The following is a 57,671-nucleotide window of genomic DNA, read 5'->3' on the forward strand; positions in this document are numbered from 1 at the left end:
CCTTGCGAAGGTTCCAATCACGTTTCCCAGGAATCGCACGGCGACATTAAATTCGATTTCCAAAGAATTGCGCCTTCAAACCTTCGCAAGGTTGAGCAGTCACTTGGTTTGCGTGTTCCTGTTCGCAATGCTATAATGCGCTCGGAGGTAGAGTCATGGTTTGGCGAAGATGGAGTGTGATCGTCGTTTTGATTTTGGCAAACTATATCGTGTTCAGTCTGCTGGCAACCTGGGTGTTTCCGGTACCACCCGTGACCCCCGTTTCCCACGCGCCGCAACCGACCTTTACGCCGGGCGGCAAGCAACTCAAGCAAGTGGAACCGTTGGCGTACGAATTTCTCACACCCAGTCCCATCGCCACGCTCACGCGGCGACCCGGCGCGACGGGCACACCGGCAACTCCGTCTTCCGCGACGATCACGGCAACCGCGACACTGAGTGCCACGGTCACGCTCACCGACAACGCCACTAGCACAGTGACAGCGACCGTACCTATCACACCGACCGGCACGTCAACCTTGCGCTAAAATATCTTGGGCTTGCACTTGCAAACAAAACCCGTTTTCCACAATCGTGTGAAAACGGGTTTTGCTTTGCGCCCCTTGAAATGCTCTGCGTTTCGGTCTATAATCGAATTGCATGAAAGGAGGGCACGATGTTCGTCACGCGAACGATTGGCGTCCTCGCCATTGCAGTCGTAATTATTCTTGTCTTGTCCAGTTGCGCGCCGCCCGATGCGCGTCCGCTCGTGATCATTGCCGCGCCGGCGCCCGACACAATTGTCGAAGCGAACACCGAAGTGCTCGTCAAAGCGACCGCGACCGACATCTCCGGTGTCGCGCGCATCGAGTTGTGGGCAAATGGTTCGCTCGTCGCGGCGGAATCCAACCCGGCAATCGTCACCGGCAATTTCTCCGCGATCTTGCGTTGGACGCCGCGCAATCCTGGAAACTATACGCTCGAAGCGCGCGCGGTGAGTTATACGAATCAAGTCAGTCAACCCGCTTCGATCAACGTCATCGTCCAAGCTTCGACGACGCGCCCCACTGCGACGCCCACGTTGATCCCGACGCTCACGCGTTCGCCCACGCCGACTGCTCTGCCGACGATGACCGCTACGCCGACCGCGCCGCCAATTAGCGTGACTCCGTCGGCAACCCTGCCGTCCGTTTCGCCAACGATCACACCCACCGCGACGATGACACCCTCGCGCACGCCGACGCCGGCGCCCCCCGCCCCGCCGACCGGCTTGAACGCGACGACCGTTGGACAAACGAATGCCGATCTCGCGTGGAATGATAACGCGAACAATGAGGAAGGGTTCAAGATTTATCAGACCAACACCGGCGGCGATATCGTGCTCGCACAACGCGAGGCGCACCCCGCGACCGGCAACACCACTTTTTCGCTCGCCAACTTGACGTGCAATAAAGCGTACAACCTTTATCTCAAAGCGACGCGCGGCGCATTGGAATCGGCGGCGAGTAACATCATCGTCATCACGACCGATCCTTGCACGCCGACGAACGTCGTCGCGCCGAGCCACACCGGGCAAACGATCACGATCAACTGGACCGACAACACGACTGCGCCGGAAGAAACTGGGTTCAAAATCTACTTTGGCGCAACCTTAAAACGAACGGTCGCCGCGCATCCCGGCACAGGCGCAGTCTCGACGACGATCACCGGCTTGGACTGCGGCGCGCTGCACACCGACATTCGCGTCAGCGCGGTGAACGGTTCGCGCGAATCGCCCAAGAGCGCGAGCGCGGGTGCGGACACGACCGCGCCGTGTCAAATCAAAATCGAATTCACGCGCGTGGATATCAAAGACGTGCCAGGTCACAATCTCCTCAATTCCGTGCCGGTGCGACTCACATTCACAGTCGAGGATCAAACCAAGTCATGGCCCTCGCCAACCGGTAACGAAAAAATTCGTCCGGGTAGCCGCGCCGATTTCAGCGTGATGGCGAACGCCGCGAATATCCGCGAAGCGCCGCTCGACATTTCGGTTCACGGTGAGGATGTAGGCGACACACCGTTAGACCTGGGTGTCGTGAAAACGAGTTTCAGCGGTACACCTTCGATCAATTTCGGGCATGGGACGCGCACGTTGGAGAACGCGTTCTTCAAAATCTATTTTACGATCACCGTGACTGCGCCGCCGTAAATTCATTCAACCTTGCGAAGGTTGATCACCGACTTGTCTGCGGATGAAAGGAGGCACGATGGCAAACGAGAAAATCTTGATCATTGACCGCGATGACGAGACCGCGAACGCGATGCAATTGCCGCTCGATGCCGAAGGGTATCGCGTGTTTCGCGCGGCGAACGGCGATACGGGATTGCAAATGATCCAACAGGTCAAACCCGACCTCATCATCCTCGACGCGCTGACCGATGTAACGGCAGGAGGAAATCGCGTGAGTCTCACGTTGCGCAATCCGACCCCAGGTTCCGAGTACATGGCGTATCGCAACACGCCGATCATCATGCTCAGCGCGATTCATTCCGGCACCGCGTTGCGGACAAATCCGGCAGATGATTACTTACCGGATGTGCCGTCCATCGCCAAAACGGCTGGTCCGGAAACATTGCTCGAACAAGTCCGCCAGCATCTCAAGACACGTCCCTGAATGCAAACCCCGTTCTCGGCGACAATACCTTTGCCAACTCCTATCGGCAAGAGAGAAAAAAACCAGGTTTCTCGGAGAAACCTGGTTTTTGGTGAAGGAAGCGCATCGAGAGCGGGGTTTTGATTTATCGCATCAACACGATGATCACGTCGTTGAGATTCGTATTTGTGGGACCCGTGATGAGCAGATCGTCGAGCGGCTTGAAAAAATGGTACGCATCATTGCGCGCGAGAAAATCGCGCGCGTCGAGTCCGTGTGCCTGCGCGCGCGCGATCGTTTCGCCGTCCGCCAGCGCGCCTGCCGCGTCCGTTGGACCATCCGTGCCATCGGTGCCGCCGCAGAGCACGCACACGTCCGGCATTCCCGCGATGTCTATCGCCGCCGCGAGCACGAGTTCTTGGTTGCGTCCGCCCTTGCCATTGCCGCGCACCGTCACGGTCGTCTCGCCGCCGGCGATGAGGCACGCCGGTCGCGCGAGCGGGCGCGACGACTGCGCGATCTCTTTCGCGATTGCGGCGAGCACCTTGGCAACCTCGCGCGCTTCGCCTTGCATAAACGTCGAGAGCAATAACGCGTTGAACCCGCGTTCGCGCGCGGCTTGGATCGCGGCATCACACGCAATTGCATTGTCCGCGATGATGACGTTTTGCGCACGCGCGAAAACCGCGTCGCCGGCTTTCGGCGTGTCTGCAATCTCGCCGCGCGCGCCCCGCTCGATGTGTGCGACGACGCACGCGGGCAGTTGATCGCGCACGCCGCGTTGCTCGATGACCGCGCGCGCGTCCGCGAATGTCGTCGTATCCGGCGCGGTCGGTCCGGACGCAATCGTATCGAGCGGCGAGCCGAGCACGTCCGAGAGAATCAACGCGATGATTGGCGCATTCGAATGGCGCGCGAGTTGTCCGCCCTTGACTTGCGAAATATGTTTACGCAACGTGTTCAGTTCGTTGATCGTCGCGCCGGCGCGCAAGAGCGCGTCCGTCGTCGCGCGCAAATCGTCGAGCGTCACCCCGGCGACGAGCGATTCGAGCAGAGCCGAGCCGCCGCCGGAAATCACGCAGATCACCAAATCGTCCGGCGTCGTGGTGCGCAATAGAGCGAGAATTTTTTCCGCGCCGAGTAGGGAATTCGCGTCCGGTAGTGGGTGCCCGGCTTCAGTCAATTCGATTTTTTTCAGTGGCGCGGTGTGTTCGTACTTGACGCTAACCGCGCCGTCCACAAGTTTGTCACCCAGGATCGCTTCGGCGGCTTGCGCCATCGCCGCGCTCGCCTTGCCAAAACCGATAACAAAGACACGGCGCATGCGCGCAAGATCATACGCGCGTCCATCCACGATCAAGCGATTGCCGTCGCGCTGCATCGCGCGATGGACTGCCGCGCGCGCGTCGGCGGTGGCGAGCGCGGCGTGGAAAATGGCGAGCGCGGAGGAACGGAGTGCGGCAAGATTGTTCACGCGGATAACTCCAAACCTCTACCGTAATCCCAGTTTTGCTCTGACATCGGCAAGCGGAATTCTTTTGCCGCCTTTGCGTCGTTTTGCAAGGTGGCTCATCAATTTCCTGTTTTTGGTGATGTCGTCATTCTCGTCCACTTCGAATCCTTCCCAACCTTGGAGGGAAGCCAGCACAAAGCGTTCTCCGTCTGCAGACTCCAAGACAATTTCCTTGCGACGCGCCTTTCGCAAAAGATCGTTGAGTGTTTTGGCGCGTGTCGGGACTGTTATGATCGCGCTCATAGTTTCCTCCTTTCGCCTCGGATGAACAGTAGATTGCCAACTTTGAAACCGACTGCTTCTATGCTGACCGTACGCGTTGATTCATCCACATTGTAGAATACTCGAAACTTTCCAATCCGCAATTCCCACCCGGCGACATCATTGGGGTCCATTTCCTTGCGGTTGCGGGTGGCAACGTTCGGTTCGTACATGAGTTGATGTTCGGTTTCATCGAGGATTTGCTTTTGCTCGAATTTCCTGAACAGTATCAGATCCTCATTCGCCTCAAATGTGAACTCGATTTCATACATCATTGTGCTTGCCCTGGGTTCTCACCTTCTTCACCTTCTTCAGCTTCTGACACAGGCGCAAAGTTCTTCGCTATCTCTATCCAGTCAACGACTTTTGCAGGATATTCTGATGTGGTTGGAACTCGCTGCTCGATTTACGTTAGTACAGGCTGAGAGTAGGTTGAATCGTATGCGTATTTCATTCGCGCGCTTTTCCGGTGCTGGGAGTACGAACGAAAGTTTCTTCTTTGGGACTAGCCGTGACTTGGCGAATGAGCACCGACGTGCGACCGAATTGGGTGCGCACACGACGATATAGTTGCGTGACATCTTCGTCGGTGTCAACCAAGTTGCCTTTGTGAATCGCAACCCATTTCCCCAAATACTGACGCTTGAGTTCGGCATGCATGGATTCGAACGCGGCGATTTCGCGATTGAGTTTCTCGCGCTGTTGTTCTCGCGCAAAGTTTTCGACGGCTTGATTTACAATCGCATTAACACTGCCCGAAGTTTGCCGGGCAAACTGTTCAATCGTCTGTTGCAAGTCCGGTCTCAGTTCTATCGTTTCCATCGTTCCACCTCACCTCGACTCCATTTTACCACCGCGCGCTGACGCGGTCAACGCATCGTACACCTTTTCGATTTCTTTCCCCGCGCGTTCCCACGAAAATTTTTCGATCACGCGCGCGCGCAACGCGCAACCCAGGTCGCGCGCGCGCGGGGGATCGTCGAGCAACGCTTGAATCTGATTCGCGAACGCGGTCGCGTCGCCGAGCGGCGCGTACACACCCAGGTCGCCCAGGTATTCGCGCATCACCGGGATGTCGAACGCGACGACCGGCAAACCCATCGCCATATAGTTCAATACCTTGCCCGCCGCTTCGGTCGCGCTCATCTTCGGCTCGACGACGACATCACCGAGCGACAACCACAGCGGCACGTCCTCGTACGGCACGCGCCCGACGAACGACACGCGTTCCGCGATCTCTAGTTCGCGCGCACGCGCTTGATAGTACTCGACGTTCGGGAATCCGGCAATGACAAAATGCGCGTTCACGCCGCGTTCAAGCAATTGCCGCGCCGATTCGAGCAACACGTCCGTGCCGCGATAGGGGGCGAGCAAGCCGATGTAAACAATCGTCTTGCGTTCGCGCGGGATGTTCAACCGCGCCCGCAGTTCATCCACCGCGAGCGCGCTCGTCGCATTGTTCACCGGCAAAAATGTCTCCGCGTTCACACAATCGGACAACACCGTGACCTTGTCGGGCAACACGGTAAAATCGTTCGTCAACACGTTCGCCGCGTTCGTGGAACTGGTGAGGATGTGGTGCGGCAGGCGATCAATCCACCACTCGACCGCGCGCGCGTGCGAGAACAGCGCACCGCGCGGCGCAATGAATCGGTGATCCACCATCTCACTCGTGAGACTGCCCTGGAAATCGAACACGAGCGGCACGCGCAACAGACGACTCAACACACCGCCGATCAACGCGCCTTCGTGCAGATGGGCGTGAATGACGTGTGGTTTGAATCGGCGCGCGGCGGTCAACGATTTGAACGCGAGGAGAAAATCAATAATCAATTTCGAACGCGAAGGACCGGTTTCGTGGCGCGAGCGAAATGGAATTCGCAGCGCGCGTTCGATGTCGAGGTCGGGCAGATTGCGACCAAGCGGATAGGTCACGATCTTGACGCGGTGTCCCATCGTTTGCAGAATGCGCGCTTCTTCGAGGATGCGAACGTGGCAACCATAGTCAAGAAAGAACGACGTGGGCGCGATCATCAAAATGCGATATGGCATGTTTGGAGCATTTTCATTTTGAATTGATGGTTCGTTATGTAGGGACGTTCAATTGAACGTCCCTACTGCGCGCAACATTCTACACGACTTGACCATGCTTGGCAACAAAATAGACAAACGGGAAATATCCGGTAGGGGCGAAGCATTTGCATAAAGTTTGCGCCTGTGCAAATCTTTTCTCAAATGGAAACCGGCTCGTTCAAGAATCAAGTTGTGGCAAATGCTTCGCCCCTACTGAAACACCCGCACGCGCTTCCACATTTCGTCCCAGGACATCTGCACGCCGCGACAAATGAGAATCACCGGTGCGTACGTCGTCTCTTCGTTGCGGACGTTGTAGCGATTCGTGATGCGTCCCGCCTCCTCACACGCGACGAAAAAACGCAACGCGTCTTCGCGGCGCGCGCCGACGACGACGACGGTTTCCGGCGGCGGATTGCCATAGCCGCGCAACCACGATGAATTGCCGTTCGAAATTGCCTTAGGTAACCCGTAGCGCGCGCCGTACAGATTGATCGAACCCACCTCGCCATAGTTGCCGGCATGAATGCCGGCGCGCGCGCGTTCGTTCGCCGGCAGGTTGTTGTAAATCCCGGCGACGATTTCGACCAGGTCTTCCCAGCCAACCATCTCGCGATATAGTCCGGAGACATCGTCCGCGAGTTGCCACACGGGCGAATTGATCGGCGCAACCGGCACCATGAGTACGATTCCGATCGCCGCGCCGAGCGCGAGCGCCACGCCGCCAACCGCGCGCACCACGCGCGCGCGCATCGGTCGCATCGCGTCGAGCCAGCGTTCCGCGAGCAGCGCACCCGCCGCGATCAGCATCGCATACGCCGGCGCAACATAGTAGCCACGTCCGCGCGTGACGAGCAACAACACGAATGGGACGACGTACATCCAGCCGAGCGGACGAAAGCGTTTGCCCTCGCGCGCGAAAAAATAAAAATACAACCCGGCAATCCAAAGCGGAAGCGTGAACGGGTTGGCGCTTTGGTAAAGTTGCTCGACCAAGTATCCATCGGTGCGTCCCCAGGCAATATCGCGTTCGTGAATGCTGCCGAGAAATTCAATCGAGATGAAATTGTGTTGGATTTGCCAAATCAGATTCGGCAGAAAAATGACCAACGCGATTGCCGCGCCGAGCCACAACCAGCGCGTGCGTAAATAGTTGCGCGCGGGCGAAAGCAAAACGCCGACGACAAGTCCAATCACGAAAACCGCCATCGTGTACTTGGTCATCATCCCGATACCGATGAACGCGCCAATCGCGAGCCACCACCGCGCGTCATCCGTCTTGAGCAGACGCAGTACGCAGAACGCGACGACGATCCACCACACGTAATCGAGCGCGAAATAACTGAGCATCACGCCGCCGAACAGCGCGACCGGCGAAATCGCAATGGCGAGCGCGGCGAGCACTTGCGCCAAACGCTTGCCACCCAGGTCGCGCGCCATCAAGCCGACGAGCACCATCACAACGCCCTGCCCGAGCGCGACAATCAAGCGCAGTCCGACAAGCGACGCGCCAAACAATTCGAGTCCGACGCGCGTGATGAACGGCGTCACCGGCGGATACGCGACATAGCCCCAGTCCAGGTAGCGCGCGTCCTCGATGAGCGCGAGTTCATCGCGATGAAAACCGTACTGCCCATTCGTGAGCGTGTGGAAGATAACGCACCCCAGCGCGAGGAGAATCAGAATGCCGAGGTCGCTAAAAACAATGGTTCGGAATGTGCGAGGGGATTGCATAGGCATTCCTTCTGAATCGCGACCGGCGACGACAGACCGCCAACCGCCGCGAAACAAATGGGTTGTGAATACGCGGCTGAATGGTACGCGAGTAAAGCGAAATGTCAAGATTACAATTGACCCGATCTCCCAGTCACGTTATAATTTTGGCACGATTACACGAGGAGGAAACACGATGAACGCGTTGACTGATTGGTTGCTGGAAGGTTCCGCGTGGGTGCAGTATCGCACGCGGCGCGATTTGCTCAAACAAAAAGAAGATCACGCGGCAGTGATTGCCGCGCGCCAGGCAATGCTCGCCGATCTCCAGGTTCGGGGTCTCGTCACCCAAGCCGCCGCGTTGTCGAGCACGATCATCAACAGCCACAAGAGCGCGGGGCATCCGCTCCACCAACTCGCCTTTCTCGCTGACCTGGGTCTGCGCGCGGACGATCCAGGAATGGACAAGATCATCGCGCGCATCTTGAAGCACCAATCCGCCGAGGGACCATTCCAAGTGTTGATGAATATTCCCAAGCACTTTGGCGGCACCGGCAAAGATGAATGGGCGTGGGCATTATGCGACGCGCCGACCGTCGTCTACGCGCTCGTCAAACTCGGGCTGGGCGACGACGCGCGCACTCAACGCGCAATCGAGCACTTGACCGGGCTGGTGCGCGACAATGGTTTTCCGTGCGCGGTGTCGCAAGAGCTAGGCAAGTTTCGCGGACCTGGTCGCAAAGACGATCCATGCCCGTACGCCAATCTCGTGATGCTGAAAACACTCGCGCTGAATCCGCGCACGCGCAACAGCCGCGCGAGCCATATCGGTGCGGAAACATTGCTGGCATTGTGGGCAGAGAGCAAAAGGCAACATCCGTACGTGTTTTACATGGGCACGGATTTTCGCAAGTTGAAAGCGCCGCTCGTGTGGTACGACATTTTGCACGTGCTCGATGTGTTGACGCAATTCCCGTGGCTACGCCAGGACGCGCGTTTGCGCGCGATGGCAGAGGTCGTGCGCGCCCAAGCGGACGAACACGGACGGTTTGTTCCCAGTTCAGTTTGGAAGGCATGGGAGGGCTGGGAATTCGGGCAGAAGAAAGAACCATCGCGCTGGGTAACGCTCGTCGCGCAGCGCGCGTTGAAAAGAATTGGAATGGAAACATAAAAACAGGGCGGGGCTGGTTGACTCGTCCCTTTAGACCAGATTCTTTACGCGTTTACGGCAGACCTGTCAGGTTTTTAGAAACCTGACAGGTCTTGTGCGCAGCGCGCGCCGAAAATCAAAATGGAATTTGCTCTATGCGCCTGCGATTTTATCGGCTGACGTTGCGCGCATTTTCCTCAGCAGCAGCAGTACCCCGCCGATGAAAAAATATGCTAACCCAAGCCCAACAATCGTGAACTTGATTATTGCACACCATTCCGCGATTGTGGCGGATGATTCTTGCCCCAAGCCAAGCAGGATTTGAATCAGGTTATAGTTCTCGATGCAATCGAACAGCCCGGCGGCGAACATTGCCCATGCCAGGATGATGCCAGCCGATGAAAGGAATCCGCCGCGCGCGACGATGACGCAACCCAAGCCGATGCAAATGACGTACGTGATGATAAAGACGAAATCGAATCCCAGGTTCAGCCCCGCGTAGACCTGCCCCACTTGCCCCCACGATTTCACCATCGCTTGCGCGAGTGATAATTTTCCCGCGAACTCGAACGACACGATGCCTGACGGCGCAACGTCCGTCTTCAACGGCGCGCCGGTCACTTGCTCGATGAACATCGCGAGGATCGTGAGCGGAAGCATGACGATGAACGCGCGGTTTTGATTTGTGGCTGAGAGCCATTGGTAGGGGTAGGGTACTTGCATGGTGAATCTCCTTTCGCTGGAACGATAATAATGCGAGTGCAGAATTTTGGCAATTCTAGAATCCAGGTTTCTCGAAGAAACCTGGATTCTTATTTTTGACCCAGACCGGCTTTCACGTTATACTGAGAGCATGACCACCTATTCCAAAGACCAAGCCCGCGCACACATCGCGCAACTCGTCACCCAATTTCAACAGAACGAAGCCGCGCTCCTCAACACCGAAGAAGCGAACATCGAAAACAATTTCGTGCGTCCGCTCTTTCGATATTTGAATTGGAACGTGGACAATACCGGTCTCGCCGAGCCGCAATGGGAATTTGTTTTGCAACGCACGATGCGCCAGGGCAATCGCCCCGATTACATCCTGCAACTCGACGGGCAACAACTCTTTGTGATGGACGCGAAAAAAGCCAAGTACGCAATGCACGATCCGCGCTGGCTCAATCAAGTCTACGCGTACGCGTACTCGACGCAGAACAATGCGCCCGCGAAGAAAATGGATTTTGCGATCCTCACCGACTTTCAAGAGTTCATCGTCCTCGACTGCACACTCTTCGCCGCCAAGCCGGAAGCGATCCACGCGTTTCGCGTGATAGATTGGCGTTACACCGATTACATCGCGCGGTTCGACGAACTGTGGGATTTGTTCGAGCGGAACAATGTGCTTGCCGCACGTAGGGGCGTTTTATTAAACGCTCCCACCGGCATTTGGTCGCGCTATCTCTCGCCGAAAAAAGTCAAAGCGAATCGCGTGCCGCCGGACAAGGCGTTCCTTGCCGCGCTCGACGACGAGAAAACCGGTTGGCGCGTGCGTCTCGCCAAGGAGATGAAGAAACGCAATCCCGCGCTCGATGGCAACGTGCTGACCGCCGCGGTGCAATTGCTGATTGATCGCCTCATCTTCGTCAAGGTCTTGTCCGACCGCGAGATCGAGGACGATTACTTGGCGAAGCTAGCAGAGCTGGTCGAGCGCGATGGACTGACGGAAGCGGATTGCGGCTGGTTCGTCGCGTGCCAAAATCTGTTCGCCGAATTGAACACGATGTACAACGGCAGCATCTTTGCGCCGCGCCCCGAACTCGAAGCGGTGACGGTGAGCAACCAGGTCGTGCGCGCGATCATCGAGGACTTGTTGCCGGAAAACTCGCCGTACAATTTCGCTATGTTGCCGGTCGAAATCCTCGGCACGATCTACGAACGCTTCCTGGGTCGCGTGGTGCACGCGACCGACGCGCGCGTCAAGATCGAAGACAAACCCGAAGTCCGCAAAGCCGGGGGCGTTTACTACACGCCCCAGTACATCGTCAATTACATCGTCGCCAATACCGTCGGCAAATTGCTGTCCGATTGCAAAACGCCCGCCGATGTCGCGCGCTTGAAAATTCTCGACCCCGCGTGCGGTTCGGGTTCGTTTCTGCTCGGCGCGTACAACGCGTTGATCGAGTGGCATCGAAATTATTACGCCCGTAGGGGCGTTCAATTGAACGCCCCTACCACGCGCGACGCATTCTATCGCGACGAGGACGGGCGCGTGCGCTTGACCGCGAAACTCAAGCGGCAGATTTTGCTGAACAATCTGTTCGGCGTGGACATTGACCCGCAAGCGGTCGAGGTGACGCGGCTGTCGTTGTCGCTCAAGGCGTTGGAGGACACACGGAGCGACGAGGCGCATTATGAGCGGACGTTGTTCAATCAAACGCTGTTGCCGGATTTGTCCGCGAATATCAAATGCGGAAACAGTTTGATCGGCACAGATTATTTGGTGACGAGCGACGAAGAATTGCGGCGCGTCAAACCGTTCGATTGGGCGAGCGGGTTTTCGCAAGTGTTTGGCAGCGATAGACCTGGAAGGTCTTTGGAGACCTTCCAGGTCTCGGACGCGCGCGGCTTTGACGCGGTGATTGGGAATCCGCCGTACATTCGGGTACGCATATTCAAAGAATTTTATCCAGAGCAGATAAAACACCTAGAGTCGCACTATGTCTGCGCCACCCACGTCTGGGATATCTATCTGTTATTCTACGAAAGGGCTTTACAAATAGCGCGCTCTGGAGGTAGAGTTGGTTTTATCGTTCCTATTCAAACTCTACATCAACCAAATTGCGAAAGTCTGAGGAAATTACTGTTGTCAGAAACCTCAATAGAGAGCATTGCCGACCTATCCAAGCTCAAAATCTTTGAAGGAGCAATTATCAAGAATTGCATCCTGGTATGTGAACGCACAACTACAAAAGATCATACAATCGATCTTTTCTCCCCTAACTCTCCAGCAGAACTCTTTGAAAAACCCGTCAACATCTGGCCACAGCAGAAAGCCATGGAAAATGACGGGCACAGTCTAAAGCTAGATTTGATGTCACCCAAGCGAAAACTCTGCGAGAAATTGGAATCGCGAAGTTGGAGACTTGATGAGCTATGCTATGTGACATTCGGTTTGCGTTCATCTGCCAAAGGAGTAGGACAGGGCGGCAAAGAGCGTTTAATAACGACCAACAGCAACGCACGAAACGCCAAACCCTACCTTGAAGGAAGAAACATCAAACGATACGCAACATACCCAACTGGGCGTTTTATTCGCTATATTCCTGAAGAAATGTACAGCCCGCGTACCCCAGCACTGTTCGAGACAAAGAAAATTGTCTCCCAGTCTATGCTTTCCAAGATGCGGTTAATAGCCACTTTAGATGATTCGATTTACTATGTGGAACAAAGTTTGGTTTGTATCATTCCACACGGTATTCTGACCGACATCACTCCACCTGTAACCGTACCTCTCGAATTCATTCTAGGCGTCATCAATTCAAACCTTGAGAGTTTCTACTTCTCCACACAGATAATTGACTATTCTCTCGGTGGTGGGCTCGTACATGCCACACCTGGATCACAGTCCAAGCTCCTTGTGCCACGCGCAACTCAAATACAAATACAAAAGCTTGTTGCCGCTATACAAAACATGCTCGCGCTCCACAAATCGCTTGCCGCCGCGCAAACCGAAACGGATCGCGAATTGTATCAGCGTCAAATTGACGCGACCGACAAGCAGATTGACACGCTCGTGTACGAACTGTACGGACTGACGGACGAGGAAATCAAAATCGTGGAAGGCAGATAAAACAGTCGGGGCGAGTTATGTGACTCGCCCCGACGCTTGTACTGTTCTGATTTTACGCCGTACAATGCTGTTTCGTTTTGCCCGTCGATAGATAACTCGTCCCGTCCGGCGAATCTCCTCCGCAAAACTGCCGCGTTCCGCGTCGCGCCATTGACGCGGCGAAAAACCGATTGCCTGAATCGGTTCGCGCAACGTCATATTCGCCAACCCCAAGGTCTCGTATCGCTCGCGCAAGTTCAACCGCGCGAATTGCGGCGCAATCACTGCCAAGTCAATATCGCTTCCTTCGCGTGCGCGCTGACGCGCATAGAACCCGAACAGGACGATTTGTTCGACCTGGATTCCCCGCGCGTGTAAATTGTCCACGTATTGATTTACGATAGTTTTAATCTGGGATCGTGTTCTAACCATTTCAGACCGACAATTATCGCATTCCCTACGCCTTGTCGTGCGGACTCAAATTGAGAAAGACAATACTTTAGACATTATCGGGAATAAGACCTCTCTCGCCAAGCCGCCAAGAACGCCAAGTTTTTTCAAGATGATTCTTTGCGTGCTTTGCGTCTTGGCGAGAGGTAAAAGTTGTTTCCGACAAAGTCTTTTGGTCTTCTAATCCTTCACATTCGCAATAGACACACTCTGGTTCTTTCCGGCATTCTTCGCAGATCACAAAAATAATCCGGAAATTTTGTATCTTGATACGGTGACTCGATAATTCTGTTTACCTCTTTTTGAATTCGTTTGGCAAGACCGGCATAAAGTACCAATCTTTTCTTAAAACGCGGCGTGAGGCGAACAGCGTAACTCATTTTCCAAACACCTCGTCATAGGTCAACAGTTTGGGATGATGACTACTCCGCATCTCTTTCGCTAATTCTTGCATGTCTTGATACAACGGCGATTCTGGATCAGACATCCACGGTTCAACCACTTCGGCGCCCGTGCGCGCCAATTCTTCGCGCACAATTTGTCGCACATCGTGTCGTACAATTTTCCGAATCATTTTTTCAAGGTCTTGAAGATCAATCGTCACCATCGTTCGCGTCGAACGAGTCATTGCTCACTTCACAAATCAGTTGGCGCAGGAGTCATCCCCTGCGCCAACATTTTACCACAGATTTACTTGTCCTTCACAACCTTCGCGAGCGCCGCTTGCGCCGCCGCCAATCGCGCGACTGGCACGCGGAACGGTGAGCAACTCACATAGTTCAGCCCGGTGCGATGGCAGAAATCAATCGAGGACGGATCGCCGCCGTGCTCGCCGCAGATGCCGACCTTGAGGTTCGGCTTAACGCCGCGCCCTTCGGCAACCGCGATTTCCATCAAGCGACCGACGCCGATTTGATCGAGCGCCTGGAATGGATTCTCCGGCAGAATCTTGTCTTCGACGTACTTGAGCAAAAACTTTCCTTCGGCATCGTCACGTGAATAACCAAAAGTTGTTTGCGTCAAGTCGTTCGTGCCGAACGAGAAGAATTGCGCGTACTCGGCGATTTGCGCCGCGGTCAACGCGCCGCGCGGAATCTCGATCATCGTGCCGAACTTGTATTCGAGTTCGACGGCTTGCTCGGCGATAACCTTCTTCGCTTCCGCTTCCAGCAAATCGCGCTGATTCTTCAACTCGTTCACATGACCGACGAGCGGGATCATGATTTCGGGATGCACGTTGACGCCGCGTTTCTTGAGGATGCACGCCGCTTCGATGATCGCACGCGTCTGCATGATGGTGATCTGCGGCATCGTGATGCCGAGGCGGCAACCGCGCAAGCCAAGCATCGGGTTCGCTTCTTTCATCCCCGCGACCGCTTTGAGCATTTGCTCGGTCGCGTGCAGGTCGGCTTCTTGCGATTGCGTATTGACGTTGTCTTTCTTCATGTATTCGATGCGCACGCGCAGTTCGGTTTGCTTGACTAGCAGTTCTTCGTACGACGGCAAGAATTCATGCAGCGGCGGATCAATCAAACGAATGACCGTCGGCAAATCTTCCATCGCTTCAAAGATCCCGACAAAGTCGCTGCGCTGAATCGGCAACAATTGATCGAGATATTTTTGGCGTTCTTCGTCGCTGTGCGCGAGAATCATTTTCTGCACGATGGGCAGGCGCTCGGTTTCAAAGAACATGTGCTCGGTGCGACACAAGCCGATACCCTGCGCGCCGAAACGACGCGCCATGCGTGCGTCGCGCGGATAATCCGCGTTCGCCCACACTTGCAGACCCAGTTCGGGCGCGTTCTTCATGCCCTTGCGCGATTTCTTCAAACGAATTTCATCCGCCCACGACAAGAGCAATTTCAAATTCTCGTCCTTGTCGAAATCGGGCAAGACGGTTTTGATTTCGCCGGCGTACACTTCGCCCGCGCCGCCGTCAATCGAAATGAAATCGCCTTCCTTGACGATTTTATTTCCGGCGGTAAACAATTTCTTTTCTTCATCCACGCGGATGCCTTCGCAACCCGCCACGCAGGGCAAGCCCGCGCCGCGCGCGACGACGGCTGCGTGTGATGTCGCGCCGCCGTGCTGGGTCAAGATGCCTTTCGAGGCGTACATGCCGTGCACATCTTCCGGCGACGTTTCGTAGCGAACCAGGATAATGCTCTTGCCTTCCTTGCCGAGTTTTTCCGCGGTGTCTGGGTCGAAGATTGCGAGACCTGCCGCCGCGCCGGGCGAGGCATTCAAACCGGTCGCGAGCAAGTTGCCGATTTTCTTCGCGTCGTCTTTCGCCTTCATATCGAATTGCGGCATCAACAGTTGGACAACCTGTTGCGGGTCCACGCGTTGCACGGCTTCTTCTTTCGTGATCAATTTTTCGTTGACCATCTGCACCGCGATGTTGACGGCTGCGCGCGCAGTGCGTTTGCCGGTGCGCGTCTGGAGCATGTAGAGCGTGCCGCGCTCGACCGTGAATTCCAGGTCTTGCATTTCGCGGTAATGCTTTTCCATCTGGCGCGCGAGCTTGCGGAATTCGTTATAGACCTGGACATTCTTGTCTTTGAGTTCCGCGATCTTCATCGGCGTGCGAATGCCGGCGACCACGTCTTCGCCTTGCGCGTTGACGAGGTACTCGCCGAACAGTTCATTCTCGCCCGTCCCCGGATCGCGCGTGAACGCAACGCCGGTGCCCGAGTCGTCGCCTTGATTGCCGAACACCATCGTGCAGACGTTGACCGCGGTGCCCAGGTTATCGGGAATCTTGTTGATGCGGCGATAGTCCACCGCGCGCTTGCCCATCCACGAACCGAACACGGCTTGAATCGCGAGTTCGAGTTGCTTGTACGGGTCTTCGGGAAATTCGTCGCCGATTTCTTTCTTGTACAATTCCTTGTACTGCGCCACAACCTCTTTCAATCCGTTCGTATCGAGGTCAGTGTCTTGCTTGGCGTGATATTTTTCTTTTGCGCCGTCAAAGATCGCGTCCCACTTTTTCGCTTCGATGCCCATCACGATGCGCCCGAACATTTGGATGAAACGGCGGTACGCATCTTGCGCGAAACGCGGATTGCCGGTCAATTTTTCGATACCAACCATCGTCTCGGAATTGAGACCCAGGTTGAGCACCGTGTCCATCATCCCAGGCATCGAGAATTTCGCGCCCGAACGGACGGAGACGAGGAGCGGATTGCTGGGATCGCCGAATTTTTTGCCGGTCAGTTTCTCGACCTGTTTCATCGCGGCGAGCGCCTGCTGCCACATGCCCTTGGGAAATTGTTTGCCGAGCGCGGTGTACGTGTTGCACGCGTCGGTCGTGATCGTAAAGCCGGGCGGGACGGGCAATTTCGCGTTCGTCATCTCGGCGAGACCCGCGCCCTTGCCGCCGAGCAGATCGCGCATGTCCTTGTTCCCTTCGGCGAACAGGTACACCCACTTTTTCGCGGTTGATGCTTTCGCCTTCATGGCTGGTTTTTTCGCAATCGCTTTCGTTGCTTGCCTGACAGTTTTTGTTGCCATCGCAACATTCCTCCTGATGAAATTAACTATGCCTCGGATTGGAACGAACGCACGCCGTTGTAAGTCCAGCCAATCGGGAGCAGTTGTCTTGGGAATTTTCGATTTTTGATTTTTGATTTAGGATTTGGGATTCAGAGTTATTTACCGGCTTGCGTATACGACCAGTGCGTTTGAATGATGCGCCACAAGTCCGCGTCATTCGCGCGCCGATACACTTCGGTACAATTCCAACGACTCTGGGACTCGCCGGTGTACGACACATAGTTGAACGTCAGTACCGCCGCGTCGTCGCAAACCTGAACGTGCGGATTGATGAGTTCGTAGCGATCAATGTGAACTTGACCGCGAATCGCTTCGTAATATCGCGTCAGCGCGTCCAGCCCATCTATCCGTCGTTCGAGGTACGGATCAAAGTACACGACATCTGACGCAGAGATTTCGAGAAAGCCGGACGGATCGCCCTTGCCCCAGCGATCTAACGCCGCGCGTTCGAGCGCGATGATGCGCGCGGCGATCTCAGGATTTTGAATCACGATACATTCCGCAAATGCGCGCGAATCCACTCGGTGACTTGCTCCTTGTCCAGAACTGACGTAGCGACATCCATCGCGAATTGATAAAGATCGTCATTCGTCGTATCCAGCTTATGTCCGTTGCGCTCCAAAAATTCGAGTAACGCTAAGGTCGCTGTTCGTTTGTTGCCATCCATAAAGGGATGATTTTGGATCAACAGCAAAAATAAGACACCCGCTTTGGATGGCAAATCTGGGTACAGATCTTCGCCGAACATCGTTTGTTGCGGCGTTTCTAGACACGACTTTAGCTTTTCAAAGTCCAGAACCTCTGGTGTACCACCGAATTCATGAATGGCTTCCAAATGAATCGCTAGCAATTCCTCGGCAGTGAGATACTGCATTTCATGCTTCCGCTAATCGTTGAAGCGCAGAATGGTAGCGTTGGATATTGGCGCGAACACGCGTTAGCATCGCCGGGTCTATGTTTTCCAACCGCTCAAGTACGACTTGATCGTTTTCTTCGCGGTAAAGTAGAATCCCCGATTTCTTCGCATCCGACTCTAGCCATTCCAGAACTCGCAGTGGAAGTGCAGAGCGGTCAATGACCAAATTACTTGCCATCATTCCCCCTTTGCGGACACGTGACTACTCGACCGCATTTCTATCCGACTAATTTTTCCATCAACACTTGCTTCGCTTCCGCCACCGGTACACGAATCTGCTCCATCGAATCGCGGTCGCGAATCGTGACCTTGCCATCGTACTTTTCATCGCCGGGAATCGCGGACTGATGATCCACCGTCACGCAGAACGGCGTGCCGATTTCGTCTTGACGGCGATACAAACGACCGATGCTCGCCGAGTCGTCGTACATCGCCATCATGTGCGGCTTTAACTCCGCCGTAAGTTTTTGTGCGATCTCAACGATTTCCGGACGGTTGCGCGCAAGCGGCAACACCGCGACCTTGATCGGTGCGAGCGCCTTGGGAAAATGCAAGACGACGCGCTTTTCGTTCCGCACTGGTTGCTCTTCGTAACTCTCAAAGAGCGCGACGAGCACCGCGCGTTCCACGCCCATTGCCGGTTCGACAACATACGGAATATACTTTTCTTTTGTCTCGTCGTCAAAATACGAGAGGTCCTTGCCGCTCAATTTCGAGTGCGCGCCCAAGTCCCAGTCGGTGCGGCTCGCGATGCCTTCGACTTCGCTCCAGCCCATCGGGAAGCGATACTCTAAATCGTAATTGCCTTTGGAATAGTGCGGCGGCTTTTCCTCTTTCACATCGTCGGGGTCGGGACCCTGGATGAACGTACCGTCGCGTCGAATCACCTTGACACGAATATTCTCATCGCGGATATTGAACGTCTTTTTCCACCACGCGACGCGTTCGTCGCGCCAACGATCGTGCCATTCATCTTCCGTGCCGGGTTTGAGAAAGAATTCCATTTCCATCTGCTCAAACTCGCGGTCGCGGAAAATGAAATTGCCGGTGATGATCTCGTTGCGAAACGACTTGCCGATCTGCGCGATACCAAACGGAATTTTTTTCCGCATCGAATCTTGGACGTTGCGGAAATTCGTAAAGATGCCTTGCGCGGTTTCGGGACGCAAGTATGCAATCGCGGCGTCGTCTTCGACCGGACCGACGTGCGTTTTGAAAAGCAGATTGAATTGCTTGGGTTCCGTCATCGTGCCTTTGTTACCGCAGTTCGGACACGCCTCGCCGGGAATTTGATCCGCGCGAAAACGCTTGTGGCAGTTCTTGCACTCGACGAGCGGATCGGTGAACGTTTCGACATGCCCGCTCGCGACCCAGACATTCGGGTTCATCAGGATTGCCGCGTCCACGCCGACGATGTCGTCGCGGTCTTGCACCATCGCCTTCCACCACGCGCGCTTTATATTATTTTTCAGTTCGACGCCGAGCGGACCGTAATCCCAGAATCCGCCGATGCCGCCGTAAATCTCGGACCCTTGAAACACAAATCCACGTCGTTTGCACAATGAGACAATCGTTTCCATGTCTGGCATTGGTCATCTACCTCGCGAAAATTTTTATGATTCAAGACGCGATACTGTGAGCGCGCCGTCGCGATCGTTGAAACAAAATTGCAATTGATTAAAAACCGAACGGCGACCAAGCAAGTTGAAACCAAGCCCAAATTGTTCGGCAAAGCCCACCTCGGCGCGAATTTGCATTGTCCCAATTCGGAGACCGACCGGGTGCAGATAAATAAAGGTTCTACGACCATCCAATCCCATTACGGTTGCGCGTTTACCGGCAAGCAGATTTAGCCCCAGTTCATTGGCAACATTTGCGGCGAAGATCGAATACAACGCGCCGGAATCCACATACGCCTTTTCAATCACACTTGCCCGATCATGAAACAGAGTTATTGAGACAACCGGTGAATCAAAACCGCGCAAGGGCTGATAAGGAATCCGAACAGGGTTGACATCACTTGGCATCCGGTTTGCTCCACTCGACAGGAAAGTTACTGGGCACAACCAACATATCTTGTTCGCGCGGAACATAGGTAATGAGCGGGATTACTTCAGGACGCGCGCGCCGCGCAAGGCGATACACACTATTGCGGTCAGTGGTTGCCGCAATAATCTGCTTATCCCAAATCGCCAAATAATGTCCGGGATATTTTTCTTCAAACTCTGGTTCGTGTTCGTTCAACCACATATCCCATTCGCGCAGCTGATCGTCCGTCGGCGCAATGCGCTCTGCCCACGCCACGACCGGCGCAAGCGATTTTCGCACACGGGGTTGAGCGGGGCGCGGTTTGATTGCGTGTTTTGTTCTGACGCGATACGCTGCGCGCGTCTCGCGCGTTTTGCTGGGTTTGGCTTTCATTGGGATTGCCTTTCGTACATCACCGTCGGCTGGCGCAACTCGCGCAAAAACTCGACACTCTTCAAATTGCGTTCAAGATGGTGCGCGATGTACCGGTACATCAATGTCTCGACCGCGCTCTGCTCGTCCGGCTTGAGCCGCACCACGCGCACGGTCGCCCACTCGCGCGTCTGCAAATAGCGCAGCACCTTGAGCGCGCCGAGCGAAAGCGGTTGCGCGTCGCGCATGTGTTCGCGCGGCATCGCCGCGCAATCGGGGTCGAGCACGCCGCCCGCTTCGGCGCTAAAGAAATTGTCCATCGGCTCGATCGGTTTGCCGCAATTCACACACGCAAATAACTGCGGACGATAACCGACATGCGTGAGTAGTTGCAACTCGAAATACCGCGCGAGCAATCCTGGGTCGGTGCTCACCTCGCCGACCCATTCGAGCGCGTGCCTGAGCAGATCGAATACCTCCGCGTTCTCAATCGCTTCTTCGACGAACTGGTCTACGAGTTCCGCAAGATAGTACGCGTAACCCAGCCGGTCGAGATTGTCGCGCAAGGGTGAATACGCGTCTATCGTGTCGGCTTGGGTGATGATGTCAAGGTGCTTGCCTTTGGCGATTTGCAACGCGCAGTGCGTGAACAATTCGACGTGCCCGCCCTTGCGACTCGTCGGTTTGCGGATGCCTTTGGCAATCGCGCGCAGTTTGCCGCGATCCGGCGTGTAGAGCGTGAGCAAACGATCCGCCTCGCCGGTATCGGTGCGCTTCAAGACAATGGCTTCGACGCGGTATGAACGTTCACGCATAACCAGTATTCAGTATTCAGTATTCGGCATTCAGTTGGAAAACTGAACACTGGATACTGAACACTGCCTTTATCCGCCACGTACCGTATTGTACTTGTGCGGTCGTTCCCAGTTTTTCTTCATCTTGTCCACGAACAATTGCTCGGCGTCGAGATTGAGCGCGGACATCAAATGCAATATGCGAATGATCGCGTCGGTCAACTCTTCGCCGATATGTTCGAGCGGCTCGCCTTTCTTGTACGCGTCCGTCGCTTCCGACACTTCGGTGTGAATCAGCGCGAGCATTTCCCAGATGCGCGCCGGGTCAGACGAGAATCCTTTTCCATCCGCGAGCGCGCGAACCTCTTGCATTTTTTGATTCAACCCGATAGTGTCACTCATGACTCCCCCTCAAGCCGTGCCATTATACCACAACGTTTCCCAGAGAAAAATATGTCAGACCTGAGCCGCACGCAACTGGTTGTACAACGCCTCGACTTCTGCGCGCGTCCGATTGAACGGTCCTTCGGCTTCGAGTTTCAAACTCGTCACCGCCGCCGCCCACACGACCGCGTCTTCCGGCGGCGCAGTCAGTCTTCGTGACACGTACGCCGATGTGCACGTATCACCGCGACCGCTGCGCCCGCGCAATTCGCGCGGCACGAGCGGCGCTTCGGCAATCGCGCCATCGTGATACACGAGCACACCGCCGCCGTGTGTGAGCAAAACTTCGCGCGGACCGAACTCGGCGAGTTTGCGCGCGGCAACGCGACGATCTTTTTCACCCGTGATGAGTTCGGCTTCGACCGCGTCCGTTTTGAGAATCGAAACGTAGCGCAGAACGTCCGCCTTGTCGCGCCAATCGTCCGCGACCAACTTGCCCTCACGCGCGATACGGAGGAAACCCTGCACGTCGAGTACGACGAGCGCGCCTTTTGCGGCAATCGCCGCGACGACCTCGGTCGGTACTTCGCCGCGCACCGATGCGCCAATCGCGAACGCGCGCGCGCGCACCCTCGCGATTTCATCCGTCGTGAACGCGCCCGCCGAACTCGTGATCTCGATAATGCGCTCGTCGAGATTCGCAGTTCGATAGATCAGACGCAAGCACGTCGACGCGGGCGTCTCACGCGCAAATGCGGTGACACCCAGTTTTTCCAGACTCTCGACGACGCGCCAGTCCTCGCGCGCCAGCCGCGTAACGACCGCGACTTGCAAGCCGAGGCGCGCGGCGACGTTCGCGCCATAATTGAACGCGCCGCCATCCACCACGCGCGTCGCGTTCGTGTACACAATCGTGTCTTTGGTATAGTGTCCGATGTACGCAATGTCAAACATTTCTGCTCTCTTTTTCCACCAAGCGCACAAAGGTCACGAAGGAAAAAAATCTTCGTGCTCCTTCGTGCCCTTCGTGGAAAGGTTTTATTTGCCGCGCCACCAATCTTTGCGCGAGCGTGGGTCGAAGAACGCGCCGTCGCGAATCACAAAGCGCACTTCGTTCGTGCGTGCTTTGCCAAACGCTTGTCCTTCGCGCAATGCCGGCATCTCGCCGCGTCCCGCGTCATTCGCCTGGCGATACAACGCGATGAGATTCGTGTCCACCGCGATGTTTTCGACGTAGAGTGCGTACCCGCCCTCGGCATTGTCCTCGCGCGTGTACTTGAGCATCACGCGTTCCGCATCGGCATAGAGCACGAACACTTCGTACCCTTCGCCAATGTTGTAACCAGACGCGGGCACGCGCAGCCATTCACCGGCTTCAGCGGCGACGCTCGCCATCGTCGCTTCAGGTTCCATAATCAACGCGCCGCGACAATTGCACTCTTTGTTCCAATCGTACACCTGAAACAACGTGGTGATCACCGGCGCGCGATTGTTCGCGAACATCGTCGCGAGTTGCGGTGCGGAAACATCGGCGGGTCCTTCGATGTCCACAAGTTTCAACGCGCCGGTCGTCGGCGCATAACCGCGCACGCTTAAATTGAAATCAGGATGCGCTGCGGCGGGGCGATTGATCGGCGATGAAAGCACGCGCAAGAGGTTGTACGTTTCACCCAGGTTCACCGTCGGCAATGGTGTTGGCGCGACAGTCGCGTTCGTTGCCGGCTTGAGCGCGGCGACGGGCGTCCGCGTCGGCGCGGGTGTCGCGGTTGGCAGTGGCGTGCGCGTGCGCGTCGCCGTCGCCGTCGCGGTGCGTGTCGCGGTGGCAGTGGGCGTGCGCGTCGGCGTCGGCGTTTCGGTCGGCACCGCAATCGCGATTTTGGTTGGTAACGGCGCGGCGTCTACCGGGTCATCCTCGATTGGCGTGGGGCGAGACGCGCAGCCCGCGCTAGAAATAACAATGCCGCTCACCACGCACAACAACAGCATCCACGCGGTCGAGCGGCGACACAACACACCTAGCACGAAACTCAACTCACTCTTTTTGGCGCGCTTCGAGCAAGACAACTTGGGTCTCATGCGGCAGCGAATCCTTGGTCACTTTGAAACTAGGCGTCGCATCGGTCGCCTTGATGCCCATCTCTTTGAAAAACTTGGCGACGGGATCGAGTTTAAAGTTCAAGTCGGGATGGTAAAAGTGCATGGGGATGACCACTTGCGGCTCCAGTTGCCCGACAATTTCCGCGGCATCGCTCGCGTTGATCGTCGAGACGCCGCCGACCGGAATGAGCAACACGTTGACGTTGCCCAGCGCTTCGGTTTGCGCTTGCACTGGTACGTGACCCAGGTCGCCGAGATGACAGATCGTCAAACCGTCCATATCGAATACGTAAACCGTGTTCGCGCCGCGATCCTTGCCGTTCTTTTTATCGTGCGCGGTGCGAATGCCGCTTACGAAAACATTCTTGATTTCGTACTCGCCTGGTCCGGATATGATCTTGGGTTCGCCCTTGACGCCTTGCGCGTACGCGTGTCCCGGATGATCGTGGCTGATCGTGACGATATCGCCGCGCGGGCGCGCGAAACTCAAGCCGATCTCTTTCGAGTACGGGTCGGTGATCACGACGCCATCGCGTCCGCGCAGACGAAAACACGCGTGTCCAAACCAATCAATTTCCATTATTTTTTCTCCAATGCGAGATGCGCGTGGATTATAGTCGAATCCCCCATGAAACGCAAAAGAGGCATAGCCCTTCGGCTCTGCCTCTGGTTTTCGGGATGCGCTTGGTGAACTAGGGAACGCTGCGGCGCGCGAGTCGCGTTACAGTACGCCGGGTCTCCGACAAACGCGTCAACTCGTACAGCGTATCGTGTTCATTTTCGCGCGCGCGCAGAATACCCAGATACACTAAATCGTTCAACTCTTTTTCGATAACGCTCGTCCGCCGACCGATGCGGTGCGCGATGGAAAAGGCATTCTCACGCGCCGCTGGATTGCGCCCAAAGAAAACGAGCAAATCCCATTTGGCAAGATTGGTGGCATAGCGTTCGACAAAGGTCAGCAACTCGATGTCAACTTCGTGGGTACGCATTTCAAGTGTCTGGACGGGACGTTGTGCTATTTGTGGAATTGTCATCTTCCATCGCCGTTCTAATGGTCTGGATAATTCCATAGTAACATCGCGTCGCGACAGCGTCAATAGTACCTTGTGGATTAATTTGTGATTTATCGAGTGCTCAACCTTGCGAAGGTTTCGCCCAAGCGTCTTCGCAAGGTTGATTCTCTATCGCGCGGCAACGAAATCGACCACCGCAAACCAACAGGACTGGGAATTTTCAGACGGATAGTTATTCGTCTGGATGCGAAAGTTGGGATCGGAGGTGGGACTGCCGTTGCTATCTGCTGTCCACACATGCCAATAGGAGGGTTGTGCGAACGCGCCCAGAGAGCGCAGAACGAACGTGTAGTTGACTGCGCCATCCGGTTGTTGGCGCGTCGCTTGCTCATCCACGACTGTTGCGACGTCCGCGCTAGTCGAGACGCGAATCCGCACGCCACTTTGGGGCGAACCACTATTCCATACCGTCCCTTTGATGTACGTGCCACCCGAATGCGTGCAACTTACCAGGTTCGCGCGATAAATGAAACTCATCGGCGTTGACGTAGCCGGACGCGCGGTCGGACGACGCGTCGCGGTGGAGGTGGGTACGATTGGCGCGGGCGTGTCCGTTGGGGTTGGCGTATGTGTAGGCGTGAGCGTGGGTGTGCCGGTCGCGGTCGGCGTTAATGTGATCGTCGGCGTATTCGTCGGCGTGGGTGTCCAGGTCGGCGGCAACGCCGCAATCGCGGTCGGCGTGGGCAAGGGCGGTTTGAACGGATTGATCGCGACACGCGGATTGATGTAGATCAAAAAGAATGCCGCGACTGCGAGCACGATCAACACGACGACGACCAGCGTCGCGATTTGAAAGTTGTCGTCGTTCATCGCCGACCAAAACTGACGACTGCGCGCCAACACGCGCTAGGATCGTCCGAGTTGCGAATGTCGTTCGTCGTCACGCGTCCCACGCTGGGATTTGAAATCGCGCGACCATTGCCGTCTACGACCCACACATAGTAGGTGCCTGGGCGCGATCCGCGATCATTCAACACGAACACATAATAACCCGGACTGCGATTCGAGCCGGTGGTCACCGTTTGGATTTCGTCACCGCCGGCGGTACTGCCCAAGCGTACACGCACACCGGATTCTTCGCCTTGCGCATTGGTCGCGTACCCTTCGATGTACGTGCCGCCCGCGTGCTTACACTCGATGATAAACGTCGTGTAGATGTACGGCGACGCGGTTGGCGCGGGCGGACGCGTGGGGCGTGGCGTCGGTCGTCGCGTGGGTGTGGACGTCGGTAGAATCGGCGTTGCACTTGGAATCGGCGTTTCGGTCGGTGTCACCGTCGGCGTGCCCGTGGCGGTGGGCGTTCGCGTACCCGTCGGCGTATTCGTCGGCGTCGGCGTCCAGGTTGGCGGCAGCGCGGCAATCGCGGTCGGCGTGGGTAGCGGCGGCTTGAACGGATTCAGTGCCACTTGCGGATTGACAAAAATCAAACCGAGCGCCATGCACACCAAGACGATAATGACGATCACAACCAACGTAGCGATTTGAAAATTCTCTTGGAGAAAATCGTCCATCGTTCCATGCTCCTACGCGGAAACTCCGCGCCGCACTTACTTGGGTCGCGCTCTTTCGCCCTGCCCGACCAGTTCAGCGGGGACGAGCCAATACACCACACGATTGCCACGCGCGAGTGCATCGAGCCGCAACGCGTCATCATTCCGACGTTGATTGTTATCAGCGAGCAACACGCGCAAATCTTGTTCTGGCACTGTGGTAAACCAACCCCAGCGCGCCGCATTCAACTCGTGGCGAATCACATCGTCCGTCGCGCGCCCCACTTCTTTTTGTTGCGCGGCTTGCGCTTCCAAAACCTGGGACAGGTCGGCGAACGCATCGCCCAACGCTTGGGCAATCGCCTTGTGGTCTTTTTCCCACGCGGGCATCAACGCAACCCCAAATCCGCCGCGCGCCACGCGCAATTTCAGCGCGAGCCACGCGACCTTGTCACGCAACAACGTCAGGCGCACCGCGTCGTCTTTCGCCAGCGCGAGTTGCTGATCGTAATAGTCCGCGCGAATCTGGTCTTCATCCGTGAGTGCGTCGCTCAGAGATGTAACCCAATCTTTAGGCACCGCGCTCATCGTCTTAAACGACGCGTCCAAGATGTCGTCCTGCAACTGTTGCGCGGCAGTCACGCGTCCCTGCCGCACGCGATCAAACTCCGCATCGCGCGGGAGTGGTACACCGGGAGGGTCGAAGGGATTTTGCACGGCGGTGACAGTGGCTTCGCCGAGCGCTGTCGCGGCTTCGCTCGCTTTGAGACGCGCTTGCGTGGCGAGCGGCGCCGCGCCCAGCGCGTCATACGCGTCCGCGATTTGCGCGAGGCGGCGCGCGCGCACATCGCGGGGCACCGCCGGACTGGACTGCGCGACGATGTACGCCTGGTCGGTGACCCAGCGCGCGGCATCACGCGCGTTCAAATCGCGCAAACCCGCGCTCGCTTGCGCGTACACGTCGAGCCGCGCGACATCGGACAAACCCGGTGCGAATGTCGCCAAGTGCGCCGCGATTTGATAACACGCGATCGCTTTACGCGTATCTTTGAGCGCGCTATAGCGCGGCGCGAGTTGCAACAACGCGCCCAGGCGCGTCGTAAAACTTAAACGCGTATCGTACGCCACCGCCGCGTACGCGTTCTCCCAGTGTCCGTTATCCAACGCGCGGCTAAGAGTTTCGGCGGCGTCCACATTCGTCAACGCGAGAAACGCGGTCGCCGGCGCGAGCGCGCGCGCGTCTACCAACTCCATCGGCGCGCTCCACGCAAACGCGTCGGACGTGTCGTTCGAACGGAAAAAGAACGCGGTGACAAAAATCACGCCGCTCAAAACAACGAGCAGACAACCGCCGGCAAAAAAGAAAAGCGGCGCGATGCGTGAACCGCCGCGACGACGCCGCGGCGTTGGACTAAACGGCGGAGGTTGCAGACTCACGGCGCGACAAGCCGCTCGATCTTGAGTGTGTCCCGCACGGCTTGCAGCCACGCGAGGAACGCTTGCTGGCGCGCGCGTTGAAGCACTTCGGGCGGCAGCGCACGCGAGTCTGCTTTCTCTTCGACCTTGATGATGTGAAAACCGAACTGAGTTTGCACGACGCTACTCACTTCCCCGGCACGCAGTTGGAACGCGACCGCTTCAAATTGCGGATCCATCACCCCTTTGGGCAGCCAACCCAGGTCGCCGCCGTTCGCTTTCGTCGCTTCGTCCAAGGATGAGACTTTGGCGATCTCCCCGAAATCCTTGCCCTGGCGAATTTGCTCGCGCAGAGCGGTCGCCTCTTGCGCGGTCTTGACGAGGATGTGACGCACACGCACCTGCGGCACGTTCGTCGGCAACGCGCCGGTCACGCGTTGCAGCATCGCGTCGCCGAGAATATTGCCGCGAATCTGCCCGCACAAATCAGCAAGCGTCAGTTGATTCTTGGTGAGGTACTCGTTCAACTTGTCCACCGTGCCGGCATCTTGAATCATTTGCGCGAGTTGCGCGTTGGCTTGCTCATCGGTCACCTTAATGCCTTCGCGGTTGGCTTGTTGCGCGATCACCACTTCGTCAATCATTTGATCGAGCACTTGTTGCTTCAAACTTTTGATCGCTTCGATGCCTTGCGCGCTCTTGGGATCGAGTCCCCCGTTTTGCACGAGCGCGACCTGGGCTTGATTCATTTGGCGATTGTAGAGATCGAGTGAAATGCCTTGCCCATTCACGCGCGCGGCAAGTTGCGCGTTCGCCGGGAGCGCCGCGGCGGGCGGGCACGTCAACGCGGCTTTGACCGGCGTGGCAGGCGTCGTCGGCTTGGCGACACTCGTCGGCGCGACCGTCGGCGCGGTTGCCGCAGGTTTCGTCGGATTCGGCGCGCTCGGTTGAGTTGGCACTGCCACCGCCGTCGGTTCGGGCAACGGGGCGGGCGTCGGCGAAGAACACGCGGCAAGCACGAGCAGCAACATCACGGCGAGCAATCCGGTTAATTGTCTATTCACTCGATTCCTCCTTAAGGCGACCGCGCGCAGAGCGCGGCAATCGTGAAGCAATTATACCGAATCGCTAAAGATTTGCAAGACGCACATTGCCTGGGCTTTGTCATCCAACCTCGCGAAGGTTTTGAACCTTCGCAAGGTTGGAAAATGTGCTATACTTGGCGCGATGAATCAACTCGATTATTTCGTGCCCGACCGCGACCCGCGCGCGTTCTATCCACTCGCCAGCTACTTGCCGCTCTCCTCCGCGAGCGTCGCGCGCGCCTATATCGAACAGCTCACCGCGCCCGGCGATTTAGTGCTCACGCCGTTCGCGTGTTCGCCGACGATTGCGCGCGTCGCGCACGCGCTCAACCGCCGCGTCATCGCGATGGAAGCGAATCCGCTCTGGGCATGGCTCGCGCGCGCGATGGCAACTTTGCCCGGCGCATCCCAGATTGACGCAGCGCTCGCTCAGCTTGGCGATGCGCGCAAAGACGATACATCGCTCCGCGCGCATCTCAACCAACTGTACGCGACGACGTGCGCGGCGTGCAGTCATGCGACGCCGGTCGAATACTTTGTCCACACGCGCGGCGCGGGCATTACGACGCGCCACTATACGTGCGCGCATTGCGGTGCAACGCGCGACGATCCGCCGGACGAGAGCGACCTGCAACGCGCGTCCGCATTCCAGGCACGCGGCTTGCACTTTCACCTCGCGTTCGAGCGCGTCGCGCCCGACGATCACGCGCACGACGAACGCATCCGTAAAATGCTCGACGTGTACACGCCGCGCAATCTGTACGCGCTCGTGACGTTGACGCAAAAAATTGATTCGCTCTTTCACGCAACGCGCGAGCGCGATATTTTGCTCTTGCTCTTGCTCCACTTGCTCGACCGCGGCGCGTCGTTTTACGCCGATGCGAAACCGGATACGCGCGCCCGACTGACCGCGCACAAACAATTCGTCGAACTCAACCTGTGGCGCGAGATCGAACTCGCCGCGCGCGAACTGGGGCGCGGCGAAGCGCCGCTCGACCTTGCCGAATCACCCCGCGCCATCGAAGATGCCCAGGTGTTTATCGGGCACGCCAGCGCGCGGTCACTCGCGCGCGCACACACACCCGAGTCTGCCGCGCTCGTCATCGGCGCGTTGCCGACGCGGCGCATCGCCGTGTGGACGCTGAGTTACTTGTGGGGCGCGTGGGTCCTGGGTCGCGCGGCGGCGCAATCGCTCGCGCCGTTTCTCGCGACCGGGAAGGACGCGGCGTGGGAACGCCGCTGGTATTTCGATTCGCTCGCCGGCTCGATGAACGCGCTCGCCAAACTTGCGCGTGCGGACGCGCACATCGTGTTCGCGTTCAACGAGACCTGGCACGAGGTGATCGAATCGCTTTTGCTCGCGTCCGCCGGCGCGTCGTTCAATTTGGAAGCCCTGCTCTATCAACCGCGTCTAGGCGAGTTTCCCAAGCGCGAGTTCGACGATGTGCGCGGCGAGTATCGCGTCACATTCACGCGCGGCGCGCCCAACCTGGGTGAACCGCTCGACGCGCGCGCGCTCGACGCGGCGATTCGCGCAACGACGCTGGACGCAGCGCGCACCGTATTCGCGCGTCGCGCCGATCCGCTGACGTTTTCGCATTTGCATCACGCGGCGTATCAACAACTCGCGCGCGCTGGCTTGCTCGCGCAGGCAATGCGAACCAAGTTTCGCACACCGCCCGGCAAACTCGTGCACGACGCGGTCGTCACCGGGTTGCGCGAAGGATACGCGCACGATTTCGATCACTATCACAGCCAAACGCAATTACTGTGGCTCACGCACACACCGACCGCGCCGCCGCTCATCGAACGCGTTGAGGACGCCGTGCGCGAAATTTTGGCGCGCGGCGCACCCGTCGCGTGTGCGGAATTGGAAGACGCAATCTATCGCGCCTTTCCCGGCGACCTCACGCCGGACGCCGGAATGATCGCGGTGTGTGCGTCGGCGTACGCGGACGTGCGGGAAGGCGCGTGGCATTGGCGCGGCGATGACGCGACCAAACGCGCGCACGCGCTCGATGTGCTCGCGCGCTTGGGCGAACGATTGGGATACCAGGTACAGGCAGCAGATGGCAGATGGCAAATGGCGAATGGCAAATCGCAGATTGCAGATGCGCCTAATTCGCAATTTGATTTAATGTGGCTGAAAGACAACGATCTCGCGTGTGGATTCGTGTGGCGCGCGCGTGCTCAGTTCACCGACCTGGCGCAGGTTCACATCGCGCCCGCGCGCGGGTATGTGGTCGTGCCAGAAACCCAGGTCGCGTTGCTCGGCGCGAAAACGCGCTGCTTGCCGCACCGCGCCGATGCGTTCCACGAAGCCGGCTGGCATTTCGTGCGCGTGCCGTTCGCGGCAAAATTGCTCGCCGCGCAACACGTCGAACCGAGCGACCTCGCGTTGATCGAAGGATTGACGCCCCCCGTCGCGGAACCGCGCGCACAGTTGGAATTGTTGTGATTTGATTTGCCAAAAAAATGTTTCGTGGTATAATGCCGACACGTTCGGGCGGTTAGCTCAGTTTGGTTAGAGCGCAGCGTTGACATCGCTGAGGTCATAGGTTCGATCCCTATACCGCCCACCAATTAGTGAATAGCCGGCAAAGACCAAGACGAGTAGTCGAAAGCGCGGTCACAGGGAGATTGGATCATTGACTGTGAATCCAATCGGCGAGCGTTCGACGAAAACCCCTTGCGAGCCAATCGGGTTGCTCCGTTATCGGCAGAACAAGTGTGTGCACGCTCAATGACGCGCGCGTGCAAAACTGGGTGGAACCACGGGAAACTCTCTCGTCCCAATGAGGATGTGAGAGTTTTTTTGTTTTCCCTATCTCGCAGTTCCCTTATTTCCTTCAGTTCCCTCGGACGGAAACAAGGGAACTGAAGGAAATGAGGGAACGCGAGGAGGTAACATGCGTCTCGTAATGAAATTTGGCGGCACGTCCGTCGGCGATGGCAAACGCATCAAGAACGTCGCGGAACTCGTGCACGGATATGCGACCCAGGGCCACGCGATTGTGGTGGCAACGAGCGCGATGAGCAAAGTGACCGACACACTGATCGCCGCGGCGCGCAGAGCGGCGCAGGGCGACGACCCAGGTTATCGCGCGGCGGAGCAAACGTTGCGCGCGATGCACCTCGCCGCGATTGACGACGCGGTACGCGATACATTCGTCCGCGCGGCGTTGCGCGATCAGGTCGCGCATCGGCTCGATGGCTTGCTCGCCTTGTGCAACAGCATTCACATCCTAGGCGAACTCACGCCGCGCGCGCTCGACGCGATTGCATCGCTGGGTGAACGGCTCATCCTGCCGATTCTCGCGCAGGCGTTACGCGAGAGCGGGGCGCGCGCGGAACCGATTGAAGCGACCGAGCTGGTCGTCACCGACGACAATTTCACATGCGCCGAACCATTGATAGACGCGACGCGCGAAAAATCGCGCGCGCGTTTGTTGCCACTCCTCGCCGCGGGCGTGATTCCGGTCGCAACCGGTTTTCTCGGCGCGACGCGCGATGGCATCGTCACGACGCTGGGGCGCGGCGGCAGCGATTACACCGGCACGATCCTGGGCGCGGCGCTCGACGCGGACGAAGTATGGATTTGGACCGACGTGAACGGCGTGATGACCGCCGACCCGCGCGTCGTGCCGAACGCGCAGACGATTGACGAAATCGCGTACGCCGAAGCCGCCGAACTCTCGTACTTTGGCGCGAAGGTGATTCATCCGAAAACCATCGTGCCCGTCGCCGAGCGCGACATTCCGGTGCTGATTCTCAACACGTTCAACCCAACGCATCCTGGGACGCGCATCGTGCGCGCGCCGCGCAGTGATAGTCGTACCGTCAAAGCGATCACGGCAATTCGCAAACTCAGTCTCATCACGGTTGAAGGGCGCGGGATGCAAGGCGTGCCCGGCGTCGCCGCCAAAGTTTTTTCGGCGGTCGCGCGCGAGAGCATCAGCGTGCTGATGATTTCGCAATCGTCGTCCGAACAAAATATTTGCTTCATCATCGAAGCGGACGCGACCGCGCGCGCGACGGCGGCGCTCGAAAAAGAATTCGAACTGGAACGATTGCGTCACAACATTGACCGCATCTCCGCTCAAGAAAAAATCGCGATCATCGCGATCGTCGGCGCGGGAATGAAGAACACCCCTGGCATCGCGGCAAAGGTGTTCGGCGCGCTGGGCGAACATCAGATGAATATCATATCCATCGCGCAAGGTTCGTCCGAGTACAACTTGTCCGTCGTCGTCGAAGAACAAGATGCGGACGCGGCGGTGAAAGCAATTCATAGTAGTTTTTTAGTGCAATAGTACGATAGTGCGATAGTGCGATAGTCGTGCTGATGGCGAGAACTAACGCACTATTGAACTATCGCACTAGCGCACTTGGAGGTAACCATGTCAAAATTCCCAGTTGCAGTACTTGGCGCAACCGGTCTAGTCGGTCAACGTTTGATTCAATTGCTCGACAATCATCCCTGGTTCGAAATCAGCGCGCTCGCGGCGAGCGATAATTCTGCCGGAAAAAAATATGCGGACGCGGTCAAGTGGCAATTGCCGACGCCGATTCCCGATGTCGTGCGCGCGCTGGTCGTCCAGCCGTGCGAACCGCCGATGGACGCGGCAATCGTTTTCTCCGCGTTGCCGAGCGATGTGGCGAGCACGATTGAAGATAATTTTGCGGACGCGGGTTATCTCATTTCGAGCAACGCGTCGCCGCACCGCATGGACGCGGACGTGCCGCTCGTGATTCCCGAAGTGAACCCAGGTCATCTCAATCTGGTGCGCGTGCAACGCGCGCGACGAAAAGGCGCGATCATCTGCAATCCCAACTGCTCGACGATTCACATCACGCTCGCGCTCAAGCCGCTCGACGACGCGTTCGGTCTGCGCCGCGTCGTCGTCACGACGATGCAAGCGTTGAGCGGTGCGGGTTATCCCGGCGTGCCCTCGCTCGATATTCTCGATAACGTGATTCCATACATCGGCGGCGAAGAGAAAAAGTTGGAAGCGGAACCATTGAAGATTCTGGGCAAACTCGAAGGCAACCGCGTATCCAACGCCGACATTCGCATCAGTGCGAGTTGCAATCGTGTCGCCACCTGGGATGGACATTTGGAAGCCGCGTCCGTCGAATTTTTGACCAAACCGACACTTGACCAAGTGCGTAACGCGATGATACAATTCACCAGTGAGCCGCAAGCGTTAAAACTGCCGACCGCACCGGAACATCCGATTGTCGTGCGCGACGAACCCGATCGTCCGCAGCCGCGTTTGGATCGCGATGAAGGACGCGGCATGTCGTCGGTCGTCGGGCGCATTCGCGAGTGCAACGTGCTCGATTACAAATTTCTCGTGCTCGGGCACAACACGATTCGCGGCGCGGCGGGGGGCACACTGTTGAATGCGGAATTGTTGGTCGCAAAAAAGTTCATATAGAAGTTGGCGGTTGGAAGTTGGAAATTGGAGGTTGGATACCTGCAACTACCATCTAATTTCCAATTTCCAACCTCTAACCTCCAAATTTGAAAGGAGCAAGAGTGGCAACGATTGACGTTTATCATTACGCACGCGCTGAAGACCTGGACGCGATTTCGGACGAGGGCTTGAAACCAGGTGCGCGCTCGATCATCATCAACTCGCCGTTGCGCGAGAAATCGGTGTTCGGTTGGTTCTCGCCGGACTTTGACGTGATGGGTTACAACGAAAATCCCAAGTACGTTTGCTTGCGCGCCAAAGTGGACGTGGCGCGCTGTCGCGTCGCGCCGATGGAATTTGCGATGGCGGCTTACGTCAATCACATCGGACGCGGGCAACCCAAGAACGCGCCCGTCGCCGAACAGCTCGTCGCGGCGTACGAAAAACTCGCCGTGCCATACGATCAACATAACTTTGGCATGTTCCGCGCGCCGGAAATCCTGGTCGAAGGCGAAATCAGCGCGGATGATATCGCGGTCGTGAAATCGCCGGAGATCGGCACGCGCGGCGAAGAGAATCGCCGCGTGTACGCCGGACGCTGGGCGGAACATCTCATTCGTTTGCTCTCGGTCTCGCGCACCTTGATGCAGTTGGGCGAGTTGACCGAAGCGGTCGCGAATCGCGGACTCGCGGTGCGCGTGGCGAAACACGACGACGCGACCGCGTACCTCGAAACGTACATGCTTGTGGAGACGAGTGATTTCTTTACGGTGGAGAAAGAGGATTGAGTTAGCGCAGCCACGCGAGAATTTGCTCAAGCCAATCCGGTTGGGCTTGGCGCGCCGGTGGCTCGGAACCTGGGGGATAACGTTCGGCGTACTCGGCATTGCGCGGGTCAACGAGCGGACTGGTGACGGGCACACCGGCGCGCAAGAGCAGGTACTCTGCCCACACGACTTGGCGGCGCTTGACGCAAAAATATAGATCGTCGCCGGCAATGCCGCGATCCCAGACCTTGACGCCGTGGCGCGCTAACAGTCGCTCGATATCCATCCCGCTCCAATGCGACCCGCGCGCGACGCGAATCGTCGGCGCGTTTTCGGAGAATACGCACGCGGAAAATTCAGAGAGCACGCCGGCAAATCCATCGCGGCGAAACGCGCCAACCCAGTCCGCGTTGATGAACGTCGAGAGTGCGCCCTCGACCCGCTCAATCGGATCAATGTACGCCGGAAGATCGAACCAGTTCAATTTTCAAACCGCCTAAATAAGACATTTGTTCTATTATAAAACACAAATCTAATTTTGCCAAATCTGCGCGTGACTTGGTCCCTGGTTACTTTCAGCGTCGAGGTCACCCGTATGCTCAATCTATTGCGTTCGATCGTGTTCTTGATTCTGGGCACTGCCTTTGTTTTCATCGTAATCAACCTGTTGGGTTATCGCGTCGAAATGCTCTCCTTCATCGGAGGGCTGGTAGCCGCCGCGATTATGGGCTTGCTGAGTTTCCGCGTGAATGAGTGGTGGGGTACCGTTACGCGACCGTACAAGCCGCAGACCGTTCGTTTGGAAACACGCGAGACGCCGGCACAGATTACTGGCGCGGCAACTCGCGCACGATTGCTCTCTGGGATTATTTTTGCGGTACTTGGACTAACCGTATTACTAGGATTGTTTTTGAACGGATGGAAAATTTCGCCGTTGTTCTGGGGAGCCGCGACAGTGCTAACGTTTGCAATCGGATTTTTGCTCCCGCTGTTGTTTGCAAAATGAATTTATCTTTTTATCAAAGGAGGTGGTTGCCGTGACTGGCGATGACACTGATACCACGCGCCTCGAAAAAAATCACAACCACCTCTGGGTGGTGAATGGAGACTAGAATGGACGACCAACTACACACACTCCGTCACTCGACGGCGCACGTCCTCGCGAGCGCCGTGATGGAAATTTTGCCGGGCACGAAATTCGGTTTCGGTCCGGCAATCGAAGAAGGTTTTTACTACGACTTTCAACTGCCGCGTCCGCTGACGCCGGACGATTTGCCGATGATCGAAGCGCGGATGAAAGCGATCATCGCGAGCAAGTCGCCGTTCGTGCGCGCGGAACTCGCGATTGACGCGGCGCGCCAACAATTCGCCGACCAGCCGTTCAAGGTGGATCAGATCAACGCACTCGCGCGCGGCGAACTGGACGAACACGGCAACTCGGGCGCGAACGCGGCGACGAGCGTCTCGACGTACACGCACGATAAATTCGTTGACCTGTGTCGCGGTCCGCATATTGCGAACACGGGCGAAATTCCGCTCGACGCCTTCAAACTGCTTTCGATTGCGGGCGCGTACTGGCGCGGCAGCGAAAAGAATCCGATGCTCACGCGCGTCTATGGGACGGTGTTCGCGACGAAACAAGAACTGGACGATTACTTGTGGCGACTCGAAGAAGCCAAGAAACGCGATCACCGCAAACTGGGTCGCGAACTCAACCTGTTCTACTTTTCCGATGACATCGGTCCTGGGTTGCCGCTCTTCGCACCCAAGGGCGAAATCGTGCGCTACCTGATGGAAACGTACGTGCGCGAAACGCAGACACGCTATGGCTATCAGCACGTCTGGACAGGACACATGGTCAAGGAAGACCTGTATCACAAGTCGGGTCATTATGATAATTATCAGGACGCGATGTTCCCGCCGATGGTGGACGAAGACATGGTTCTGCGGCTCAAGCCGATGAACTGTCCCAGCCACATGACGTTGTTCAACGAAATCGGCAAGCACTCGTACCGCGAATTCCCGTTGCGCTATGCCGAATTCGCGACGCTTTATCGCTATGAAAAACGCGGCGAGTTGTCCGGCTTGACGCGCGTGCGCGCGCTCACGCAAGACGATTGTCACGTGTTTTGCACGGAAGACCAAATCGAAAGCGAGTTCACGCTCGCGCTCAATTTGATCCGCGAGATTCTCAGCACATACGCGTTCACGGATTACAAGGTGCGCTTGTCGCTGCGCGGCACGACGGGCAAGTACGTGCAGGATGATGAAAAATGGGACAAGGCGACGAACGCGTTGCGCGCGTCGCTCGACGCGAACAAGGTCGAGTACTTTGTCGCGGAAGGCGAAGCCGCGTTCTACGGACCGAAAGCCGATTTCATCGCGCGCGATGTCCTGGGGCGCGAGTGGCAACTCTCGACGATTCAAGTTGATTTCATCCAGCCGGCGCGTCTCGGGTGCGAGTACATCGCGGAGGATGGTTCGCCGCGCACACCGGTGTTGATTCACCGCGCGGTCACGGGTTCGACGGAGCGTTTCCTCGGCGTGTTGATCGAGCATTTTGCCGGCGCGTTCCCCGCCTGGCTCGCGCCGGTTCAAGCGATGCTCGTGCCGATTGCGGATCGTCACGCCGAGTACGCGCGCAAGGTCGCGGCGCGACTCAAAGCGGAAGGATTGCGCGTCGAGATTGACGGACGCGGCGATCGGATGAACGCGAAAATTCGCGACGCGACGCTGCAAAAAATTCCGTACATCCTCGTGATGGGCGACAAGGAATCAGAAGCGAACGCGGTCGCGGTGCGCTTGCGCAGCGGCGAGGATCTCAAAGCGATGCCGCTCGAACAATTCATCGCGTTGGCGCGGCGCGTGGTGGACACAAAATCACTTGAGTTAAAGTGAAAGTGACCGCCGACGGATGACCGCTGACCGCCGAGAAAACTGCGGCAGTGGTCGGCGGTCGGCGGTCAAGGTTTTTATATGACCCACGAGGAACGAATCGCAATTATTACGCGCGATCTCAACGCGCTGAGGCAAGCCCAGGACGCGATAGTGATTTTCAATCTCGCGCACGATGAAGACTCGTTCGCGCAGTTCAGTTGCACGCGACCCGGCGAACCGCTGTTGTGCGAGGTGAGCAATCGTTCCGAGGGTTGGAACACGCACTCGCTCGACGCGGAACAGGTCGCGGCGTTACGCGCGCTCGGCTACGAAATTCCCTCGCCGCATCATCAATCGAATCCGCACAAGGAATTCACGGGCGATGTCGCAATGCTCGCGCAAGAAGTCGAGCGAATTTTTCGTGACGTGTTTCGCGCGGGCGACGAATACGACATGATATCGAGCGGCGTGGTATGGCAGTAGGGGCGAAACAATTGCATGAAGCGTTCAGCTCGCGCAGATCGCTTTTCAAATGGAAACCGACTTGTTGAAGAATCAATTGTGGCAAATGCGTCGCCCCTACCTTTCAACCCGGAAACATTTCAAGGAGACCCCATGTTAAATTCAATCGCGTTCATCGGCGGCGGCGTGATGGCAGAAGCCATGTTCGGCGGATTGCTCGAACGCCAACTCGTCACGCCGGACAAGATCATCGCGAGCGAACCGCGCGAGAAACGCCGCGCGGAACTCACCGCGCGTTATCACATTCGCACGACCGCCGACAATCGCCAAGCCGTTCATGCGGCGGAAACAATTGTCCTTTCGATCAAGCCCCAGGTGCTGACGCGCGTTCTGCCGGAATTGCGCGGGCAACTGCGCGACGATCAACTCGTCGTCTCGATCATCGCCGGCGGACGCATCGCGACATTGAGCGCGGGGCTGGGGCACAACGCGGTCGTACGCTCGATGCCGAACACGCCGGCGCAGATCGGCGCGGGGATGACCGTGTGGACGGCGACCGCGCATGTGAGCGAATCGCAACGCGAACAGGCACGCGCGATCTTTCAGGCGCTCGGCAAAGAAATGTTCATGGACGAAGAAAAATATCTCGACATGGCGACAGCGGTGAGCGGCACGGGACCGACGTACACGTTCCTCGTCCTCGAAGCGTTGATTGACGCGGCGGTGCATCTCGGCTTTTCGCGCGATCAAGCGCACGACATTGTACTCGAAACGATGCGCGGTTCGATTTTGTTCGCGGAAAAAACCGGCAAGCATCCAGCCGAGTTGCGGAACATGGTCACGTCGCCGGGCGGCACATCCGCCGAAGCGATCTATCAAATGGAAAAAGGTTCGCTCCGTACCGTGTTATCGAAAGCAGTCTGGGCAGCGTACCAAAAATCCGTGTTGCTCGGTGAGACGGTGGGCAAGGCGGAACCGCGCAAACCGGTGGACGCGTAGAGACTCGCGGATAGCGAATGGCAAATGGCGATTTGCTATCCGCTATCCGCTATCCGCTATTCGCAATTCTATGAAAACAGAAAAAGAAAAAATGCTCGCGGGCGAATTGTACCTCGCGACCGATCCACAACTCTCTGCCGAGCGACGCCGATGCCGGCTCTTGCTCAAACAGTTCAACGATTCCCAGGATGATGAAACCGAGGTGCGCCAGAAAATCCTCGACGAATTGTTCGGCGCGCACGGCGAGCGACTCTGGATCGAGCCGCCGTTTTATTGCGATTATGGGAGCAACATCACGCTCGGCGACAGCGTGTACTTTAATTTCAACTGCGTCGTGCTCGACGTTGCCCCGGTAAAAATCGGCGACCGCACAATTTTTGGACCGAGCGTGCAAATCTACACCGCAACGCATCCGCTCGATTGGGCTGAGCGCGCACAGGGCGCAGAGTTCGCCAAGCCGATCACGATTGGCTCGCACGCGTGGATCGGCGGCGGCGCGATTCTCTGTCCTGGGATCATGATCGGTGACCGCACGGTGATTGGTGCGGGCAGTGTCGTCACCAAAGATATTCCGGCGGATGTGTTCGCCGCGGGCAATCCGTGCCGGGTTATTCGCAAATTAGAGCCGACTCACAAATGACCGACCAAGACCTCATTGGGTTGATATTGTTGGTGAATCGCTTGACGCAAACCAACCAACCGCTCGGACGCGCGACCCTCGTGCCGTTCGCCGAAATGAAATTGCCGAATGTTGCGCGGAATTACGACGCGCTCGTCTCAAGTTTGCTTGAACGAAAACTCGCCGAGGGTTCGGTTGAATCGTTTCGCTTAACCACACTTGGCGCGACACGGGTGCGCGAGATTGCCAACACGTACTCGCTGCACGCGTGGTTTTACAACGCGTATTATCAAGCCGTATTGCGCAGCCCAGCGCACTCACTTTTTTGCGCGCGCGTGTACGGCAAAGACTTGTGCCAGCATGGGATGACCGATATGGCACAAATTCATCTCTTGTTGGATGCGCTGGACGTGCAAGCCGGGATGACCTTGCTCGATTTTGGTTGCGGCGACGGGCGCATTGCGGAGTACATCTCGGACACGACTCGAACGCGGGTAGTGGGCGTGGATATCGCCGATCGCGCGATTGAGCTCGCGTGTGCGCGCACGCCGGACAAGCGTGCGCGGTTGGATTTCGTATGCGTGGATGTCGAACGCAATCCGGCAAAATTTCCGGGAGAAAAATTCGACCGCATCGTGGCAATAGACAGCATTTTCTTTGTGCGCGAACAGCGCGCCGTTCTGCAAGTGTTTCTCGATCATCTCAAGCCACAAGGCAGAATGGGGTTGTTCGCGCACTGTCCGCCAAATAATTCCGCGGATCAAACTGCGTTGGCGCAAGCCCTGACCAACCTGGGAATCGCGTACTCGGTGTGCGACCTTTCGGAACAGAACCGGGAACATTGGCGCAAGAAGAAGCAAACGTTATTGGAACTCGAGTCGCAGTTTCGCGCAGAAGGCAATGACTTTTTGTTCAAGAATCGTCTCGCGGAATGTGATGGGCTGGAGCATTTTCACCGGTATCTCTATCTCACGATTTTCTGATTTATGATTTAGGCGTGGGCATGTTCACCACCGAACATCTCGATCGTACGCAAGCGCAAATTGCATTGCCGGAATTAATCGGACTGTTGCGCGATTCGGTTGATTCTGGCGCGTCGGTCGGTTTCCTGCCGCCGCTCGACGAACAGATCGCGCGCGAGTACTGGTTGGATGTGGCGCGCGCCATCGAAAAACGATCGCGCATCCTGCTCGTCGCGCGCAACGATTCCAGGTTGGTCGGCACAGTACAGTTGGATTTGTGCACGCGGCAGAACGGATTGCATCGCGCCGAAGTGATGAAACTGCTCGTGCATACCGCGTGGCGTCGGCACGGCATCGGCGAAGCGTTGATGCGCGCGCTTGAGCGCGAAGCGATGCAAGCCAAGCGCACAACGCTCGTGCTGGATACGCGCGCGGGCGATCCATCGGAAAAGTTGTACACCAAACTGGGATATACGCGCGCCGGTCTGATTCCGCAGTACGCGGAGGGTGCGAACGGCGCGTTGGATACCTCCGCCTTTTATTATCGGCTGTTATAGTTGGCAAAATAGAGTGGATAAAATCAAATATGAACCAATTTGCGAAAAAAGCCGAAGACGATTTAGCTGCAACTGTTCAGATCATGAGAACCAACCTGGCTCTTTATAGGCAGGGTGAAAAACAGCTATACCGAGTTGTTGCCGCACAATTACGCCTATTGTTGTGTGATGGCAAGAATTCGTTGTTGCCGCGATTGTTTGGTGGCATTCATCTTCACCCGATGACGGGATATGCGCGCAACAAACGTCTTGATCTGATATGGAAAGAAAAATTTGGCAAATCTTTTAGCGATGACATAGTTTTCCAGCAACCTTTTCAAGTCTATGTGGGTGAAGATGGAGCAAGAATCACGCAACTGTTCAATGAACAGTTGACTCCAATACCACTTGAAGAATGGCTTGACCAACCGATTTTTAAGAAATGGATGACTGTGCGCGAACTAATTCGATCGGTAGCAGATAAGGAATCAGTACACTCAGACATGGCTTATAATGAGACGTTAGAATTTACTCGTTCCTCATATCTCAACGGCGAAGTAATACATCAAGAATTGCTTGCATGTATGGGCGAATACATATTACGAATGATAGATTATTGGAAACATCGGTCTACGCCTGGTGATTAATGAACTATTTCTCTGGTTCGAGGACGAACCAATTGGAATACTAGAATCATTGTGCAAATGTAAGGAGTAATCCATGTCAACTGTCCAACTTATCGAATACGAAAACGCGTCGGACGAAGTGAAAACAGTCTTCGACGACATCAAGCGCACGCGTAACGTCAAGGACGTGAACAATTTTTGGAAGGCGCTGGCGAATCAGCCGACAACGCTCAAGCGAACCTGGGATGATTTGAAACAAGTGATGCAACCCGGCACGCTCGACGCGCTGACGAAAGAGATGCTTTACATCGCGGTCTCAGTTGCGAACAATTGCGATTACTGTATTCACTCGCACACCGCATCCGCGTTCGCGAAAGGAATGACGCCGGAACAGTACGCGGAATTGCTCGCGGTCGTCGGCATGGCGAGCGAAACGAACGCGCTGTCAACCGCGATGAAAGTGCCGGTGGATGAGCAGTATTTAAAATAATCCAAAAGACAAATCAAATTTCGATTAGCCTGGATTACACAATATGCGCGATGATTTTGATGATAAAACAAAAAACATTCTTGCGCGTCGGGTAGGTTTGCGGTGTTCCAATCCAAAATGCCGAAAGCTTACTAGTGGTCCCCAAACCGACCCTGCAAAAGCAATCAATATCGGTGTCGCGTCTCATATAACTGCCGCATCGCCTGGGGGGCCGCGCTATAATCCGAGTCTATCGCCTGAGCAGCGAAAATCTGTTGAAAATGGCATTTGGCTTTGTCAATCATGTTCCAAGTTGATTGATAGTGATGAACGAAGATACACAATTGAATTGCTCAAGGAATGGAAAAGGCAGGCAGAAATGTCAGCCCAGCGAGAAGTAGAAGAAGGCACTTTACTGCAAAACGTAGATGAAATAGATCCTCTCGCAGTATTTTCCAAATTATTGGATGTTCCGGAGAATTGGATAAAAGTACAAGGAGACGAATACATTAGGCATCGCTACCAATCTCAATTCGTTATTAAGATGGGAAGAATGATTAATGACGATTACCGCGAACCTTGGGCGCAAAGATTTCCCGATCCTCATGCGACAAGCTTTCAGGTTGAGTATTGGTTGGGCGCAACTTTATTAAAATCTAGTTTGTTTGTGACTACTGATGGCGGCAGATTTCATATTCCGGCACCACGCCTACGCAAAATAGATCAAGAAAGGGAAGATTGGAGTAGCATTGAATTTAGTATTGATACCACAAGTTTGGAATGGAAGACTGCAATGCTATTTGATCAATATGATGATCTTTGGGAGAGATTGCCCATCATAGGAATCAAGCTGGTTCAGGCAACATAGTATAAACAATGATTTTTGCTATATATTCAACAGGAGCTTATGAAAGGTCTACTCACCACCTACCGCAATTATTTACCACTTACCAATTCCACTCCCCCGCTCTCACTCGGCGAAGGCGACACGCCGCTCGTTCACGCGCCGGCAATCTCGCGCGATACCGGCGCGGATGTGTGGCTGAAACTCGAAGGGTGCAACCCGACCGGCGCGTTCAAATATCAAGTTGACAACCCGCGTAAGTTGGGATGATAATCCAAGCGGAGGGAAAATGATTCCGCGCATTTACATTGACACTTCGGTGGTGGGTGGCTGTTTCGACAAAGAATACGCAAAAGAATCCATGCAACTGTGGCATGAATTCAACGGCGGCAAAAAAATTGCGGTGGCTTCCGATTTGTTACTGCTCGAACTTGAAGAAGCGCCGTTGCGCGTCCGCCAACTGCTGAACGATCTGCCCGCCGATAGTGTGGAGTACGTTTCACTTGACGAGGAAGCGCTAGCGTTGGCAAACGCATATCTCCTCGATGGAGCGGTGGCAGAATCGAGTCAATCTGATGCGCGGCACATTGCGATTGCGACGGTGGCACGGGTAGATGTGTTGGTGAGTTGGAATTTCAAGCACATTGTGAATCTCAATCGGATTCGCCGGTTTAACGCGGTGAATTTGAAACGGGGTTATCCAATAATTGAGATTCGCAGTCCGAGCGAGGTGTTGAATGAAAACTGAAAATGTTGACGCGGTGGCTTTGAAACGCGCGTTGCAGAAAAAAGCGGAACAAAAATTGGCGCGGCTTTCGGAGCAAGAGCAACTTGAATTATTGCGGCGCAAGTACGGTCACTTGCGCCGCACGCCAAAACGTTCACCCCGCGCACGCCGCGAATTGCAAACCGCCTAGCGTGGATGCTTGATGTGTTTAAGAAAGACCGGTCAGGTTTTCGCCGCAGGCGAACCTGACCGGTTTCAACAGCCGCGCCAAATACAATACTCAAGGAACATTATGAATGGACTCATTTCACGTTACCGCATTTATCTACCCATCACACCTAGCACTCCCCCGCTTTCGCTCGGCGAAGGCGACACGCCGCTCGTCCACGCGCCCGCCATTTCGCGCGAGACCGGCGCGGATGTGTGGCTGAAACTCGAAGGATGCAATCCGACCGGCTCGTTCAAAGATCGCGGAATGGTTGTCGCGATTGCGAAAGCAGTCGAAGAAAAATCGCGCGCGGTCATCTGCGCTTCGACCGGCAACACGTCCGCGAGCGCGGCGGCGTACGCGGCGCGCGCCGGGCTGACGTGCGCGGTTGTCATTCCGTCCGGCAAAATCGCACTCGGCAAACTGTCGCAAGCGATCATTCATCACGCGCGCGTCCTGCCCATCGAAGGCAACTTTGACGTCGCGCTCAACCTCGTGCGCGAACTCGCGGAGCAAGGATCAACCCCTGGCGGGGCAAGTGTCACACTCGTCAACTCGATCAATCCATATCGCATCGAAGGGCAAAAGACCGGTGCATTTGAAATCGTGGACGCACTCGGTGATGCGCCGGATATTCTCGCGCTGCCGGTCGGCAATGCCGGCAACATCACCGCGTACTGGCGCGGGTTCAACGAATATCATCGCGCGGGGAAATCGAAACTGCCCAAGATGTTTGGCTTTCAAGCCGCGGGCGCCGCGCCCATCGTCAACGGCGCGCCGGTTGAAAACCCGCAAACGATTGCGACCGCGATTCGCATCGGCAACCCAGCATCATGGCGCGGCGCGACGAATGCGCGCGATGAATCCGGCGGACTGATCGAAGCCGTCACCGATGAAGAAATTCTCGCGGCGTACCGGTTTCTCGCCGAGCGCGAAGGCGTGTTCTGCGAGCCAGCGTCTGCCGCCGGCGTCGCCGGAATTATGAAACTCAAACGCGCGAACCCGCGAAGCGTGCCGCAAGGCGCACGCATCGTTTGCATCTTAACCGGCAATGGTCTCAAAGACCCAGACAATGCCATCGCGCAAGCGAGCATTCCGCCAGCATTGCCGGCGACGATGGATGCGCTAACAAAGGCATTGGATTTATGATTTTCGATTTGCGATTTGCGATTTATGCGAATCGGAAAATTTCAATCGAAAATCGGCAATCGAAAATCAAAAATCAAAAATGAAACTTCGCATTCGCGTACCTGCTACCTCTGCTAACCTTGGACCTGGGTTCGATTGTATTGGCATCGCGCTCGATTGGTGGAACACCGTCGAGGTTGAAACGCTCGCGCGTGGGCTGGAGATTATCTGTCCAGATAATTTGCCGCGCGATAAAAGTAACGCGGTCATTCAAGGCATGATCGAAGGATTCAAACTCGCCGGGCGCAAACTGCCGCCGGTGCGCGTCAAGATGAATGCCGAAGTGCCGATTGCGAGCGGACTGGGTTCGAGTTCTGCCGCGCTCGTGAGCGGCATTCTCGCCGCGAACGCGTTGATGGGCGATTGCTTTTCGCGCGCACAATTACTTTCACTCGCGACGCATATCGAAGGACATCCGGACAATGTGACGCCCGCACTGCTCGGCGGCTTGGTCGTCGCCGTACAAGAGGGCAAACTCGTCCACGCGGTTCGCATTGACGTGCCGCGCGATTTGCGCGCCGTCATCTTCGTGCCGAATTATCCGGTGCTGACTAAAAAATCGCGCGGCATTTTGCCGACGCGCATTCCGCGCGGCGACGCGATTTATAACGCGGGACGCACCGCACTCTGGATCACCGCGCTGTACGAGCGGCGCTGGGACTGGCTCAACCTCGCGACGCGCGACAAACTGCATCAACCGTACCGCGTCCAGTTGGTGCACGGCATGAACGAGTTGTGCGACGCGGCGCGCCAAGCCGGCGCGCGCGGCGTCGCGCTCAGCGGCGCGGGACCGAGCATCATCGCGTTCACCGACCACGCCGACGACGAAATCGCCGCGGCGATGGAACGCGTCGCCAAGCGAATGAAGATCGAAGGCAAATCCCATCTCGTCGGCATCAGCAAAAAAGGCGCGCGCCTCACGCGATTGAAATAATCCCGACCTCGACCCCACCCTAACCCTCCCCCGCTTTCGCCGGGGAGGGAATTTCATCTTACGTAACCCGACTTGATGGATTCGCGCGATTGTGTTAAGATGGGCGCATCGAGAAAAGAGAGTGCCTTTCTCGGATCGTGAATGTTCAGGAGGAGTTTCGATGAAGATTTCTCGCTTCATTCTTATAATGTCCGTGCTCATCGGATTGACGCTCGCGGTGACGCCACGCGCCGCCGCCGCGAGTCCTGGTTTCGTCGTCGTGCGGTGGGGCGATACGCTCGCCGCGATCGCCGCGCGGAGCGGCACGTCATTGGCTGCGCTGATGCGCGCGAATGCAATTCCCAACGCGAACATCGTTTACGCCGGTCAAAAACTCGTCATCCCCGCCGGTTCTTTTTCGCCCGCGCCTGCCAATCCTGCGCCGACCGGCAGCGTTTATACAGTCGTCGGCGGCGACACGCTCGGCACCATCGCCGCGCGTCATGGCACAACAATCAGCTCGTTGATGCAAGCGAACGGCTTGACGAATCAAAACTTTATCTACACGGGTCAACGCTTGAACGTGCCAGGACGCAACGCCCCGGCTTCCGCGACGCAACCCGCGCCAGCCCCCGCGCCCGCACCGCTGCCCATCGTGGGCGCCTCGCCGGCGCCACCCACAACCGGCAAATGGATTGACGTGAACATCAGCAAGCAAACGATCACCGCGTATCAAGGCAGCGCGCCACTCAAAGCGGTCCTCGTTTCGACCGGCGTCGCGTGGCACCCCACCCCGGCGGGACGCTTTGCGGTCTACACCAAAATCAAATCGCAAACGATGAGCGGCGGGTACGGCGCCGATTCGTACTATTTGCCTGGCGTGCCCTGGGTGATGTACTTTACCGGCGCGTACGCGATTCACGGCACGTACTGGCATCGCAATTTCGGTCAGCCGATGAGTCACGGTTGCGTCAACCTCACGATTGACGACGCGAAATGGTTCTTCGACTGGGCGGAGATCGGCACGCCGGTCATGTCACATCTCTGAGCCGTTGTGAAAGCATGATCGTCGCAGTCATTGATGGGATGGGCGGCGGCATCGGCGTTCAAATCGTCACCCAGTTGCGCCAAGAATTACCGGAGATCGAAATCCTCGCGTTGGGCGCGAACGCCGTCGCCACCGATCGCATGATGCAAGCCAAGGCGAGTCGCGGCGCGAGCGGCGAGAACGCGATTCGCGTGTCGGTCGGCGCGGCAGATTTTATCGTCGCGCCCATCGGCGTCATCGTACCGAATTCGATGATGGGCGAGATCACGCCGGAAATTGCGCAAGCGGTCGCGGGTGCGCGTGCGCGCAAGTTGCTGTTGCCGGTCAATCAATCGCATTTCGAAATCATCGGCATCGAAAGCAAACCACTCGCCAAACAAATCGGCGCGGCAATCGCGATCATCAAAGAATCGCTCGCCCCGCGCGTTTGACTTTTTTGCGCGCGCCGTGTATAGTCTGCCCCGCTGATATGAAATCAGTTCGTGCAATCTGAAGATTGCCGACTCTGGATGCGCCGCCGCGCGCAGCGCGTTTTCTGATTGTCCGTTCTCGCGAAACAATTGAATACGGGTGATGTACAAGCCATGAAGGTGATTTCCGACTCGAAGTCGGAGCGTCCCTCAATGGCTTTTTTGTTTTCCCGTTCTACTCAGGTTGTCATTGCGAGGAGTGCAGTTTGCAACGAAGCAATCCCCAAGTAACTTTTTAGGCAAACAATATTGGGGATTACTTCGCAACCGCTTCGCGGCTCGCAATGACAGACTGTGTTGAACTGATAAAATCTGGAGGTCTGATGAACGATAAGCTTGAACAATTGCAAGATCTACTGCGCGCGATGGAATCCGTCGTCGTCGCGTATTCGGGCGGCGTGGACAGCACGCTCGTGCTCAAGGTCGCGCATGACGTACTGGGAGATGCCGCGCTCGCCGTCACCGCCGACTCGCCGAGTTTGCCGCGTGATGATTTGCGTCAAGCGCAAGCCATCGCCGCGCAAATCGGCGCGCGCCATCTCTGCATTCCGATTTCCGAAATGAGCGACGCGCGCTACCTGAACAATCCGCCCGACCGTTGTTACTTTTGCAAAACCCACACGTACGACGCACTCGCCGCGCTAGCAGAACGCGAAGGATTTCGCGTCGTCGTGGACGGCAACAACGCCGACGACGCGCACGACGTACGACCAGGACGTCGCGCGGCGCAGGAGCGCGGCATTCGCAGTCCGCTCCAAGAAGTCGGCTTGACCAAAGCGGAAATTCGCGAACTCGCGCGCACATACGGATTGCCGAACTGGGACAAGCCCGCCGCCGCGTGCCTCTCGTCGCGCATTCCGTACGGCACGCGCATCACACTCGAATCCTTGTCCCAGGTCGAGCGCGCCGAGGCGTACTTAAGCGCGTTGAATCTCGGTCAAGTGCGCGTGCGTCATCTCGGCGATGCGGCGCGCATCGAGGTCGCGCCGGAGGCGATGGCGCGCGTGCGCGATCAGCGCGCCGCGATTGTCGCGCAGTTGAACGCACTCGGTTTTAGCGAGGTGATGCTCAACCTGGACGGTTATCGGATGGGCAGTCTCAACGGCAACGCCGCGCCGCGGGTGGAACGATTATGAATGCCGATTCGTTGCGCGAGGTTCTCGAACAAGTGCGTGAAGGCGAACGCTCGGTTGACGACGCGTTCGCGCGACTCAAGGATTTGCCGTACCAAGACCTGGGTTTCGCGCGGCTCGATCATCATCGCGCGTTGCGCCAGGGTTTTCCCGAAGTCGTTTTTTGCGAGGGCAAGCGCACCGAACACACCGTCGCGATCCTGCAACAGTTAGCGCGCGAGCACGCGAACGGACTCGTGATGGGCACGCGCGTGACGCCCGAAACGTTTCGCGCGATTGCGGCGGTCTTGCCGCACGCGCGATATTTTCCCGACGCGCGCATCGTCACACTCGGCGCGTTGCCCGAACCCAGGAACGCCGACGCGATGATTCTGGTCGCGTGCGCCGGAACCGCCGACTTGCCCATCGCGGAAGAAGCCGCGCTCACCGCGCAAGCGATGGGTAGCCGCATCGTCAAACTGTACGATGTCGGTGTCGCCGGGATCCATCGCTTGCTCGACGCGCGCGACAAACTGAGTGAAGCGAACGTGATTATCGTCGTCGCGGGGATGGACGGCGCGTTGCCCGCCGTCATCGGCGGACTGGTCGCGTGCCCGGTGATCGCGTTGCCGACGAGCATCGGCTACGGCACCGGCTTGGGCGGCGTCGCGGCATTGATGACGATGCTGAACGCGTGCGCGCCCGGCATCGCGGTCGTCAACATTGACAACGGATTTGGCGCGGGCTACCTCGCGCACCTGATCAATTCTCGAACACGGAAAACCGCATGATGAAAAATGACACGATTTATTTTGATCTGATCGGCGGGGCGAGCGGCAATATGATTCTCGCCGCGCTGCTCGACGCCGGGCTGGAACTCGACGCGCTGCGCGAAGCGCTCGCCGGACTGGCGCTCCCAGGTTGGTCGTTTGAAACCCAGCGCGTCACCCGGCGCGGCATCGCGGCGACCTGGCTCGATGTGCGCGTGAACGATGAAACGACCGAACGCCATCTCCGCGATTTGCTCGACGTGATTGCCGCGAGTCGTTTGCCGGCGGACGCGCAAACCACGTGCGCGCGCATCCTCACGCGACTCGGTAAAGTCGAAGCGCAAATTCACGATCAACCACTCGACCGGGTTCATCTTCACGAGATCGGCGGACTCGATACGATTGTGGATGTCGTCGGGAGTGTGATGGGTTTGCGTTTGCTCGGCGTCGCGCGCGTCGTCGTTTCGCCGTTTCCGCTCGCGCGCGGACGCGTCACGATGGCGCACGGCAGTTTCCCGCTTCCCGCGCCGGCGACGCTCGCGCTCGTGCAAGGCGCGCCGATTGTCGGCGTAGACGGCGAACGCGAAACCGTGACACCGACCGCCGCCGCGATTCTCACGACGCTCGCGCACGCGTACGGCGCGCTGCCGCGCATAACCCTGCACGCGATCGGTTACGGCGCAGGCACGCGCGATGATCCCACACCGAACGTGTTGCGCGTGATGCTTGGCGCGCGCGAACCCGATGGCGCGGTGATGGAATCCATCGTCGAATTGGAAACGAACATTGACGACATGAATCCGCAAACGTACGATTTCGTGATGGCGCGTTTGTTTGAAGCGGGCGCGCTCGACGTGACACTGACGCCGATGCAAATGAAAAAGAATCGTCCAGGCACCTGGCTGCGCGTGTTCGCGCCACTCGAACGCGCCGCCGATCTGCGCGCGATCATTCTGAACGAGACGACGACGTTGGGCGTGCGCGAACAAATCGTCCAACGCCACACACTCGCGCGCGAAATCATCTCGGTCGCCACCGAATTCGGCGCGGTCCAAGCCAAACTCGCGCGCCGACCGAACGGCGCGCAAACGGTGACGCCCGAGTACGACGATTGTGCGCGCATCGCGCGCGAACAGCGCGTACCACTCCAAACGATTTTCGATGCGGTCAAGCGGCGCACACACGACCTGACTTAGCCGCCATTTGTTTGGGACGCGGACCGCTTCGCGCGCGGATGAACGCGGACTTTTTATCCGCGTTTATCCGCGTTATTATTCGCGTTATTTGATTTCGGCTGGTCAGAGTTGGCTTGTAATAAACAAAGTTTTGATGAATAATAAAATAATCAAATAGATAATCATTTGAAAATTGCTTGACTTTATAACCAATGTGGGATATAGTGATAGTGAAGGAAAGCACGAGTAAAGTCGCTCGTCCATCTTTTTGCAGGTACTGTATGCCTCTCTCGACCCCGTTCGAGAGGGGCATTTTTTATGCATCGCGTTGGAAAGGTGTTTATGGTTGATTACAATTCAGGAATGACTCGGCGGAGTTTTTTGAAAACCTCCGCGTCGAGCGCGGGCGCGTTCCTGTTTCTCGACCGCGCGTTCTGGTCGTTGACCGAGGGCTTGGCGAAACTCGGCGTGACTCCGCCGTGGTTCAAAGGGCAAGTCAAGACCACGTACAACTATTGCGACATTTGTCCGTGGCGGTGCGGCATCGTCGTCCAGAGCGTCGGCAATCGCGTCTACAAAATTGACGGCAACCCGAAAGATCCGAAATCGCGCGGGATGTTGTGTGCGCGCGGGCAAGCCGGCGTTTCGTTTTTGTACGATCCCGACCGCTTGAAACAACCGATGATTCGCACGGGCGAGCGCGGCGAAGGCAAATTCAAAAACGTTTCGTGGGAAGAGGCGTTGGATTATTCCGCGAACGCGTTGAAAAAATTGCGCGATCAACACGGACCCGAATCGCTTGCGATTTTCGGACACACGTCCGGCGATTTCTGGTTCACCGATTATTTCGCGCAGGCGTACGGCACGGTCAACGCGGCGAAAGCATCGGTGACGATGTGCACCGCGCCGCGCGAAGAAGCGTCCATCATCACGACCGGTCGCTCGATTGGCAATCACGAGCCGGTGGACTGGGAAAAATCGAAATGCGTCGTGCTCATCGGCACACACATCGGCGAGGACGCGCGCAACACGATGATGCAAGACCTGGCGACCGCGCGCGCGAACGGCGCGAAACTCATCGTCGTTGATCCGCGCTATTCCTCCGCCGCGATGAAAGCCGACGCGTGGCTGCCAATCAAACCTGGGACGGACACCGCGCTCTTGCTCGCGTGGATGAATGTGCTCATCGCCGAAAATCTGATTGACAAAGCATTCGTTGCCAAGTGGACGGAAGGATTCGATAAACTCGCGGCGCACGTCAAGACGTTCACGCCGGAATGGGCGGCGCAAATCACCGACTTGCCCGCCGATAAAATTCGTGAGACCGCGCGGATGTTCGGCGCGGCGCGACCCAGTTCGGTCATCGTCCCAGGTCGGCACGTCGTGTGGTACGGGAACGATACGCAGAGAATGCGCGCCGTCTACATTTTGCTGGGCTTGACCGGCTCGTACGGACGCGAGGGCGGGTTGTATTTCAACAAGCCGCCGTTCCTCGAAGAAATTCCGCATCCACCCTTTGCCGCCGCGAGCGGCGCGGGTGGCTGAGCGTCCACCCCTGGGGAGGAGGCAGGTCTGCCTCCAGGACCGACTGGCAAGACGCGCGCGGACGGCATCCGCGAGAAATTCTTGCGCGGCGGCACGGCGATGCAAGAACTCGTCGAACCGATGCTCACCGGCAAGCCGTATCCGATCAAGGGGTTGATCGCGTACGGGTGCAACATTTTCCACACGATTCCGAACGTTCCGCGCACGAAACAAGCGTTGAAACAATTGGATTTCGTGATGGTCGTGGACACACTGCCGCAAGATCACGTCGCGTGGGCGGATGTCGTTCTGCCCGAAGCGACGTACCTCGAACGCTACGACGAACTCTGGGCGTGCGGACACAAGACACCGTACATCGCAATGCGCGAACCGGCGATTGACCCGTTGTACTATTCGCGACCCGCGTGGTGGATGGTACGCGAACTGGGTTTGCGCCTGGGTCTGGACGATTTCTTCAAGTGGAAAACCGCTGAGGAATATCTCAATCAGCGTCTCGGTTCGATTGGCTTGAATCTCGGTAAACTGCGCGAGCAAGGTGGCGTGGCGGTACAAAAAGGCAAGGCGTACCTCGCCGATTTCGAAGCCGAGAAATCATCGCCGTTCACGACGCCGACCGGCAAGCTCGAATTCTTCTCGGACGCGTTGGAAAAAGCGAAACTCGATCCACTGCCCAAGTACGAAGCGACGCCCGACGCGCCCGCCGGATTCTTCCGCCTGCTCTACGGTCGTTCGCCGGTACACACGTTCAGCCGCACGCAGAACACGCCGGTGCTCAACGAGTTGATGGCAGAGAACGAAGTCTGGATCAACGACGAAGCCGCCGCAAACCTGGGTCTAAAACACGGCGATAGCGTAATGCTCGAAAACCAGGACGGCGTCAAGAGTGGTCCGATCAAGGTCAAGGCGACACCGCGCATTCGCAAAGATTGCGTGTACATGATTCACGGCTTTGGGCACGACGCGCCAGGTTTGACGCGCGCGCATAAACGCGGCGCGAGTGATGCGATGTTGCAAACCAAGTACAAACTCGATCCGATCAGCGGTGGGGCTGGCTTGCGCGTCAACTTTGTGCGGTTAGTGAGGGCGGCATGAAAGAAAAGATTTTTGTTGTCATTGCGAGGAGCGCAGTTTGCGACGAAGCAATCCCCAACCCCACCCTAGCCCTCCCCTTGGTAAGGGGAGGGGTGGGAGGGGTGGATTGCTTCGCAAAAACCGCTCGCAACACTTGCACCGCACGCAAGTGCAGGTGTGACATGACGGCGGGGGCGTGACATGGCAACCCGTTACGCCTACTCGATTGATCTGGATCGTTGCATCGGTTGCCAGGCATGCATCGTCGCGTGCAAGACTGGCAACGAAGTGCCGCTCTACGACACCTTCATCAACGTCGGCGACATTGTCACCGGCAAGTCGCCCAACTTTTTCGGCACGTTCGCGCATCATCGTTGCTTTCACTGCGGCGACGCGCCGTGCGTCACCGTTTGTCCGACCGGCACGCTTTCGAAATGGAATGGTTTGACGATTGTCGAGCCGGAAAAATGTTCGTCGTGCGGGTACTGCACGGACGCGTGTCCGTTCAAGGTTCCGCACATCGTGGACAATCACGTTTCGAAATGTATCGCATGCCTCGAACTCGTCAAGGATGGCGGGACGCCGTGGTGCGCGCAAACGTGTCCCAGCCAGGCAATCAAGTTTGGCGACCGCGAAAAAATTCTCGCGGATCTAAAAACGCGCGTCGCGCAAGTCAAGTCGCGTTTTCCGAACGCGCAACTGTACGGCGAATCGCCGCTCGGTGGGTTGGGGTTGATCACACTCTTGCTCGACAAGCCCAGCGTGTACGGCTTGCCCGACGATCCGCAAATGCCATTGATGGTGAACACCTGGCAAAAGGTCGTGCAACCCGTATCGGTTGGGTTGACGCTCACGGCGCTGGCAACGACCGGCATCGCGTACTTTATCGCACGACGACAACACGTGCGCGAAAAGGCAGAGACGTTGCACGCTTCGCGGACGTCTCTACCGGCTGAAACACCGGCGGAGGTTCAACCTGAGCAGAGTGCTGAGCAACCGTCCAAGCAAGCAGAGTCGAAGGAGAAGAAAGACAATGGCTAGCGAATCGGTTCTCGTCAAACGCTACCTGCCAACTCAGCGACTCGTGCACTGGATCGGCGTGCTGACGTTTCTCATTCTGCTGTTTAGCGGCGTCATCCTGATCGCGTCGCCGCTTGCGCCGCTCGCCGCTGGCGGCATTACGCGGACGATTCATCGCATCGCGGTCATCCCGTTCATGCTCTTGCCGATTCTGTACGTGGTCCTGAATCCAAAGCAAGCGATGGAATTGCTCAAGGAATCGTTCACGTACACGCGCGACGACATCGAGTGGTTCAAGCACATGCCCGCGTACTTCCTGGGTCGCACAAAAGGGTTGCCGCCGCAAGGGCGCATCAACGCCGGGCAAAAACTGCATCACGCCGCGACATTTCTAATGTTCAACTTTATCGCGTGGTCTGGGTTTGTGCTGTGGTTCGGCAAAGGTCAACTCGGTTACGATGGGCTTGCGATTGCGGCGATGATCCACGACCTCTCGATGCTGGGTCTCACCGTGCTGATGATTGGTCACTTGTACTTTACGCTCGTGTACGATGCGCTGTCTTCGATGTTGACCGGCTACGTCACCGAAGAGTATGCCAAAATGGAACATGCCAAGTGGATCGCCGAATTACCGGAGAATGCGTTTGTCAAACCGGATGAAAAGAAAAAGTAGGAGCAAATTGGAAATTTGCTCTACCGATAAAAATTCCAAGGAGAAGAAGAAAATGAATGCTCGCAAATTTTTCCTGATTGCCATGCTGTTCGTGTTGGCAATCGTGGCGGTGGCGTGCGCGACACCGACACCGACGCCGATGCCGATCCCGACACCAATCCCGCCGACCGCCGCGCCTAAGCCAACGGACGCGCCCAAAGCGACCGAAGCCCCCAAGCCAACCGTCGCGCCGACGAAAGCGGCTGAACCAACCAAGCCCCCCGCCGCGGCGTTCGACGTCAAAGCCGCGCTCGACAAGTATTTTTCCGCATTGCCGGATGGTTTCAGCACGATTCAACCCGCCGCGGTGAAAGATCAAATGGCGGCGACCAAGGTCTTTATCCTCGACTTGCGCGAAGCGAACGAAGTCGCGACGGACGGGTACATTGACGGTTCGGTCGTGATTTCAGTTCGCTCGTTCTTGAAAAACTTGGATAAACTTCCCGCGAAAGATCAACCGATCATCACGACCTGCGCTGGCGGTCATCGCGGCGCGATGGCGATGGCAACATTGCAAATGCTTGGCTATACCAATGTCAAGAGTATGGCGGGTGGCATTCGCGGTTGGAAGACGGCGAACCTGCCAGTCGTAATGACCGGCACGCCTGCGATGCCGGTCGCGGGCAAAGCCCCCGAAGTTGACAAGGACCTGTTTGCCGCGTTCGACAAGTATTTTTCGGCTTTGCCGGACGGATGGGGCACAATCCAAGCCACCGCCGCCAAAGACCAGATGGCTGCAACCAAAGTCACCATTCTTGATGTGCGCGAAGCCAGCGAATTCGCGACGGGTTACATTGAAGGTTCACTCAACATCTCGATTCGTTCATTGTTGAAGAGCGACAAATTGCCTAGCGACAAAGCGACCCCGATCATCGCGACCTGCGCGAGCGGGCATCGCGGCGCTATGGCAATGATGGCATTGCAAATGCTCGGCTATACCAACGTCAAGGCGATGGTTAACGGCATCAATGCCTGGAAAGCCGCGAACCTGCCGGTCGTGGGCGGCGCGCCGGCTGCCGCCGCGTTCGATCTGAAAGCAACCTTCGACAAGTACTTTGCGGCGTTGCCGGATGGTTTCGGCTTGATTCAGCCCGCCGCGATGAAAGACCAGATGGGCGCGACCAAGGTGTTCGTCCTGGATATGCGCGAAGCGAGCGAGATCACGACGAACGGTTTCGTCGAAGGCGCAGTCAACATTCCGACGCGCACGCTGATGAAGAATCTCGACAAACTGCCCGCGAAAAATCAACCGATCATCGTCATGTGCGGCAGTGGCGTGCGTAGTCCGTTGGGCATGGCATCGTTGCAACTCCTAGGTTACACCAACGTCAAGTCGCTCGCCGGTGGTTTCGGCGCGTGGAAAGCCGCGAACTTGCCGGTGGCTACTGGCACACCCGCCGCACCCGTTGCCGGTAAAGCGCCCGACGTCGACAAGGACCTGCTCGCCGCGCTCGACAAGTGGTTTACCGCGCTGCCCGATGGGTACGGTGGAGTCGCGCCCGCCGCGGCAAAAGATCAAATGGCGGCGACCAAGGTCACGTTGATTGATGTCCGTGAAGCGAGCGAAATCGCGAGCGGCGGCAAGATCGAAGGTTCGATCAGCATCCCAGTCCGCACGCTGATCAAGAGTCTCGACAAACTGCCCGCCGACAAAGCCGCGCCGATCATCGTCACCTGCGCGAGCGGACATCGCGGCATGTTCTCGATCATGGCTCTGCAGATGCTGGGTTACACCAACGTCAAGAACATCTCCGGCGGCGTGAACGCGTGGAAAGCCGCGAACCTGCCGGTCGTCCAATAATTTTCACATAACCGAAATGCAAGACGCGACGCCTGGCACAAATTTGTGCCGGGCGTTTGCATTTTTGACAATGTGTTTCAATTGCGGTACAGTCGTACAAATTGTGCATTTTTGTGGGAGCAAAACGGATGTGGGCAGGACTGGGACGTTGGCTATCTCTGCCAACCTGGCAAAACGAAGAGGATCGCCAAATTGCGCGAATCTTGCTGCGGATTATGCTCGCGGCGGTGACAGCATTTTTTCTCGTAATCGTAATCGGTTTGTACGTGCGACATTCCGCCGTCGTAATCACGTGCATCATCGGCGGCGTCTTGCTAATCGCGCCAGTGAACTTGCTGCGGCGCGGGCATTTGCGCGCGAGCGGCATCGTGCTCGCGCTCGACACACTCGGTGTCGTTACTTTTTCTGCGCTGGCCGGCAAGGGCATTCACGACGTTGCGATCATCGCGTACCCCATCATTGTGTTGTTCGCGGCGCTGGCGCTGGGCAAACGCAGTTTTGTAATTTTCGTTTTTCTGACGAACG

At 56.9% G+C, this 57,671-nt stretch carries 62 protein-coding genes and 1 tRNA gene (1 of these 63 cut by a window edge); 36 read left to right on the top strand and 27 right to left on the bottom strand.

All coding sequences use genetic code 11. The annotated features are described in order from the left end of the window. The first annotated feature begins 155 nt into the window (after positions 1-155). From HY868_09855 to HY868_09865, 3 genes are all read left to right on the top strand, one after another. A complete protein-coding gene (locus tag HY868_09855; protein MBI5302431.1) occupies positions 156-527 on the top strand; it encodes a hypothetical protein in 372 nt (123 codons plus the stop codon). 128 nt (positions 528-655) lie between these two features. Then, positions 656-2,170: a hypothetical protein gene (locus HY868_09860; protein MBI5302432.1), complete on the top strand. Its 1,515-nt coding sequence runs from the start codon at positions 656-658 to the stop codon at positions 2,168-2,170. A gap of 58 nt (positions 2,171-2,228) precedes the next feature. Continuing rightward, positions 2,229-2,636, top strand: a complete 408-nt coding sequence (locus HY868_09865; GenBank protein ID MBI5302433.1) for a response regulator — start codon at positions 2,229-2,231, stop codon at positions 2,634-2,636. A gap of 124 nt (positions 2,637-2,760) precedes the next feature. Here the strand turns inward: HY868_09865 and HY868_09870 are convergent, their stop codons facing one another. The 6 genes from HY868_09870 to HY868_09895 form a co-directional block, all read right to left on the bottom strand. Continuing rightward, positions 2,761-4,089 (bottom strand): glycerate kinase, encoded by a 1,329-nt coding sequence (locus HY868_09870; GenBank protein ID MBI5302434.1) that lies wholly within the window; start codon positions 4,087-4,089, stop codon positions 2,761-2,763. 18 nt (positions 4,090-4,107) lie between these two features. After that, positions 4,108-4,371, bottom strand: a complete 264-nt coding sequence (locus HY868_09875; GenBank protein MBI5302435.1) for a hypothetical protein — start codon at positions 4,369-4,371, stop codon at positions 4,108-4,110. Beyond that, positions 4,368-4,661 carry a hypothetical protein gene (locus HY868_09880; protein ID MBI5302436.1) on the bottom strand — a complete coding sequence of 98 codons (294 nt, stop codon included), beginning with the start codon at positions 4,659-4,661 and terminating at the stop codon, positions 4,368-4,370. The genes HY868_09875 and HY868_09880 overlap by 4 nt, the downstream gene beginning before the upstream one ends. A gap of 178 nt (positions 4,662-4,839) precedes the next feature. After that, entirely contained in the window at positions 4,840-5,211 is a 372-nt protein-coding gene (locus tag HY868_09885; GenBank protein MBI5302437.1) for a hypothetical protein, read from the bottom strand. Positions 5,212-5,220: 9 nt separating this feature from the next. Further along, positions 5,221-6,441 (bottom strand): glycosyltransferase family 4 protein, encoded by a 1,221-nt coding sequence (locus HY868_09890; protein ID MBI5302438.1) that lies wholly within the window; start codon positions 6,439-6,441, stop codon positions 5,221-5,223. A gap of 231 nt (positions 6,442-6,672) precedes the next feature. Continuing rightward, positions 6,673-8,196: a glycosyltransferase family 39 protein gene (locus HY868_09895; GenBank protein MBI5302439.1), complete on the bottom strand. Its 1,524-nt coding sequence runs from the start codon at positions 8,194-8,196 to the stop codon at positions 6,673-6,675. Between the two features lie 175 nt (positions 8,197-8,371). Between HY868_09895 and HY868_09900 the strand changes: the two genes are divergently transcribed. Continuing rightward, positions 8,372-9,346, top strand: coding sequence for a hypothetical protein (locus HY868_09900; GenBank protein ID MBI5302440.1), 975 nt, complete (start codon positions 8,372-8,374; stop codon positions 9,344-9,346). Between the two features lie 132 nt (positions 9,347-9,478). Here HY868_09900 and HY868_09905 read toward each other — a convergent pair whose 3' ends face one another. Next, entirely contained in the window at positions 9,479-10,048 is a 570-nt protein-coding gene (locus HY868_09905; protein MBI5302441.1) for a hypothetical protein, read from the bottom strand. A gap of 130 nt (positions 10,049-10,178) precedes the next feature. Here HY868_09905 and HY868_09910 point away from each other — a divergent pair, with 130 nt between their 5' ends. After that, a complete protein-coding gene (locus HY868_09910; GenBank protein ID MBI5302442.1) occupies positions 10,179-13,160 on the top strand; it encodes an N-6 DNA methylase in 2,982 nt (993 codons plus the stop codon). A 15-nt stretch (positions 13,161-13,175) separates the two neighbouring features. Here HY868_09910 and HY868_09915 read toward each other — a convergent pair whose 3' ends face one another. From HY868_09915 to HY868_10005, 19 genes are all read right to left on the bottom strand, one after another. Next, entirely contained in the window at positions 13,176-13,571 is a 396-nt protein-coding gene (locus HY868_09915) for a nucleotidyltransferase domain-containing protein (GenBank protein ID MBI5302443.1), read from the bottom strand. Positions 13,572-13,965: 394 nt separating this feature from the next. Further along, positions 13,966-14,217, bottom strand: a complete 252-nt coding sequence (locus HY868_09920) for a hypothetical protein (protein MBI5302444.1) — start codon at positions 14,215-14,217, stop codon at positions 13,966-13,968. A gap of 62 nt (positions 14,218-14,279) precedes the next feature. After that, on the bottom strand, positions 14,280-17,051 hold the full coding sequence (locus HY868_09925; protein MBI5302445.1) for a pyruvate, phosphate dikinase: 2,772 nt from the start codon (positions 17,049-17,051) through the stop codon (positions 14,280-14,282). Between the two features lie 191 nt (positions 17,052-17,242). Beyond that, positions 17,243-17,635, bottom strand: a complete 393-nt coding sequence (locus HY868_09930) for a nuclear transport factor 2 family protein (GenBank protein ID MBI5302446.1) — start codon at positions 17,633-17,635, stop codon at positions 17,243-17,245. Continuing rightward, positions 17,635-18,021 (bottom strand): type II toxin-antitoxin system death-on-curing family toxin, encoded by a 387-nt coding sequence (locus HY868_09935; GenBank protein MBI5302447.1) that lies wholly within the window; start codon positions 18,019-18,021, stop codon positions 17,635-17,637. Before HY868_09935 ends, HY868_09930 begins: the two co-directional genes overlap by 1 nt. Before the next feature lies 1 nt (position 18,022). After that, positions 18,023-18,241 (bottom strand): hypothetical protein, encoded by a 219-nt coding sequence (locus tag HY868_09940; protein ID MBI5302448.1) that lies wholly within the window; start codon positions 18,239-18,241, stop codon positions 18,023-18,025. Positions 18,242-18,281: 40 nt separating this feature from the next. Beyond that, on the bottom strand, positions 18,282-19,652 hold the full coding sequence (locus tag HY868_09945; protein MBI5302449.1) for a glycine--tRNA ligase: 1,371 nt from the start codon (positions 19,650-19,652) through the stop codon (positions 18,282-18,284). 24 nt (positions 19,653-19,676) lie between these two features. Continuing rightward, complete coding sequence (locus HY868_09950; GenBank protein ID MBI5302450.1) at positions 19,677-20,090, bottom strand: hypothetical protein; 414 nt, start codon at positions 20,088-20,090, stop codon at positions 19,677-19,679. Then, positions 20,080-20,484 (bottom strand): hypothetical protein, encoded by a 405-nt coding sequence (locus HY868_09955; protein ID MBI5302451.1) that lies wholly within the window; start codon positions 20,482-20,484, stop codon positions 20,080-20,082. The genes HY868_09950 and HY868_09955 overlap by 11 nt, the downstream gene beginning before the upstream one ends. Next, positions 20,481-21,278, bottom strand: coding sequence for a DNA repair protein RecO (gene recO, locus HY868_09960; protein MBI5302452.1), 798 nt, complete (start codon positions 21,276-21,278; stop codon positions 20,481-20,483). The genes HY868_09955 and recO overlap by 4 nt, the downstream gene beginning before the upstream one ends. A gap of 69 nt (positions 21,279-21,347) precedes the next feature. Beyond that, entirely contained in the window at positions 21,348-21,659 is a 312-nt protein-coding gene (locus HY868_09965) for a hypothetical protein (protein ID MBI5302453.1), read from the bottom strand. Positions 21,660-21,713: 54 nt separating this feature from the next. Beyond that, positions 21,714-22,595, bottom strand: coding sequence for a carbohydrate kinase (locus tag HY868_09970; GenBank protein ID MBI5302454.1), 882 nt, complete (start codon positions 22,593-22,595; stop codon positions 21,714-21,716). A gap of 84 nt (positions 22,596-22,679) precedes the next feature. Continuing rightward, entirely contained in the window at positions 22,680-23,705 is a 1,026-nt protein-coding gene (locus tag HY868_09975; GenBank protein MBI5302455.1) for a hypothetical protein, read from the bottom strand. Beyond that, positions 23,674-24,318 carry an MBL fold metallo-hydrolase gene (locus tag HY868_09980; protein ID MBI5302456.1) on the bottom strand — a complete coding sequence of 215 codons (645 nt, stop codon included), beginning with the start codon at positions 24,316-24,318 and terminating at the stop codon, positions 23,674-23,676. Before HY868_09980 ends, HY868_09975 begins: the two co-directional genes overlap by 32 nt. Before the next feature lie 112 nt (positions 24,319-24,430). Beyond that, positions 24,431-24,775, bottom strand: coding sequence for a hypothetical protein (locus tag HY868_09985; GenBank protein ID MBI5302457.1), 345 nt, complete (start codon positions 24,773-24,775; stop codon positions 24,431-24,433). Between the two features lie 147 nt (positions 24,776-24,922). Further along, a complete protein-coding gene (locus tag HY868_09990) occupies positions 24,923-25,624 on the bottom strand; it encodes a hypothetical protein (protein MBI5302458.1) in 702 nt (233 codons plus the stop codon). Then, positions 25,621-26,325 (bottom strand): hypothetical protein, encoded by a 705-nt coding sequence (locus HY868_09995; protein MBI5302459.1) that lies wholly within the window; start codon positions 26,323-26,325, stop codon positions 25,621-25,623. Before HY868_09995 ends, HY868_09990 begins: the two co-directional genes overlap by 4 nt. Positions 26,326-26,361: 36 nt before the next feature. Next, complete coding sequence (locus HY868_10000) at positions 26,362-27,741, bottom strand: hypothetical protein (GenBank protein ID MBI5302460.1); 1,380 nt, start codon at positions 27,739-27,741, stop codon at positions 26,362-26,364. After that, a complete protein-coding gene (locus HY868_10005) occupies positions 27,738-28,784 on the bottom strand; it encodes a peptidylprolyl isomerase (protein ID MBI5302461.1) in 1,047 nt (348 codons plus the stop codon). The genes HY868_10000 and HY868_10005 overlap by 4 nt, the downstream gene beginning before the upstream one ends. 163 nt (positions 28,785-28,947) lie before the next feature. Between HY868_10005 and HY868_10010 the strand changes: the two genes are divergently transcribed. The 5 genes from HY868_10010 (at position 28,948) to HY868_10030 (ending at position 35,013) form a co-directional block, all read left to right on the top strand. Then, complete coding sequence (locus tag HY868_10010) at positions 28,948-31,263, top strand: hypothetical protein (GenBank protein ID MBI5302462.1); 2,316 nt, start codon at positions 28,948-28,950, stop codon at positions 31,261-31,263. Positions 31,264-31,309: 46 nt separating this feature from the next. Continuing rightward, positions 31,310-31,387, top strand: a tRNA-Val gene (locus tag HY868_10015). A gap of 327 nt (positions 31,388-31,714) precedes the next feature. Further along, entirely contained in the window at positions 31,715-33,118 is a 1,404-nt protein-coding gene (locus tag HY868_10020; GenBank protein MBI5302463.1) for an aspartate kinase, read from the top strand. A gap of 87 nt (positions 33,119-33,205) precedes the next feature. Further along, on the top strand, positions 33,206-34,246 hold the full coding sequence (asd, locus tag HY868_10025) for an aspartate-semialdehyde dehydrogenase (GenBank protein MBI5302464.1): 1,041 nt from the start codon (positions 33,206-33,208) through the stop codon (positions 34,244-34,246). Between the two features lie 101 nt (positions 34,247-34,347). Next, positions 34,348-35,013, top strand: a complete 666-nt coding sequence (locus tag HY868_10030) for a hypothetical protein (GenBank protein ID MBI5302465.1) — start codon at positions 34,348-34,350, stop codon at positions 35,011-35,013. Between the two features lies 1 nt (position 35,014). Here the strand turns inward: HY868_10030 and HY868_10035 are convergent, their stop codons facing one another. After that, on the bottom strand, positions 35,015-35,476 hold the full coding sequence (locus HY868_10035) for a hypothetical protein (GenBank protein ID MBI5302466.1): 462 nt from the start codon (positions 35,474-35,476) through the stop codon (positions 35,015-35,017). 111 nt (positions 35,477-35,587) lie between these two features. Here HY868_10035 and HY868_10040 point away from each other — a divergent pair, with 111 nt between their 5' ends. From HY868_10040 to HY868_10165, 26 genes are all read left to right on the top strand, one after another. Continuing rightward, positions 35,588-35,998: a hypothetical protein gene (locus HY868_10040; protein MBI5302467.1), complete on the top strand. Its 411-nt coding sequence runs from the start codon at positions 35,588-35,590 to the stop codon at positions 35,996-35,998. Positions 35,999-36,093: 95 nt separating this feature from the next. Continuing rightward, on the top strand, positions 36,094-37,890 hold the full coding sequence (locus HY868_10045; GenBank protein MBI5302468.1) for a threonine--tRNA ligase: 1,797 nt from the start codon (positions 36,094-36,096) through the stop codon (positions 37,888-37,890). A gap of 78 nt (positions 37,891-37,968) precedes the next feature. Further along, the gene (locus HY868_10050) at positions 37,969-38,352 is read left to right on the top strand and encodes a hypothetical protein (GenBank protein MBI5302469.1); all 384 of its coding nucleotides are present in this window, start codon (positions 37,969-37,971) and stop codon (positions 38,350-38,352) included. Positions 38,353-38,484: 132 nt separating this feature from the next. Continuing rightward, complete coding sequence (locus HY868_10055) at positions 38,485-39,330, top strand: pyrroline-5-carboxylate reductase (protein ID MBI5302470.1); 846 nt, start codon at positions 38,485-38,487, stop codon at positions 39,328-39,330. A 70-nt stretch (positions 39,331-39,400) separates the two neighbouring features. Beyond that, positions 39,401-39,970 carry a sugar O-acetyltransferase gene (locus HY868_10060; GenBank protein ID MBI5302471.1) on the top strand — a complete coding sequence of 190 codons (570 nt, stop codon included), beginning with the start codon at positions 39,401-39,403 and terminating at the stop codon, positions 39,968-39,970. Continuing rightward, positions 39,967-40,932 (top strand): class I SAM-dependent methyltransferase, encoded by a 966-nt coding sequence (locus HY868_10065; protein ID MBI5302472.1) that lies wholly within the window; start codon positions 39,967-39,969, stop codon positions 40,930-40,932. Before HY868_10060 ends, HY868_10065 begins: the two co-directional genes overlap by 4 nt. 20 nt (positions 40,933-40,952) lie before the next feature. Continuing rightward, positions 40,953-41,468 (top strand): GNAT family N-acetyltransferase, encoded by a 516-nt coding sequence (locus tag HY868_10070; protein ID MBI5302473.1) that lies wholly within the window; start codon positions 40,953-40,955, stop codon positions 41,466-41,468. Positions 41,469-41,497: 29 nt separating this feature from the next. Then, complete coding sequence (locus tag HY868_10075; GenBank protein MBI5302474.1) at positions 41,498-42,094, top strand: hypothetical protein; 597 nt, start codon at positions 41,498-41,500, stop codon at positions 42,092-42,094. Between the two features lie 73 nt (positions 42,095-42,167). Next, positions 42,168-42,563 carry a carboxymuconolactone decarboxylase family protein gene (locus HY868_10080; protein MBI5302475.1) on the top strand — a complete coding sequence of 132 codons (396 nt, stop codon included), beginning with the start codon at positions 42,168-42,170 and terminating at the stop codon, positions 42,561-42,563. A gap of 43 nt (positions 42,564-42,606) precedes the next feature. Continuing rightward, positions 42,607-43,410 carry a hypothetical protein gene (locus HY868_10085; protein MBI5302476.1) on the top strand — a complete coding sequence of 268 codons (804 nt, stop codon included), beginning with the start codon at positions 42,607-42,609 and terminating at the stop codon, positions 43,408-43,410. A gap of 39 nt (positions 43,411-43,449) precedes the next feature. Further along, the gene (locus tag HY868_10090) at positions 43,450-43,656 is read left to right on the top strand and encodes a pyridoxal-phosphate dependent enzyme (protein ID MBI5302477.1); all 207 of its coding nucleotides are present in this window, start codon (positions 43,450-43,452) and stop codon (positions 43,654-43,656) included. Positions 43,657-43,675: 19 nt separating this feature from the next. Beyond that, positions 43,676-44,134: a PIN domain protein gene (locus HY868_10095; protein ID MBI5302478.1), complete on the top strand. Its 459-nt coding sequence runs from the start codon at positions 43,676-43,678 to the stop codon at positions 44,132-44,134. Next, positions 44,124-44,303, top strand: coding sequence for a hypothetical protein (locus HY868_10100; GenBank protein MBI5302479.1), 180 nt, complete (start codon positions 44,124-44,126; stop codon positions 44,301-44,303). The genes HY868_10095 and HY868_10100 overlap by 11 nt, the downstream gene beginning before the upstream one ends. 102 nt (positions 44,304-44,405) lie before the next feature. Next, the gene (locus tag HY868_10105) at positions 44,406-45,470 is read left to right on the top strand and encodes a threonine synthase (GenBank protein ID MBI5302480.1); all 1,065 of its coding nucleotides are present in this window, start codon (positions 44,406-44,408) and stop codon (positions 45,468-45,470) included. 79 nt (positions 45,471-45,549) lie between these two features. Beyond that, positions 45,550-46,443: a homoserine kinase gene (locus HY868_10110; GenBank protein ID MBI5302481.1), complete on the top strand. Its 894-nt coding sequence runs from the start codon at positions 45,550-45,552 to the stop codon at positions 46,441-46,443. 160 nt (positions 46,444-46,603) lie between these two features. Beyond that, positions 46,604-47,470: a LysM peptidoglycan-binding domain-containing protein gene (locus HY868_10115; protein ID MBI5302482.1), complete on the top strand. Its 867-nt coding sequence runs from the start codon at positions 46,604-46,606 to the stop codon at positions 47,468-47,470. A gap of 14 nt (positions 47,471-47,484) precedes the next feature. Further along, positions 47,485-47,901 (top strand): DUF3842 family protein, encoded by a 417-nt coding sequence (locus HY868_10120; protein ID MBI5302483.1) that lies wholly within the window; start codon positions 47,485-47,487, stop codon positions 47,899-47,901. Between the two features lie 362 nt (positions 47,902-48,263). Continuing rightward, positions 48,264-49,076, top strand: a complete 813-nt coding sequence (gene larE / locus HY868_10125; GenBank protein ID MBI5302484.1) for an ATP-dependent sacrificial sulfur transferase LarE — start codon at positions 48,264-48,266, stop codon at positions 49,074-49,076. After that, positions 49,073-49,843 carry a nickel pincer cofactor biosynthesis protein LarB gene (gene larB, locus HY868_10130; protein ID MBI5302485.1) on the top strand — a complete coding sequence of 257 codons (771 nt, stop codon included), beginning with the start codon at positions 49,073-49,075 and terminating at the stop codon, positions 49,841-49,843. The genes larE and larB overlap by 4 nt, the downstream gene beginning before the upstream one ends. Beyond that, the gene (gene larC / locus HY868_10135; protein MBI5302486.1) at positions 49,840-51,018 is read left to right on the top strand and encodes a nickel pincer cofactor biosynthesis protein LarC; all 1,179 of its coding nucleotides are present in this window, start codon (positions 49,840-49,842) and stop codon (positions 51,016-51,018) included. Before larB ends, larC begins: the two co-directional genes overlap by 4 nt. Before the next feature lie 360 nt (positions 51,019-51,378). Beyond that, positions 51,379-52,542, top strand: a complete 1,164-nt coding sequence (locus tag HY868_10140) for a molybdopterin-dependent oxidoreductase (GenBank protein MBI5302487.1) — start codon at positions 51,379-51,381, stop codon at positions 52,540-52,542. Positions 52,543-52,641: 99 nt separating this feature from the next. After that, positions 52,642-53,634, top strand: a complete 993-nt coding sequence (locus HY868_10145; GenBank protein MBI5302488.1) for a molybdopterin-dependent oxidoreductase — start codon at positions 52,642-52,644, stop codon at positions 53,632-53,634. Positions 53,635-53,814: 180 nt separating this feature from the next. Continuing rightward, positions 53,815-54,654, top strand: a complete 840-nt coding sequence (locus tag HY868_10150; protein ID MBI5302489.1) for a 4Fe-4S dicluster domain-containing protein — start codon at positions 53,815-53,817, stop codon at positions 54,652-54,654. Next, positions 54,647-55,306 (top strand): cytochrome b/b6 domain-containing protein, encoded by a 660-nt coding sequence (locus HY868_10155; GenBank protein ID MBI5302490.1) that lies wholly within the window; start codon positions 54,647-54,649, stop codon positions 55,304-55,306. The genes HY868_10150 and HY868_10155 overlap by 8 nt, the downstream gene beginning before the upstream one ends. Before the next feature lie 52 nt (positions 55,307-55,358). Continuing rightward, positions 55,359-57,146 carry a hypothetical protein gene (locus tag HY868_10160; protein ID MBI5302491.1) on the top strand — a complete coding sequence of 596 codons (1,788 nt, stop codon included), beginning with the start codon at positions 55,359-55,361 and terminating at the stop codon, positions 57,144-57,146. Between the two features lie 128 nt (positions 57,147-57,274). Further along, a protein-coding gene (locus tag HY868_10165; GenBank protein MBI5302492.1) for a PAS domain S-box protein crosses the window boundary here: on the top strand, positions 57,275-57,671 show its 5' portion. 1,430 nt of this gene lie beyond the right edge of the window; 397 of the gene's 1,827 nt are visible here — the first part of the coding sequence; its start codon is at positions 57,275-57,277; the stop codon falls past the right edge of the window.

Source organism: Chloroflexota bacterium, from assembly GCA_016219275.1.
Lineage (GTDB): Bacteria > Chloroflexota > Anaerolineae > UBA4142 > UBA4142 > JACRBM01.

Bases quoted from the DNA above. Each gene is read 5' to 3' on its own strand.
- HY868_09855 (MBI5302431.1), top strand. From the start codon at position 156: ATGGTTTGGCGAAGATGGAGTGTGATCGTCGTTTTGATTTTGGCAAAC.
- HY868_09860 (MBI5302432.1), top strand. From the start codon at position 656: ATGTTCGTCACGCGAACGATTGGCGTCCTCGCCATTGCAGTCGTAATT.
- HY868_09865 (MBI5302433.1), top strand. From the start codon at position 2,229: ATGGCAAACGAGAAAATCTTGATCATTGACCGCGATGACGAGACCGCG.
- HY868_09875 (MBI5302435.1), bottom strand. From the start codon at position 4,371: ATGAGCGCGATCATAACAGTCCCGACACGCGCCAAAACACTCAACGAT.
- HY868_09880 (MBI5302436.1), bottom strand. From the start codon at position 4,661: ATGTATGAAATCGAGTTCACATTTGAGGCGAATGAGGATCTGATACTG.
- HY868_09885 (MBI5302437.1), bottom strand. From the start codon at position 5,211: ATGGAAACGATAGAACTGAGACCGGACTTGCAACAGACGATTGAACAG.
- HY868_09890 (MBI5302438.1), bottom strand. From the start codon at position 6,441: ATGCCATATCGCATTTTGATGATCGCGCCCACGTCGTTCTTTCTTGAC.
- HY868_09895 (MBI5302439.1), bottom strand. From the start codon at position 8,196: ATGCAATCCCCTCGCACATTCCGAACCATTGTTTTTAGCGACCTCGGC.
- HY868_09900 (MBI5302440.1), top strand. From the start codon at position 8,372: ATGAACGCGTTGACTGATTGGTTGCTGGAAGGTTCCGCGTGGGTGCAG.
- HY868_09905 (MBI5302441.1), bottom strand. From the start codon at position 10,048: ATGCAAGTACCCTACCCCTACCAATGGCTCTCAGCCACAAATCAAAAC.
- HY868_09910 (MBI5302442.1), top strand. From the start codon at position 10,179: ATGACCACCTATTCCAAAGACCAAGCCCGCGCACACATCGCGCAACTC.
- HY868_09915 (MBI5302443.1), bottom strand. From the start codon at position 13,571: ATGGTTAGAACACGATCCCAGATTAAAACTATCGTAAATCAATACGTG.
- HY868_09920 (MBI5302444.1), bottom strand. From the start codon at position 14,217: ATGACTCGTTCGACGCGAACGATGGTGACGATTGATCTTCAAGACCTT.
- HY868_09925 (MBI5302445.1), bottom strand. From the start codon at position 17,051: ATGAAGGCGAAAGCATCAACCGCGAAAAAGTGGGTGTACCTGTTCGCC.
- HY868_09935 (MBI5302447.1), bottom strand. From the start codon at position 18,021: ATGCAGTATCTCACTGCCGAGGAATTGCTAGCGATTCATTTGGAAGCC.
- HY868_09940 (MBI5302448.1), bottom strand. From the start codon at position 18,241: ATGGCAAGTAATTTGGTCATTGACCGCTCTGCACTTCCACTGCGAGTT.
- HY868_09945 (MBI5302449.1), bottom strand. From the start codon at position 19,652: ATGCCAGACATGGAAACGATTGTCTCATTGTGCAAACGACGTGGATTT.
- HY868_09950 (MBI5302450.1), bottom strand. From the start codon at position 20,090: ATGCCAAGTGATGTCAACCCTGTTCGGATTCCTTATCAGCCCTTGCGC.
- HY868_09955 (MBI5302451.1), bottom strand. From the start codon at position 20,484: ATGAAAGCCAAACCCAGCAAAACGCGCGAGACGCGCGCAGCGTATCGC.
- recO (MBI5302452.1), bottom strand. From the start codon at position 21,278: ATGCGTGAACGTTCATACCGCGTCGAAGCCATTGTCTTGAAGCGCACC.
- HY868_09965 (MBI5302453.1), bottom strand. From the start codon at position 21,659: ATGAGTGACACTATCGGGTTGAATCAAAAAATGCAAGAGGTTCGCGCG.
- HY868_09970 (MBI5302454.1), bottom strand. From the start codon at position 22,595: ATGTTTGACATTGCGTACATCGGACACTATACCAAAGACACGATTGTG.
- HY868_09980 (MBI5302456.1), bottom strand. From the start codon at position 24,318: ATGGAAATTGATTGGTTTGGACACGCGTGTTTTCGTCTGCGCGGACGC.
- HY868_09985 (MBI5302457.1), bottom strand. From the start codon at position 24,775: ATGACAATTCCACAAATAGCACAACGTCCCGTCCAGACACTTGAAATG.
- HY868_09990 (MBI5302458.1), bottom strand. From the start codon at position 25,624: ATGAACGACGACAACTTTCAAATCGCGACGCTGGTCGTCGTCGTGTTG.
- HY868_09995 (MBI5302459.1), bottom strand. From the start codon at position 26,325: ATGGACGATTTTCTCCAAGAGAATTTTCAAATCGCTACGTTGGTTGTG.
- HY868_10010 (MBI5302462.1), top strand. From the start codon at position 28,948: ATGAATCAACTCGATTATTTCGTGCCCGACCGCGACCCGCGCGCGTTC.
- HY868_10020 (MBI5302463.1), top strand. From the start codon at position 31,715: ATGCGTCTCGTAATGAAATTTGGCGGCACGTCCGTCGGCGATGGCAAA.
- asd (MBI5302464.1), top strand. From the start codon at position 33,206: ATGTCAAAATTCCCAGTTGCAGTACTTGGCGCAACCGGTCTAGTCGGT.
- HY868_10040 (MBI5302467.1), top strand. From the start codon at position 35,588: ATGCTCAATCTATTGCGTTCGATCGTGTTCTTGATTCTGGGCACTGCC.
- HY868_10045 (MBI5302468.1), top strand. From the start codon at position 36,094: ATGGAGACTAGAATGGACGACCAACTACACACACTCCGTCACTCGACG.
- HY868_10050 (MBI5302469.1), top strand. From the start codon at position 37,969: ATGACCCACGAGGAACGAATCGCAATTATTACGCGCGATCTCAACGCG.
- HY868_10055 (MBI5302470.1), top strand. From the start codon at position 38,485: ATGTTAAATTCAATCGCGTTCATCGGCGGCGGCGTGATGGCAGAAGCC.
- HY868_10060 (MBI5302471.1), top strand. From the start codon at position 39,401: ATGAAAACAGAAAAAGAAAAAATGCTCGCGGGCGAATTGTACCTCGCG.
- HY868_10065 (MBI5302472.1), top strand. From the start codon at position 39,967: ATGACCGACCAAGACCTCATTGGGTTGATATTGTTGGTGAATCGCTTG.
- HY868_10070 (MBI5302473.1), top strand. From the start codon at position 40,953: ATGTTCACCACCGAACATCTCGATCGTACGCAAGCGCAAATTGCATTG.
- HY868_10075 (MBI5302474.1), top strand. From the start codon at position 41,498: ATGAACCAATTTGCGAAAAAAGCCGAAGACGATTTAGCTGCAACTGTT.
- HY868_10080 (MBI5302475.1), top strand. From the start codon at position 42,168: ATGTCAACTGTCCAACTTATCGAATACGAAAACGCGTCGGACGAAGTG.
- HY868_10085 (MBI5302476.1), top strand. From the start codon at position 42,607: ATGCGCGATGATTTTGATGATAAAACAAAAAACATTCTTGCGCGTCGG.
- HY868_10090 (MBI5302477.1), top strand. From the start codon at position 43,450: ATGAAAGGTCTACTCACCACCTACCGCAATTATTTACCACTTACCAAT.
- HY868_10095 (MBI5302478.1), top strand. From the start codon at position 43,676: ATGATTCCGCGCATTTACATTGACACTTCGGTGGTGGGTGGCTGTTTC.
- HY868_10100 (MBI5302479.1), top strand. From the start codon at position 44,124: ATGAAAACTGAAAATGTTGACGCGGTGGCTTTGAAACGCGCGTTGCAG.
- HY868_10105 (MBI5302480.1), top strand. From the start codon at position 44,406: ATGAATGGACTCATTTCACGTTACCGCATTTATCTACCCATCACACCT.
- HY868_10110 (MBI5302481.1), top strand. From the start codon at position 45,550: ATGAAACTTCGCATTCGCGTACCTGCTACCTCTGCTAACCTTGGACCT.
- HY868_10115 (MBI5302482.1), top strand. From the start codon at position 46,604: ATGAAGATTTCTCGCTTCATTCTTATAATGTCCGTGCTCATCGGATTG.
- HY868_10120 (MBI5302483.1), top strand. From the start codon at position 47,485: ATGATCGTCGCAGTCATTGATGGGATGGGCGGCGGCATCGGCGTTCAA.
- larE (MBI5302484.1), top strand. From the start codon at position 48,264: ATGAACGATAAGCTTGAACAATTGCAAGATCTACTGCGCGCGATGGAA.
- larB (MBI5302485.1), top strand. From the start codon at position 49,073: ATGAATGCCGATTCGTTGCGCGAGGTTCTCGAACAAGTGCGTGAAGGC.
- larC (MBI5302486.1), top strand. From the start codon at position 49,840: ATGATGAAAAATGACACGATTTATTTTGATCTGATCGGCGGGGCGAGC.
- HY868_10145 (MBI5302488.1), top strand. From the start codon at position 52,642: ATGCAAGAACTCGTCGAACCGATGCTCACCGGCAAGCCGTATCCGATC.
- HY868_10150 (MBI5302489.1), top strand. From the start codon at position 53,815: ATGGCAACCCGTTACGCCTACTCGATTGATCTGGATCGTTGCATCGGT.
- HY868_10155 (MBI5302490.1), top strand. From the start codon at position 54,647: ATGGCTAGCGAATCGGTTCTCGTCAAACGCTACCTGCCAACTCAGCGA.
- HY868_10160 (MBI5302491.1), top strand. From the start codon at position 55,359: ATGAATGCTCGCAAATTTTTCCTGATTGCCATGCTGTTCGTGTTGGCA.